Raw genomic sequence first — 57,671 nt, 5'->3', positions numbered from 1 at the left:
TAGCAAAAAGCCTTTTTGGTGATTTTTTTTGGAAGAAATACATAAATGGCAGAAGCAATCCTTATTACAATTATTTCTATTTACATACGAAGGAGCGTGAGCCCGATTATGCTAGTGTTAATCACGGTTTAGCCCTGATGATTCTTACGTTTCTTGCTCCCCACTATTTTGAGAAGGATCCACTTTATATCCACTTTAGTTCGTTGTATAACATATATACCGGACATAGCTACGATCAAGCATTCGGCAGTGCATTGCTTTCTGAAAATATCAGTGAGTATCATTCTCCGCAAAGTCTTGCCAATCAATTAAATATAGCCGGATTGGATGCAGAAGCAGCACTTCTAATCGGTTTGGCTGCCATGGCATCAGCCGCTTTCCAGCACATGGATACAGGATTGGAATCGCAAGAGACACTGGAAACTTTGTTAACACGATGCTTGCCATACGAGCTTCTGGTCGTTGTCTACAACAATATAGCCAGACATTTCCGTTCTGGACGCTGGTGTAGTGTACCTGCGAATATGTACAGTGTGTGCGGCATGGAAGAATTTACCCTCGGTATTGTGGGTATTAACCCCACACCTGAATTTCCGGGGCAGCTACATCATTTGCGGTTTCTAGTAGATTATGTTGAGCGTTCAGACAGAGAAGGTCCAGGCAGAGAAGGTTCAGACAGAGAAGGTTCAGACAGAGAAGGTTCAGACAGAGAAGGTTCAGACAGAGAAGGTTCAGACAGTGAAGGTTCAGACAGTGATTCCTCTGTTGAGATGTCAGATTCTGAAGATCAAGGCCAGTCAACCGTTATTCAACAACAAAATGAACTAACAGCCCAGCCAAGACAGGAAATAGCAAACCAAACTGCAACAGAGGAACAGGGGGCCGTTGGCGGCGCCACAGAAGTCACCAAACAATGTGGAGTTTGTGGCAATACACTGCAAGCAATGGTGAGGTTCGAAAATTCTGAACATGTAGATTTGTGCCAGATTTGTATTGAGCAAACGATACGGGCGCAGTAGGGTTGTCACTATTGTTCGGTAAAATCGAATTCATATAAGGAGCATGTCGACGTGTCTCATTAAAAAGGGTTGTTACCTTTTCAGCTGCATCCGGATGAGCTTTTTTTATGGGTCTTCATGGACTATATAAATAGGTACTAAGGATGCTCACGCAACGCTCATTCATAGTAGTGCAGCTGTTTTAATGAACTCAGGTATAAGTATGATCATACAAAATGCTATAAAAATGATTTTGTTTTCAGTCTTTTTGTTTTTTTATCAGCAGGGGGTGGCAAATGATACCTATGACCTTGAAGGATTTCGGGAATATCAGAAGAGAAGCTCGAAGCCGCCTTTAACTAAACAACAAAGGCGTAAAGGTCAGAGGCCGCTTGAAAACGTCCGTATTGGTTTTGTCAGGCTTAACCTGGAATCTGAAGGTCTCTCTGGAGATGGGCGATTTGAAACCTATGAAAGTTACGAGGTTGATGAACAGGCCTTTTTACGTTTAATCAGGTTTTATTTTAACTATGCAAATATGGGTGATGCTCAAGATCGAAAGACTCGTATTCAAAGAGCACTGAGGCTGATGCATCATATATTCGCTCTCAATATCAATCAAATTAATGAACATAACAAAGAGCTGGTAAATATAACGACAAGGTCTCTCTTTGATCAACGGTTTTTTGAATTGAGTCACAATAGCAGGGGTAACCCTTATTTCCATTATTTCACTCTTGGTTCGGTCCAACAGACTCAATACGCCGCTGTTGATAATGGCCTGGTTCTGATGTACCTCGCTTTCCTTGGCCCCCATTGTCTTTCCGACCCTAACTTTGATTCCTTCTTTGCCGTGCTGCATAACAGCTATACCGCAAAAAGCTACAATCGAGCATTTTCCCAGGGATCCCTTTCTGGAGTTATTAGTGAATACAGCTCTCCGCAGAACATTGCCAGTCAATTGAATAACGCTGGACTGGATACGGAAACAGCACTGCTAATTGGCTTAACTGCAATGGCAACAGCCGCTTTCCAGAGCATACACTTTGGAGTGGGCTGGCCAGAGACACTGGAGGATTTGTTACAAAGATACCCACCCTACCAAATTCTGGGCACTGTCTACTGGAATTTGACTGGGCTTTGCCCTGGTGGACATTCAATTCCGACACCCCATGCCATGCACACCGTGTATGGTATGCAACAGTTTATACTGGGCGTTTTGGGTATTGATCTTGAACCGTCATCAGGATCGTCACCGGCATCATCACTATCAGGATCGTCACCAGCATTATCACTATCAGAAGCGTCAGAAAGTGTTGGCGGTCTATCCGATACAGAAATTGAGGAGTTGCAATGGGAATTTGAGGCTGAGCCTCAGGATCAGACTCAGACTCAGACTCAGCCAGAGCCAGAGCCAGAGCCAGAGCCAGAGCCAGAGCCAGAGCCAGAGCCAGAGCCTCAGGATCAGTCGGTAGTCATTCAACAAAAAGATGAACTGATAGCCCAGCTACGCCAGCAATTAGCAGGCCAGACTGCCACGGAAGAGGCTGGAGCCGTTGGAGGTGTGGGTATAGAAGCCCCCTCGGAATGTCGCATTTGTTACGAACCGCTGGAAGAATGGATTGTATTTCAGCCTTGTAGGCACGGTTCTGTATGCCGGAATTGTGCTGGGTTACTTGTAAGGCAGCCGTGTCCCTGCTGTCGGAGACACATCGTATCATGGGAGAAGGTATTCCTATGACCTGTCTTTGAACGAAATTAAGGGCGCAATCCCGCTTCTTTAGAGGCAGGTCAAGCCCTTGCAAGGCGTTAGCCTTGCTGTGACAGTCGCTTCGTAGCCGGTCGATCATTTCTCTGGCGAACATGTTCCTACGATATTTTGTAACAAATACTAGATGTACGTTATTCCTAAATACACATGATCTACAAGATCTCCATTCGTACATAAAAACCTCATATTTGACTGATACTTCTAACCAGACTAGCATGAAGCCATTCAGTTCAACGGGTTATGTAATGCTTCAAGGTATCCGACTCAAAGCCAATCCAACAGATCAGCAAAAGTTGGTTCTGTCTCAGTGGATGGGTTGCGCTCGGGTTATCTGGAATGCAAAGTGTGATGAACATCGCTATTACAGCACCTACGCCAGAAAGTATTGTCCTGTTGGTACTCATGCTCCGGTCGATCAGAAGACTTCGCAATTCAAAAGCAAAGAATTGACACCCTGGTTATCCGATTGTCCCAGCCAGATAATCAGGAATTCTGCCGTCAATTGGTATCAGACCTACCATAAACACATTAATGGCCAGTGCGGTAAGCCAAAGAAAAAGCCAAAATCCGACAAGGGTAGCATTCACCTCACCAATGAAGTGTTCCGGTTCGATATCTGTGAAGATGGTGTAACCCGTCTTTTCATTGGTACAAAGACCAATAATATTGGTTATTTGTCGTTTAAAACTCACCGTCTATTCAGCGAACCAAAATCCATTTACATTAGAAAAGAGGCTGGTCAGTACTCCGTTTCTTTCTGCTACGACGATGGATCAGAAGAACCACCAACAGAAAAAGAGCATTTGGAATACCTTAAAGGTGCTTCCAAAGAGTGGCTGGAAGAGCATGTTATCGGCGTGGATCGAGGTGTTGCTATACCTGTTCATACTGGCGTTAAGCCTTATGACTTTACAGAAAACCAGACAAAGAACATGGATAAGCGCCAGCGATACCTAAAGAGGTTTCAGCGCCGTTTGTCTCGCCAAACCAAAGGCTCTAACCGTCGTCAGAAAACAAAGAACAGGATTAGCAGGCAGCACAAGAAAGTAGCCAACATTCGGCAAGATTTCTGCCACCAAACCAGCCGTAAAATGGTCGATAGCAAGGCCAGAGTCATTGTTTTCGAGGATCTGAAAACCTCAAAAATGACTCGCAGGCCAAAAGCAAAAAAAGATCAAAACGGAAAGTTCATCTCCAACAAGGCGAAACAAAAAGCCGGACTGAACAAGGCCATTCTCAACGTAGGATGGCACTTCCTGGAAGCCTACACCCGATATAAAGCAGCAAGAGCAGGCAAAGCAGTCTTCAAAGTGCCTGCACCCTTTACGAGTCAAGAGTGTGCTGATTGCGGTCACACTCACCCCGACAACCGCAAGACACAAGAACGGTTTCTTTGCGGTCAATGTGGACACTTTGACAACGCTGACAGAAACGCCAGCATCGTAATCAAGAAAAGAGCAATTAAGTTTTTCATGGACTCTGGAACGGAGTTGGTTGGCAAAGGAATTCCTGTGCTAACTAAAGGACGTGGAGCGAAATGTAAGTCGGAAAAGGGCAAGCCCTCTTGTGCAGCTCGCAGTGAAACGTCAAAAAAGAAAAGAACGGTGACTACTCCGGTAGCTTGCTTAGTATTGGAAGCTCGCTCCTTTAGGGGCGAGTAGTTCACAACATTTAGCCGTCCGTTGTCATGATCTTGAAAAAGAGAGCCAGCAAGGCTCTCTTTTGCCTGAATCTGCAGACGACGGTCAAACATACTATACAGGTATGTGCAGCTCACACGAAGCTCATTAATAGTACTGCAGCTGCGTTAACGAATGCAGGTGAAAACATGACGATACAATGTGCCTTAAAGACGCTTTTGTTTTCAGTATTATGGTTTTTTTATCAGCAGGGGCTGGCAAACGACATCTACGACCTCGAAGCATTTCGCGAGCATTACAAGACAAACTCGAACCCGCCTTCCAATAACCTGGCAGCGTTCTTAGGTCAGAACCCACTTGAAAACATCCGTATTGGCTTTGTCAGACTGAATTTAACCTCTGACGAGCTATCTGGCGATGGGCGATTTGAAACCCTTGGGGACTACGAGGTTAATGAGCAAGACTTTAGACGCCTGGGTTGGCTTTATTTTAATTATGTGCACATGGCTGATACTCATGATAAAAAGATTCGCAGTCAAAGAATGCTGAGACTCATACATCATATATTCACTATCAATATAAATCAGATCAATGCACGAAGCCCCGACAATAAACGGCTAATTAGCGTAGCAGCACAAAGCCTCTTTGAACATTTTTTGTAACTATTCAGCCCCCCCCTGTAATCGACTGGTATTTTCGTGATTTTGTGCCACCCTGAAGTACAGTTTCCTGGTCGTATGCCGCTATGAGTCAGCTTACTCCCGAATTTCAGATGATTGTCGCCCTCCTTGCCGTTGTGAATGAACTGCAAGAGCAGGTGACCGTGCTGAGCCAGCAAGGGGCAAAGCTGGAGGCGGAGAACAAAGAACTCTCAGCTAGACTCAATACCAACAGCCGTAACAGCAGCAAGCCTCCATCCTCGGATGGATATGCAAAACCCAACGCCAAAGCAAAGGACTCTTTAGAGGCGACGGAGAGCGACCCAAAAGACGAAAAACCCAACCCAAAAAGCTTACGAAAGAAGTCAGGTCGTAAGCCTGGCGGCCAGAAAGGTCACAAAGGTTCTACGCTTCGACAAGCTGCTAAAGCAGAGCATACCCACTACCACCCTGTCATTGACTGCGAAAAATGCGGTTGCTCGCTGCGTTCGGAAAAAACGGTTAAGCGGGTTGAACGACAAGTGTTTGAACCTGGTCGTTTTGGTCACTTTGAAGTGACTGCTCATGTAGCAGAGGTCAAAAAGTGTAGCTGCGGTCATGTAACGCAGGCCAGCTTCCCTGAAGGCGTAGACTCTCATGTGCAGTATGGGCCTGTTACTCAGGCACTGGCCGTGTATCTTTGCCAGTATCAGCTGGTGCCTTACAAGCGTGCTTCCCAGTTCTTCATGGATATTTTCGGGTTAGAGGTTAGCCCGGGTTCTATCTGCACCTTCCAGGAAAAGGCTTATAACCAGTTAGCCAGCACCGAACAGGCTATTGCCGATGCCCTCAAGGTAGAACCCATTGCCGGTGCTGACGAAACAGGCATGAGAGTAGCCGGGGCGCTATGGTGGATGCATGTCCTTCGTACTGAAAAATGGACGATGTATCACCTTGATCCCAGTCGAGGTCACTCCGCCATAGAGTCCATGGGCATCTTACTGGCCTTTGCTGGAATATTAGTTCATGACCACTATAAGGCTTACTTCCGTTATGCCGCACTTCATGCCCTCTGCAATGCCCATCACCTGAGAGAGTTACAGGGTGTTGTTGACAGGGACTGCAACCATCTTGCCGCACGTTTGCAACGGTTGCTGAGACTGGCCTGCCATCTCAGCAACGGTTTCAGAAAGATTGGCATGAAGGCTATGCCAGAAGTGATTTACCAGCGCATTGCCTCACTGTTCGAGCGGACAGCGAGAAGAGCGCTGGCTGAAGAGGCTGAGTATATGGAACGAGTACGGCAACGGCTGGGTCGTGACAAAGTCAAAAATACCAAAGCCTTCAACCTGTTTAAGCGGTTGGTGGAGTTCAAGGACGAAACCTTGAGATTCATGACCGACCTCAACATCCCCTTCGACAATAATGGCAGTGAACGAGACATAAGAAATGGCAAGGTGAAGCAAAAAATATCGGGTTGTATCAGAAGCAAGAAAGGAGCGAAATGGTATTGCCGGATACGGAGTTATGTTTCATCGGCGAGAAAGCAGGGTCAGAACGTTTTCGAAGCCCTGCTTATAGCCATGAAGAATTACTGCGGTCATCCTTTGCTGGGTGCTGAATAGTTACCATTTTTTTTCGTCAGAAACGAGGCATGGCGGGGGGAATCCGTATCACAATTATTTCTCTTCAGGCTCGGTAGCAAGCCAGTCAAATCATGTCGGTCTTAATAACAACTTAGTCCTGATGCTGCTAAGTTTTCTTGGTCCTCATTTTCTTTCTGGCAGTGACTTTAGTAACTACTTTACTGTGATGCGTAACAGTTATACCGTAACAAGCTTCAATCGGGCATTTTTTCTCGGATCGTTTTCTGAAAATATCAGTGAATACCGTTCATCGCAAAACATGGCCAGTCAATTCATAGCAGCCGGATTGGACACGGAAATAGCATTTCTAATTGGCTTAACGGCAATGGCATCAGCCGCTTTCGATAGCATTAGATTAGGGATGGAATGGCCGACGACACTGGAAACTTTGCTGCACATATATTTACCTTACGAGATTATGGCCACTATCTACTGGAATTTGGTTGGCTTTTTCCCCGCTGGACATTTATCCCCTGTACCTCAGGTCTTTTTTACCGCAGGGGGTATGCAAGAGTTTACGCAGGCTATTTTGGATATTGACCTGACACCTGAGCCTGTAACATTCCCGTCAGAACCGGAAGAAAATCTGGACCGTTCGAATTTGGGTATTAACCGAAGACCACCTGTAGAATTAGAATTCCCGTCAGAACCGACATCAAACGTGAACCGAACCCAGGACCAATGGGGCTATCATGCTTCTGGTGAAGATCCGAATTCCGAGCGTCAAGATCCGGTTATATTCATTCAACATTTCTCGTCAGGACCGGTACAAGACCGGAATGAAACACTGAGCCAATCGGGTTATTATTTTGTAGGTCGGGGCAATCGGCGGGAATTGGAGTATCAAGTTGCGCCTCAGGCTTCTGGTCAAGAACGGAATTCCGGGCATCGAGACCCGGCTACAGTCATTCAACAACAAAATGAACTGATAGCCCGACTACGACAGGAATTGGCAAACCGGAATGTAACGGAGGAGGCTGGAGCCGTCGGAGGTAACGCAAAAGCCCCCTCGGAATGTGTGATTTGTACCGAACCATTGGAAGAAGTGATCGCATTACTGCCTTGTGGGCACGCTGGTTTATGCAGGAATTGTGTTGAGCTATTTGTAGAGGACGAGAAGGATTGTCCGGTGTGTCGGGTAAAAGTCACATCAAGCAAGAAAATATTCCTCTCAAGTCCTCGTTGAGGAAAAACGATGATCCTGAAAAAGGGAGCCAGCAAGGCTCCCTTTATAACACAGCGGTTTATTTGTTGCGGATAAACTGCAGGAACTCTTCCCGGGTAGGCTGGTTTTCACGCATCAGGCCCAGCATGACAGAAGAGGTCATGGAGGAATTCTGTTTTTCGACACCGCGCATCATCATGCACATGTGCTGGGCTTCAATAACCACCCCCACTCCTTTTGCACCCGTTGCTTCAACAATGGCATCGGCAATCTGCTTGGTCATGTTTTCCTGAATCTGCAGACGACGGGCAAACATATCGACAATGCGGGCAAACTTGGACAGGCCCAGTACTTTGCCATCGGGGATGTAACCAATATGGCACTTGCCAATAAAGGGCAGCATATGGTGTTCGCACATGGAGTACAGCTCAATGTCCCTGATCACTACCATTTCGCTGATGTTGGATTCAAACACCGCATTGTTGACAATATCTTCAAGGCTTTGCTCATAACCGCGAGTCAGGAACTGCATGGCCTTGGCGGCACGTTTGGGGGTGTCTCTCAGGCCATCCCGGTGAATATCTTCCCCCAGGGATTCAAGGATGGCTTTGTAATATTCGCTCAGTTGCTCGGTCATGGGTCGCTCAGTAGTGACATGAAAAGTAGCGGCATGAAAAGGGCAGGAGTCAGTGACTGCCAGTCTTTCACGGGAGTTCAGGTAGAAAAATTGGCCAGAGTTTAACACAAAGAGGGCCGTGTGGAACGGTTTGAATTCCTGAGCGCTTTATCCGTTGCCGGGGTTGTTAGTTCTAGCCAATGTCGGTAAGGTTTTCTGAGTATCAGATGCCTGCTGAAAAATAAAGTAATAGAAACAATAACAAATAGGATCGAAAGCATGATCAGAAAACTCAAAAAATGGGTGGCACCTGTTTTTATGCTGGCAGCGGCCAGTGCCCAGGCCGAGACCGGCACTAATACTCTGGAAGCCGTGTTAAGCAAAGGCTACCTGAGTTGTGGGGTAAATACGGGGCTGCCGGGTTTTGCGACACCCGATGAGAAAGGGCAGTGGTCCGGCATGGATGTGGATGTTTGCCGTGGTGTGGCGGCTGCGGTACTGGGTGATGCTGCCAAAGTTAAATTCATTCCCCTGACCGCCAAGGAACGTTTTACCGCTCTGCAGTCCGGTGAAATCGACGTGCTTTCCCGAAATACCACCTGGACACTCACCCGCGATGCCGCCCTGGGTCTTAACTTTGCCGGTGTCAGCTATTACGATGGCCAGGGCTTTCTGGTGAAAAAAGAGTTGGGTGTGACCAGCGCCAAACAACTGGACGGTGCTGCGATCTGCATTCAGGCCGGTACCACCACTGAACTGAACCTTGCTGATTATTTTCGTACCCATGGCATGAAATACCAGCCGGTTGTCTTTGATACCGCCGACGGTACCGCCAAAGGTTTTGATGCAGGCCGTTGCGATGTCCTCACGTCCGATCAATCCCAGCTTTACGCTCTGAGGCTGCGTCTGTCGAAGCCCGATCAGGCCGTTGTTCTGCCTGAAGTCATTTCAAAAGAGCCTCTGGGGCCACTGGTTCGTCAGGGCGATGACCAATGGTTCAACGTTGTAAAGTGGTCTCTGTTCGCCATGATTAATGCCGAAGAGCTGGGCCTGACTTCGGACAATATTGATAAGAACAAGTCCTCAAGCAATCCTTCCGTTCGCCGCTTCCTGGGCATTGAAGGTCCCAAGGGCAAAGGCATGGGCCTCAAGGATGACTGGGCTTATCAGGTAGTGAAACAAGTGGGTAATTACGGTGAAGTCTTTGAGCGTAATATCGGTCAGGCTTCTTCCCTGAAGATTGAGCGTGGTCTCAATGCCCAGTGGAGTCAGGGCGGCATTCTCTACGCACCTCCTTTCCGCTAAGCGTCTTGAAAGGCTGACGGCCCGAATCAGGCTGTCAGCCCTAACGCCAAATAGACGACCACAGCACCATAAAATGTAAGAATAAAATTTGAAGAATAAAAAGCCATGGACGGATTTTTCGTGGCGGATAAAAGGCACCTTATGGTTGTAAAACTCTGGCGAGACCCCCTCTGGCGGGCTGTTTTTTTTCAGGTTCTGTTGATTCTTGCCGTGGTGGCAGTGGTTGCCTGGGTGGTTAATAATACCCTGTCGAATCTGGAACAACGAGGCATCAGTACCGGCTTTGATTTTTTATCCCAATCCGCAGGTTTTGGCATTATCCAGACGCTGGTGGCCTATGACGAGAGTTATAGTTTTGGCAGAACGTTTCTGGTGGGTTTGCTCAATACTCTGCTGGTCTCTTTTCTGGGCGTTATCTTTGCCACCGTTCTTGGATTTCTGATCGGTATTGCCCGACTCTCTTCTAACTGGCTGCTGTCGAAACTGGCCAGTGTTTATATTGAGATTTTCCGGAATGTTCCCCTGCTGCTGCAGATTTTCTTCTGGTACTTTGCGGTTCTGGGTGTTCTGCCCAGCCCCCGTCAAAGCATCAGTCTGTTTGATGTCATCTTTCTTAACGTTCGTGGAATTTCTCTGCCCTGGCCCGAATTGAATGCTGGCATGGTGACCGTTGCCTGGGTGTTCGTGGCGTGTCTTGCTGTTGTGTTGGTGTTGAAATGGTTTATGCGCTCATGGGTACGTAACCATCAACATCAGGAAAACAACGGGCAAACGCTGCTCTTTATCAAATTAGCTATCAAAGTAGCAATGGCTGCAATGATTGTTCTGATTCCCCTGGCGACCAGCTTTCTGGTGGATGCCCAGTTGCAATGGGAGGTACCGGCATTAAGAGGTTTTAATTACTCTGGCGGCCTGGTCTTAATACCTGAACTGGTGGCTCTCTGGTTTGCTTTGAGTATTTATACCGCGGCGTTTATTGCCGAAGTCGTTCGCTCTGGTATTGAGTCGGTCAGCAAAGGTCAGAAAGAGGCCGCAGCGGCGTTGGGTCTCAAGCCCGGCAGAGTGCTGAGCCTGGTGGTGATTCCCCAGGCCATGCGGGTGATTATTCCGCCCCTGACCAATCAGTACCTGAACCTGATCAAGAACTCTTCACTGGCGACGGCTATAGGCTACCCGGATCTGGTCAGTGTCTTTGCCGGAACCACACTGAACCAGACCGGTCAGGCGGTGGAGGTGATCGCCATGACCATGGCCGTTTATTTGACCATCAGTCTGACCGTCTCTGTCCTGATGAACCTCTATAACCGCTGGGTAACGCTGGAAGCGCGTTAGGGACTCTGTTTATGAAAAACACGACGATGGCACAAAAAATGATTCCTGCCAGAGAGCCCCCGGTTAACTCAAGGGGCGTTTTCGGCTGGCTGCGGGAGAAACTGTTTGCGACGCCCTTTCAGTCACTGATGACATTGACCCTTATTTACGGGCTCTATCTGATTATTCCTCCTCTGTGGCAGTGGGCGGTTATGGACGCCACCTGGACCGGTGAAAACCGTGCCGCCTGTAACGTCGAAGGTGCCTGCTGGGCTTTTGTCACGGCACGACTGGATCAGTTTATTTATGGCTTCTACCCAAAGAGTGAAATCTGGCGGGTCAATCTGTTTTTTGCGCAATTAGCCCTGATTCTGGCCTGGCTGATGATTCCGGCGATTCCCGGCAAGAAACTGGCATTGGGGGTGGGGTTACTGGTGTTGCCGGTCACCTCCTGGCTGGTACTGTCTGGCGGTCTCTTCGGCTTGCCCGTGGTGGAAACCCACCAGTGGGGTGGCTTGATGGTGACTCTGGTGCTGGCGCTTTATGGCATGCTGGCATCATTACCGGCAGGCATTCTGCTGGCTCTGGGTCGGCGCTCTTCCATGCCAGTCGTTCGGACTTTTTGTACGGCTTATATTGAACTCTGGCGTGGTGTACCGCTGATTACTGTGTTGTTTATGGCGTCGGTGATGCTGCCACTGTTTGTTCCGGAAGAAATTGTTTTCGACAAACTGGTGCGGGCTTTGATCGGGATTGTTATGTTCCAGTCGGCGTATATGGCCGAGGTGGTGCGAGGTGGCCTGCAGGCCATTCCAAAAGGTCAAGTAGAAGCGTGCCAGAGCCTCGGAATGGGTTACTGGCAGAGTATGTTGCTGGTGGTGCTGCCCCAGGCCGTGCGTTTGGTTATTCCCGGCATCGTCAATACCTTTATTGCTCTGTTTAAAGACACCAGTCTGGTATTGATTATTGGCCTGTTTGATTTGCTTTCGATTGTTCAGGCGGGCCTGAATGATCCCGAGTGGCTGGGCACTGCCGTAGAAGGTTACCTTGTTGCCGGATTTGTGTTCTGGCTGTTCTGCTTTGGTATGTCCAGGTACAGCCAGCGTCTGGAAAAGCATTAATTAAGAATAATGAAAATGAGAGGTCTCCATGGATAAGACAGTCCGGGAAGTCAAAGCCCCAGGAAATCCTGTGATCAGGTTGAATGGGGTCAACAAATGGTACGACAGCTTTCATGTATTAAGAGATATTCATCTGGATGTGTTGCGCGGCGAAAAGATAGTGATCTGTGGGCCTTCCGGCTCAGGTAAGTCGACTTTGATTCGCTGCATCAATGCCTTGGAAGAGCATCAGCAAGGCCAGATCATTGTCGATGGCACCGAGCTGACCCGGGATCTGAAAAATATAGAGAAGGTGCGTCGTGAAGTGGGGATGGTGTTTCAGCAGTTTAATCTGTTCCCTCATCTGACGGTGCTTGAAAACTGCACATTGGCACCGCTCTGGGTCAGGAAAACCAGTAAAAAAGCCGCAGAAAAAACGGCGATGGAATACCTTGAGCGCGTCCGTATTCCCGATCAGGCGGATAAATATCCCGGACAGCTCTCAGGAGGTCAGCAGCAGCGGGTAGCCATTGCCCGAAGCCTCTGCATGAATCCGGAAATCATGTTGTTTGATGAGCCCACGTCGGCACTGGACCCGGAAATGATCAAGGAAGTACTGGATGTTATGATCGAGCTGGCCAACGAAGGCATGACCATGATCTGCGTGACCCATGAAATGGGTTTTGCAAAAACGGTGGCGGACCGGATGATCTTTATGGATCAGGGGCAGATCGTGGAAGAGGCGACGCCGGATGTCTTTTTTAACAGCCCTGAGTCTGAACGTACCCAAGCGTTTTTGGGGCAGATTCTCAGTCACTAGTGCAACCAAGCCTTGATATGCATACAACCCCCTCGTTCCCATGCTGGAGCATGGGAACCAGAGTTTTGCGACAGCCCAATAGAGACCGTATTTAGAACCGGTAAGTCGCAGAAGCGTGGATGGAATAAGAGCTGGCTTCGTACTTACCCGGGTAAGCAGTAGTCGTATCAGTCAGCTGACCACCGCCTTCTACATCGTCATTGCTGACGGTATCGTAGACAGCAGCAAAATCCAGATCAACCTTGCCATCCAGAATACGGGTTCCGGCACCCACAGTGAAAGTGTGAGCCCCCCCTGGTGTAGAGAAGGTCGGCGCAGCATATTCTTCAGGAACAACAGCTGTCGTATGAACGTAACCGGCTCTCAGGGCCCAGTTCTCAATGCCGGTGTATTCGGCGGCAATGCGGTAGTTGTACTGGTCTTGCCAGTTTGTGTAGATTGCCGGAACAGCCAGCTCACTGACATCATCAGAGGTAAACTGGATCTGTTTGTTGCTGCTGTACTCAGAGTAGGTGACTTCGCCAAACAGGGTCCAGTGTGGGGTTACCTGGTAATCGATACCAGTAGAAATCTGCATTGGTAGAGCTGTTTCCGCGGTAGCATTACCTGTAACGGTAGCGCCGCTGCCGTCCCGGTAGTTGTAATCACCATCCGCTTCAATACTCACTTCAGAACGGTAATTGATCCCCCAGCCCCAACGGTTGTCGTCAGAGCGGTACATAGCACCCAGACGGACACCGAAGGTATTAAAACCACTCATTTCGTTATAGCCAACAGAAGCACCAGCTTTGTTACCAGCAATCTCTTGGGTAGCGAGCATATTCAGATCAGCGGTAGCGTAAGTCAGGCGATATGTACCTCCAACGGACCAGTTGTTGTTAATGCGATAAGATAATCCCAGACCTGTTTCAAGAATCTTGATATCAGTGGAGTAGTCGCCTGTGATCGGGTTAACTTCTTTTCCCACAAATTTAAACTTATCGCCAACCGTCACATCTTTATAGCTAACAGCAGAACCCCCAGCAGCATAAACACCGTAACCCATAGTGAATTTGTCGTTCAGTTTGAACAGACCGGTCAGGCCACCAACAGGAGAAAAGTTGGTTTCACCCTCAATAAAGGTATTGTTACCCTGCGCAGGACCGTTGGCCGCGTTAAAGGTCGGAGAAACGTGCAGGGCAATATCATTGGACTCGGCAAAAGCCATACCCGCCGGGTTGAAGAGGATGGCACTGGAATCATCAACAGAAGAAACCGCAGCCCCCGCCAGTGCACTGTGCTCGGCATCCCAGAATGTCGCTTTTTCAAAACCACCGGCAACCGCTTGGCCTGCTGAAAAGGCAACCGCCAGAGAAGAGGCTACGGCTAATGGCGAAAGGAAAAAACGGGGGGAATGTGTCTGGCTTTTCATTACAACTCCTGATGATGGCAAGGCCTGAGGGTGGTCGAATGGCGGCATAGTCTATTTATGCTTATTAGGAATTTCTGTTGTGGTTTTGTAATTAAATGGTTATTAAAAATGATATTTTTAGGCGTGTTTCAGAAAAGTGTTTTGATTAAAAAGAAACAAGGCCGCTGATCTTTCGATCAGTAGCCTTTTGGGGTGGTGTTACTGAAAAAAAATTGCCTTAGAAGCGGTAAGTCGCAGAAGCATGGAAAGAGTAAGAGCTGGCTTCATACTTACCCGCGTAAGATTGAGTCGTGCTGGTCAGCTGACCACCGCCTTCTACATCGTCATTCTTAACGGTGTCGTAGACAGCAGCAAAATCGAGGTCCACCTGTCCATTCATAATGCTGGTTCCCGCACCCAGAGTGAAGGTGTTAGCAGCGGCTGGAGTCGAGAAGGTGGGGGCAGCATACTCTTCGGGTACGACGGCTGTTGTATAAATGTAACCCGCTCTCAGGACCCAGTTATCAACACCCGTGTATTCGGCAGCAATGCGGTAGTTATACTGGTCTTCCCAGTTGGAGTTGATTGCCGGTACCTTTAACTCAAGGTTGGCATCATCGGTGGTAAATTTGATCTGTTCGTTGTTGCTGTACTGGGAATACGTGACTTCACCGAACACCGTCCAGTCTGGAGCAACCTGGAAATCAACACCGGAAGAGATCTGCATGGGTAGTGATGTTTCTGCAGTGGCATCACCTTTAACGGTTGCGCCGGTGCCGTCCCGATAGTTGTAATCACCATCCGCTTCAATATCAACTCCAGAACGGTAGTTGATACCCCAGCCCCAGCGGTTGTCGTCAGAGCGGTACATGGCACCCAAACGCACTCCGAAGGTGTTGTAGCCGCTCATGTCGTTGTAGCCAACAGAAGCTCCAACGTTGCCAGCACCAACGTTCTGGGTCGCCAGCAGATTGATATCAGCCGTAGCATAAGTTAGACGATAAGTACCTCCAACGGACCAGTTGTTGTTGATGCGATAGGCTAACCCCAGGCCCGCTTCAACAACTTTGATGTCGGTAGAGTAGTCACCTGTGATTGAGCTGGCGCTAATTGGACCAAAGCTAAACGTATCGCCAACTGTCACATCCTTATACTTGGCACCAGCACCACCGGCAGCATAAACGCCATAACCCATGGTGAGTTTGTCGTTTAGTTTGAACAGACCTGTCAGGCCGCCAGAAGGGACAAAGTTTTTTTCACCTTCAATATAGGTCTCAACACCACCCGCAGGAGCACTGGTCTGCGTCCAGGTAGGAGAAAGATGCAAAGCAACATCATTGGATTCGGCAAAAGCCAAACCCGCCGGGTTAAAGAAGATTGCACTGGAATCATCGACAGAAGACGCAGCGGCACCCGCCAGTGCGCTGTACTCGGCGTCCCAGAGTGTCGCTTTTTCAAAACCACCGGCTACGGCATGACCTGCTGAAAGAGCAACAGCCAAAGCGGAAGCTACAGCCAATGGCGAGAGGGAAAAGGGTGAGGTACCTTTGTGGCTTTTCATTATAACTCCTGATGGTGGCAAGACCTGTGGTGGCTCCCTGTTACAAAGAAAAGGCTGCTTTTCCATTAACAAGTGATACGAGCCGACCTGATTGCGAACGTTGTTTGCTCTTATCGAGTCTTTTCAGGTCCGCTGGTCGAAAGGCCACTAGTCTATTTATGCTTATTAGGACTTTTGGTTGTCGCTTGATCAATACCCGATTATTGGAATGACGTTTTAGACGACCTTTTAAAACGGATATTTGAAACGGCAGTACGAAATATCCCTGTTTAAAAGTGTTGAGTCAAGATAGAGATTGCTGTTAATTGAAATTCGAATATTGTTCGGATTTTGATACCAGCAGATCAGGATATTTTGATCGAATCGTTTTTTGTTAACCTGATGATTTTTAATGATTTTTCTGGGAGGGTGAGAGTCGGGTCAGCATCAGAGAAAGAAGTAAGATATTTGAAAAAAATATGAAATTAGAGAGCCTGATTTGTGTCAACTCGATCAGGCTCTCAGGCAAGGCTGGCTTATTGAGGGTTAATGTTCAGCCATCCTCGCCTATTTTTGCTCAGCTTCCCAGTTCATCCCTGAGCTCATTGGCCACCTGGACCATATTGCCCAAGGCTGCTTCCACCTCGGGCCAGTCCCGGGTTTTAAGGCCGCAGTCCGGGTTGACCCATAGACGTTGCGGTGGAATTTTTTCAGCAGCTTTCTTCATCAGCTGTTTCATCCACTGAGACTCAGGAACATTGGGGGAGTGAATATCGTACACTCCGGGGCCAATCTCATTGGGGTATTCAAACTGCTCAAAAGCATCCAGTAACTCCATATCAGACCGGGAGGTCTCAATGGTGATCACATCAGCGTCCATTGCTGCAATGTATTCAATGATGTCGTTGAACTCGCTGTAACACATGTGGGTATGAATCTGGGTTTCATTCTGAACGCCACTGGCAGCAATCCTGAAGCTTTGTACTGCCCAGTTCAGGTAGTCCGGCCAGTCTTTTTTAAGCAAGGGCAAACCTTCGCGAATCGCTGGTTCATCAATCTGGATGATACCAATGCCCGCTTTTTCCAGATCCACGACTTCATCCCTGAGCGCCAGCGCCAGTTGCAGGCAGGAAACACTTCGATCGACATCTTCCCGGGGGAAAGACCAACAGAGGATGGTGACCGGGCCGGTGAGCATGCCCTTCATCCACTTACTGGTCTGGTCCTGGGCAAAACGACTCCAGTCTACTGTCATAGGTTTGGGTCTGGAAACATCACCAATGATGATGGGAGGCTTGACACAGCGGCTGCCGTAGCTCTGAACCCAGCCATTGCCAGTAAAGGCAAAGCCGTCCAGCTGTTCGCCAAAATACTCAACCATGTCATTACGTTCGGCTTCGCCATGAACAAGAACATCCAGCCCCAGTGCTTCCTGTCTGGCAACGGTGTCCTGAATTTCTTTCTGCATGGCTGCTACATAGTTATTTTCACTCAGCTCGCCTTTTTTAAATAAACGACGTTGTTTTCTTATGTCAGCCGTCTGTGGAAAAGAGCCGATGGTGGTAGTAGGAAATAACGGCAATTTAAGCCTGGATGCCTGAAGAGCGGCCCTTTCACTATAAGGCAGATGACGTTGGTCATCGCCATTACTGATACCAGCAACCCTGCTTTGAACGGTGTGGTTGTGTATTCTGGATGACTGACTCCGGGTTTCAACTGCCCGATCTGAAGCAGCCAGAAGTGCTTGAGCCTGAGGGCTCTGATCACCCGAAAGCAGTTGGGCTATGGTGGCAACTTCCTGACACTTCTGAACGGCAAAGGACAGCCAGGATTTCAATTCATCGTCCAGATCCGTTTCACACTCAAGATCAACGGGTGTATGCAGCAGTGAGCAGCTGGGTGCAATCCAGAGGCGATCACCCAGACGTTCACTGGCTTCCTGAAGTTTACCGACAATAGAGCGAATATCGGCCTTCCAGACATTTCTGCCATTCACGACACCGGCTGAAAGTACTTTGTAGGAAGGCAGTCGATCAAGAATCCCCGTCAGTTGTTCAGCATCACGAACCAGGTCAATATGCAGACCTTCAACGGGTAAATTAACCACGGTCGTCGTTGTGCCGTTGAGGCCGCCAAAGTAGGTCGCCAGCAGGATTTTCAGATCCTTGCCTTGCAGCCTGTTGTAGGTGGACTCAAAGGCCTGGCGCCATTCGGCAGGAAGATCCAGCACCAGAACGGGTTCATCCATTTGAACCCATTCAACTCCCAGTTTGGCCAGCTCGTTGAGTACCTGTCCATAGACTTCTATTACATCATCCAGTAATTCCAGGCGATTGAAGGCCTCTCCTTTAACCTTCCCGAGCCATAGCCAGGTCAGTGGGCCTATCAGTGTCGGCTTGACCTTAAACCCGGCATTCAGCGCCTCACGGGTCTCACGAATGATTTCTGTAGACGACAGTTTTAAGGTCTGGCCTTTATGCAGCTCAGGAACGATATAGTGATAGTTGGTATCAAACCACTTGGTCATCTCACAGGCTGCTGCCGGATTGCCGCTGGGGGCTCTGCCACGGGCCATACGGAACAGCGTATCAATGTCCTCACAGTCTGAGTCGGTACCAAATCGGGTCGGCACGGCTCCCAGCATGAGTGAGTGATTTAGCATCTGGTCGTACCAGGCAAAATCCCCGACCGGGAGCAGATCCAGTCCGGCTTGTTTTTGCAGAGCCCAATGCTGCTGCCTGAGGCGTTTGCCTTCCTCTAGCAGCTTTTCTTTACTCAGCTCACCTTTCCAGTAGGCTTCCTGTGCTTTTTTCAACTCGCGATGAGCACCAATGCGTGGAAAACCACCACTGTGTGAGATTGCCATAATCGGATTCCCAGAGTATTCACTCTTGTTATTCAGATAGAGAAAATTATTCATGACCCGCAGCACAAAAAATGATTCTGCCGCCCATGGGGTATCAGTTTGGTTTACGAAGGAAGTTGAATCAAACTCATTTTTCTAATGATGAAAGTGAATAAAATTGATAATCTTGTGAAAATAAATTTCTATATAAAACATTGTTCATCATGACCACAAACATAGGTTTGGAGCTGAGGCATCTGAAAACACTGAATGCCCTGAGGCAGACCGGCAGCCTGGTGGAAGCTGCCAGAAGTCTGTATCTGACTCAGTCTGCTCTGTCTCATCAGATCAAGGAGCTGGAAGCCCGGATCGGCATGGAGCTGTTTATCCGTAAAACCCGCCCTCCCAGGTTTACATCAGCCGGTTTGCGCATTCTGCAGTTGGCCGATGACCTTCTGCCTCAGCTAAGGCAGGCTGAACAGGACTTGTTCAGGCTGGCAGGAGGTGAGTCCGGGCGCCTCAATATTGCTATTGAATGCCACAGTTGCTACCAGTGGCTAATGCCGACCATTGACGCTTATCGCCAGCAATGGCCGGAAGTGGAGATGGACTTTGCCACCGGCTTCAACTTTGCCCCCTTACCCGCCTTGGCCAGGGGAGAACTGGATCTGGTGGTTACTTCCGATCCAATAGATATTCCCGGTCTGACGTATATCCCGCTGTTTCGTTATGAAATGCTACTGGCTCTATCGAGACTGCATCCTTTGTTGCAAAAAGAGTGGGTTGAACCTGCTGATCTTGAAACAGAAACTCTGATTATTTACCCCATTGACCATAACCGGCTTGATATCTTCAATCGTTTTCTGGATCCGGAAAACAAAGAGCCCAGTCAGGTCAGAACGGTTGAGTTGACTCTGATGATGCTGCAACTGGTGGCTAGTCACCGTGGTGTGTGTGCGCTGCCAGACTGGGCCCTGGCGGAATACCTTGAAAAAAACCATGTAGCAGCCAGAAAGTTGGGAAGAGAGGGCCTCTGGTCAACTCTTTACGCAGGCATCCGGGTGGAACAGAAAGAGCAACCTTACGTTGCCGACTTTCTGGAAACTGCCAGGGAGACCTGCTTTAAAACCTTATCGGGGATTCTTCCGGCCGTTAATTAGCGTCTCTGTTTGCGAGGCCAGACCAGGCTGAATCGGGCGCCGCCCAGAGGGCTGTGACTGACCATTGCCCGGCCATTATGCCAATACATAATTCGTCTGACGATGGAAAGTCCCAGACCGTAGCCGCCTGATTTTCTGGTGCGGCTGTCGTCCAGTCTTGAGAATGCGGAAAAAACCCGGTCCCACTGATCTTCCGGGATGCCTGGGCCATCATCGTCTACATCAACACGACAAGTGTCCTGCGTTGCAGAAAACCGGACTTCCAGTTTACTGTCTGCATAGCGACAGGCATTACCCACCAGATTCTGGATAGCCCGGTGCATATAGCGGCGATCAATGTCAGCAAAACGACGTGGATCCAGTATATTGCAGGGAATATGCTCAATCGCCACACGATCCTGCAGGCGCTTGTGCTCATCCACAACCTGACTAATGACTTTGTCGACATCGTGTCGTTTAAAACGAATCTCTGGCGCACCCTGCTCAAGATTGGCATAGGTCAGGATTTCATCCACCAGGTTATCCAGTTCCTGAATATCTTTATCCATGCCTTCTAACTGATGATCTCTTTCTGCACGCGTCTGTGCATCAGCCACCAGATCCAGGCCAAACCTGAGCCGGGCTACGGGGGTTCTTAATTCGTGAGAAACACCCCTGATCATTTCTTTTTGCAGGCTTAACAGTCGCTGGATATGACCTGCCATGGCATTAAATGCCCGGGCCAGACGACCAATAGAGTCGGCACCATGCAAAGAGACCCGGACATCAAAGTCGCCCCGGCTGAAGCGTGTTGCTGCCCTTTCAAGTTTGCGCAGGCGTTTCTCCATTCCTCGAACCAGGATGTAAATAGCCAGACTCAGGGAAGTCAGCACAAACAAACCAATGGTTAGCATCAGCTTGAAAGGGTAGGGGTTCAGCAGTCCCAAAGGGCCCATTCGGATCAGTCGGGACTCGTCAGGCAGGCTGGTGTAGATAGAGACCGTTTGTGCCTCATCATCCAACAGCATCATCATACTGCCTTTTTGAAGCTGTTCCCGCTGAATGGGCAATAGTCGAGTTTGATAGGGCTCTACCAAGTGGACAGGATAACTGAAGGTGGCAGACAGTTCTTTCAGCTTTTCTGCTCTGTGTGCCTCGGGAAAGCGCATTAATTTAGCTTTAAGCAGGCTGAGGGTGCCACTGGCGGTCTGTTCTGATATAGACGACACCACACCTTCCAGAAGGGTGTCTCCCTCAAGAGGGGTTATAACCAGCGCTTTGCTCTGGTCGAGCATACGAACCCTGATGCCTTTGGACTTCAGGGACTCAAGCTGATCCTGATTGAGGCCTGAATCTTCTTGGCTGACCAGCTCGAAGGAAATGGCAAGACGCTTCCCCCAATCTTCCAGCCAGAGTTTTCGTTCAGCTTCGGGCAGTGTTGCCACTGTTTCAGCGATCAGACGAAAGGTGCCCCCGACCATATCTTCACGATACTCAGCCTGTCGCATGCCATTGATCAGCGTGACGGAAATACCCGATAGAACAGCGACGAGCACCAGCGTAAACAGGAGCCCGCCGTATATACGTAAGAAAATACTACTCACAGGCTTCTCTACTTGAAGAGCTTAATTTGGCTCAAGGCTGTTATTCACTTTTAACGAAGAGGTAGCCTTTACTGCGAACGGTCTTGATCAGACGGGGGTGCATGGGATCATCACCAATCTTGGGTCGGATACGGGATACCCGAACATCAATGGAACGATCCTGCCCATCGTACTCTATACCACGCAGCTGAGAGAAGATTTCTTCCCGGCTCAAAACCCGGCCCGCGTTAGAACAGAGCAGCCACAGCAGATCAAACTCGGCACTGGTCAGCTCCACGCTGATATTGTTCAGCCAGGCTTCCCGCATGGAGTTATCCACTGCCAGTGGGCCGAAGGTCAGGCGATTGTTGTTTTCTTCTCCCTGTTCTTCCAGGGGCGGCTGGTTTCGGCGCAGTAAGGCCCGGATCCTGGCCAATAGCACTCTGGGGCGTACAGGTTTGGCAACGTAATCGTCTGCTCCCATTTCCAGCCCCAGTACTTCATCCAGGTCGTCGGCTCTGGCGGTCAGCATAAGAATGTGTCCGGTGTAGTGCTCACGAACCCTGCGACAGATGGAAACACCGTCTTCCCCCGGCAGCATCAGATCCAGCACCACCAGATCCGGGCGCTCTTCAAGAATGCGCGCAACCGCTTTGCCACCATCACCTTCTATTGAGACCGAGAGTCCATTGTTCTCAAGATAGTCCCGGGTGAGTGTGGCCAGCCGCTCATCGTCCTCAACAATCAGTATCCGACCTGTTTCTGAATTCTCCACAGCCAAACTTCCAACGATTATAAAAAATGAAGACCACATGCCTGACTGCAATTGTCAGGCTCAGGTGACGGATACTACTACAGCATGGCGTTGGAGTCCCTACATGACCTGTAAATTCCACAAAAGGTCGTTTTTCGACCCAAAAATGGGTATTTCTAAAACACTGTGTATCGTGAGTTGCACTATTTTGGTGTGCTCTTTCTGAATACTTTTTTTGTTATTAATTTATAATTATTTATAATTTTTTATTATATATAGAGTCTGGCTTGCGTCGGCAAATCTGTTGAATACTGAAGGTCGTGACAGTAAAAGCGGTCAGGCTGTTTGCAAGCACTAACACTTTGAAAAATTCACAAGTTATACACAATTTTTCCACCGAATTACTGACTTGAATTTCTGCTGATGGCGCATTATCTTGTGTAAATATAAGATCATCACACAATATCTTGTGTTGAATGCTCGCTGTAAACTGTAGAAATAGATGTAAGCGCAGGTACCGGCACAGGACAGCGTACCTGACTCAAGGGCAGCATCTGTGAAGTCGCTAACGAAAGGATTTGTGGCGCGATTAGTGCAGTATCAGGGAAGAAGAGCTGACAGGTCACTCAGGACGGCATCTGGCTCCTGAACTCACCTCTTCGAGACGGTTTTACTGCAGGGTTAATGACCTGCAGGTTTCTCTCGGCTTTACCCTCTGCGACACGACTCTTGTACCCAAGACAGGGGCTGGCATTTAGTGGTGGCCGGAACATAAAAACATAATATCTTGAGTTTTAGTTTTTTTTACTGGTAAGGGCTTTTAATGAACAAAGATATCCTGGTCACCAAGCGCGACGGAGACAAGGAGCAGCTGGATCTGGAAAAGATCCACAAGGTGATCACCTGGGCTGCTGAAGGACTGAGTAACGTTTCCGTTTCCGAAGTTGAACTCAAATCACACATTCAGTTCTACGATGGTATACAGACCACGGATATCCACGAGACGCTGATCAAATCCGCAGCTGACCTGATTTCCGAACAGGCTCCTGACTACCAGTACCTGGCAGCACGCCTTGCTATCTTCCATCTGCGTAAAAAAGCGTACGGTCAGTTCGAGCCTCCTGGGCTCCACGACCACGTTGTCAAACTGACAGAAATGAAGAAGTATGACGCCCATCTTCTTCATGACTACAGCGAAGCTGATTTCAATGCCATGAATGGCTTTATCGATCATAATCGCGATATGGATTTCAGCTACGCTGCTGTTAAACAGCTGGAAGGCAAGTATCTGGTTCAGAACCGGGTTACCGGTGAATACTATGAAAGCCCCCAGATGCTTTATATGCTGATCGGTGCCTGCCTCTTTGCCAGTTATCCGAAAGAGACCCGTCTGGATTATATCGAGCGTTTCTACAAAGCGGTCTCTACCTTCAAGCTCTCCCTGCCAACACCGATTATGGCCGGTGTTCGCACGCCAACCCGTCAATTCAGCTCCTGTGTGTTGATTGAATGTGGTGACTCGCTGGACTCTATCAATGCAACCTCCAGCGCCATTGTTAAATACGTTTCCCAGCGAGCCGGCATTGGTATCAATGCAGGTAGTATTCGTGCCATTGGTAGCCCGATCCGTGATGGCGAGGCTTTCCATACGGGCTGTATTCCTTTTTACAAGCATTTTCAGACAGCGGTTAAGTCCTGCTCCCAGGGCGGGGTTCGAGGTGGCGCAGCGACTCTGTTCTACCCCATCTGGCATTACGAAGTTGAGAATCTGCTGGTGTTGAAGAACAACCGGGGGGTTGAAGAAAACCGTGTTCGTCACCTGGATTACGGTGTTCAGTTTAACCGCCTGATGTATCAGCGCCTGATCACCGGTGGCAACATCTCTCTGTTCTCACCGACGGATGTTCCGGGCCTGTACGACGCCTTCTTTGCCGATCAGGAAAAGTTTGAAGCACTGTACGCCAGGTACGAGCAGGATCCGAACATCCGCAAGAAAACGCTGAAAGCCGTCGAGCTGTTTTCCCTGTTTGCCTCTGAGCGTGCCAGCACGGGTCGTATTTACCTGCAGAATGTTGATCACTGCAACACGCACAGCCCATTTGACCCAACCGTAGCGCCGGTTCGCCAGAGCAACCTCTGCCTGGAAATTGCCCTGCCCACCAAGCCACTCAAGCACGTATTGGATGAGGACGGTGAAATTGCCCTGTGTACTCTGGCAGCCTTCAATCTGGGTAAGCTGGATAGCCTCGATGAACTGGAAGAGATGAGTGAGCTGCTGGTCCGGGCGCTGGATAACCTGCTGGATTATCAGGATTACCCGCTGCCAGCGGCCTACAATGCCACCATGGCACGTCGTCCCCTGGGGATTGGGGTGATTAATTTTGCCCATTATCTGGCCAAAAATGGTGTTCGTTATTCTGATGGTTCAGCTAATGGCCTGACCCATAAAACCTTTGAAGCTATTCAGTATTACCTGCTGAAAGCGTCCAACCAGCTGGCAAAAGAAAAAGGCACCTGCACCAAGTTCCATGAGACCACTTACTCTCAGGGTATCCTGCCTGTCGATACCTACAAGAAGGATTTGGATCAAGTCTGCACCGAAGCACTTCACCTGGACTGGGAAGCCCTGCGCAGCGAGATTAAGGAACACGGCCTGCGTAATTCAACCCTGACGGCCCTGATGCCTTCCGAGACTTCATCGCAGATCAGTAACGCGACCAACGGCATTGAACCACCCCGGGGCTTTGTCAGTGTCAAAGCCAGCAAGGACGGTATCCTGAAGCAGGTGGTGCCGGACTTCGAAGAGCTGCGTAACAACTATGAGCTGCTTTGGGATATCACCAGTAACGACGGTTACCTCCAGCTGGTGGCGATTATGCAGAAGTTTGTTGACCAGACCATTTCGGCCAACACCAACTACGATCCGGCCCGTTTCGAAGGTGGCAAAGTACCTATGAAGCTCCTTCTCAAGGATCTTCTGACCGCCTACAAACTGGGAGTGAAGACCCTTTACTATCACAACACCCGTGATGGCGCGTCAGACACTCAGGAAGAAGCGGATGACGGTTGTGCAGGCGGCGCCTGCAAAATTTGACGGAAGTCGGAACCGGGGCACAGGCACAGTGTCCCACTTAAAATTCAAAAGAGCCACCAGAGTTAACAGCAACTGGACGAGGCCGGATCTTCCTGGCCCAGAAGCAGAGAAAACATGAGCTACTCGACTTTCAACCAAGAAAAGTTCAATGCCACCCAGGAACCCATGTTTTTTGGACGGGGTGTTAATGTCTCCCGTTATGATGTCCAGAAACACCCGATCTTTGAAAAGCTGATCGAAAAACAGCTTTCATTTTTCTGGCGTCCGGAAGAAGTGGATCTGTCCACCGATCGCAGTGATTTTGCTCATCTGCCAGAGCATGAGAAGCATATCTTCCTGAGTAACCTTAAATATCAGACCCTGTTGGACTCGGTGCAGGGCCGTTCACCCAATGTCGCCCTGCTACCTATTGTCTCCCTGCCTGAGCTGGAAACCTGGATTGAGACCTGGGCCTTTAGTGAGACGATTCACTCTCGCTCTTACACCCATATTATTCGCAACATTATCACCGAGCCTTCCGTGGTGTTTGATGACATTGTTAATAACGAGGCCATTGTCAAAAGGGCGGCGGACATCACCTGTTACTACGATGATTTGATTGAAAGCATCAGCCAGTTCAACCTGTTGGGCGAAGGCACTCATCAAGTCAAAGGTAAAGCAGTGCATGTTTCCGTCAGGGATCTGAAGCGCAAACTTTACCTGACCCTGGTTTCTGTTAACGTGCTGGAAGCCATACGTTTCTACGTCAGTTTTGCCTGTAGCTTTGCTTTTGCCGAACGTTCCACCATGGAGGGCAACGCCAAAATCATCAAGCTGATTGCCCGTGATGAAGCCTTGCACCTGACCGGTACCCAGCACATGCTGCAGATCATGGCCGAAGGTAAAGACGACCCGGAAATGGCTGAAATCGCTGTTGAACTCAAGGCAGAAGCCAGAGAGATCTTTATTGCTGCCGCTGAACAGGAAAAAGAATGGGCTGAATACCTGTTCCAGGATGGCTCAATGATTGGCCTAAACAAGGATATTCTCAGCCAGTATGTGGAATACATTACCAATCAGAGAATGGCGACCCTGGGCTTTGAACCGGCTTTCCCATCCCGCCAGAACCCTCTGCCCTGGATGAACAGCTGGCTGAACAGCGATGCTGTCCAGGTTGCACCTCAGGAAGTGGAAGTCAGCTCCTACCTGGTTGGGCAGATTGATAACGAAGTCCAGACTGATGACTTCAGCAACTTCTCATTGTAAGAATTTGATCAGGAGACCCTCATGGCCCATATCGTCAAGATACTGGACGGTTTCAGTTTTATCCCCAGAAGTGAGCTCAACCTGCTGGAAGCACTTGAGTCTCAAAAGGTGGAGATTGAATACCAGTGTCGTGAGGGATTCTGTGGCAGTTGTCAGGTTCAGCTGGTGGCTGGAGAGGTGGAATACTTTGCAGAGCCCATCGCCTTTGTCCCTGATGGGAAAATCCTGCCCTGCTGCTGCTATGCCAAAAGTGATCTTACCATTGAGATCCCCGGTGGTTGTCGTATCAAAAAAGAGCAATGATTGGGTAAATCTCAAACATGAACACTAATAAGCAATAGAGGCTAGTCTTCAGAATCAATGGACCCAGGATTGGCATGATAAGAAGTATTCTCCTAAGCCTCTGTCTAATGTTCTCTCTGGCGGCTCAGAGTGGGGTCCATATCGAAAAGTCCTTCACCCTGATTGGTACTCACAAGTATCCAGACAACTTCACTCATTTTGCTTACACCAACCCCAATGCGCCAAAAGGTGGTGTTCTGAGACTGGCCAGAACAGGCACATTCGATACCCTGAACCCATTTAACAGCAAAGGAACTGCGCCTGATTACATTTACCACACCCATGCTTCATTAATGACCCGCTCGGCTGATGAGCCGCACTCCCTTTACCCCTTACTGGCTGAAGCCGTGGAATACCCCGACGACTACAGCTGGGTGGCTTTTCATATCAATCCGGCAGCAACCTTCAGTGACAACCATCCCGTCACTTCAAAAGACGTTGTCTTCACCTTTGAGTTATTCAAAAAGGAAGGTTCGCCCTTTTTGAAAAACCTGTACAAAAACGTCACCAGAGTTGAAGAAACGTCGTCTCACCGGGTTGTTTTTTATATGGACAAACCCAGCAGGAAGCAGGTGGCCCTGCTGGGCTATCTGCGCGTGCTCCCTCATCATTACTGGCACAACCGAAACTTTCAGGATCGCCACCTGGACAGTCCGGTGAGCAGCGGCCCCCTGAAGGTTAAGCGGGCCAAAACAGGTCAGTACCTCATTTTTGAGCGAGTCCGGGATTATTGGGCCGTCGATCTTCCCAGCCAGAAAGGGAGATATAATTTCGACGAAATCAGGGTGGATTATTATCGTGACCGTCAGGCCATGGCCGAAGGTTTCCGGGCCGGACTTTATGATGTTTATCAGGAGACCGACACCCAGCAGTGGTATCAGTCGTTTAGTTTTCCAGCGGTTAAGGCCGGTCGGGTTCTGAAGAAAGACATTGAAATGCGCTATCCAACCGGTATGAGTGCCCTGGCCTTTAATCTGCGTCGGGAGAAGTTCAAAAACCCGGCATTTCGTCAGGCGTTAATCATGGTCTTCGACTTTGAATGGATTAACAGGACTCTGCTGAATTCTGAGTTTCAGCGCACTATGAGTTTTTTTCCCAACTCGCCACTTTCAGCCAAAGGCCTGCCGACAGAAGAAGAGCTTAAATTGCTGGAACCGTTTCGGGCGGAGTTGCCCAGTGAACTGTTCAAGCAGGTTATCGCTCTCCCTGTTTCAGACGGCAGTGGTAAAAACAGAGAGAATGTCAGGAAGGCACTGGCCCTCTTTAAAAGCGCAGGATACCGGCTGGAAAATGGCCGGATGATAGAAGCAGACTCAGGCAGACCTCTGACGCTTAACCTTCTGACCGACGACCCTAAACAGGAGCGATTATTACTGTCTTACCGCCGGAGTCTTGCTGACCTTGGCATAACACTGAATATTCAGACCCTGGACAAAAGCCTGTTCCGAAAAAGGGTCAGGGATTTCGACTTCGAACTGGTAGACTGGTATTTCTGGCAGTCCACTTACCCGGGCAATGAGCTGTATCATATGTGGAGCAGTCAGGTCGTGATGGAAAAGCAGGCGGGGAACATTATCGGCATCAACAGCCCGGTCATAGACCATTTACTGAGCGAAACAACAAAAGCAGACAGCTATGAACAGCTAATCCCCATGGTCAGGGCGATGGATCGTGTACTGATGTGGGGGCACTATGTTATTCCCAAGTGGCATACTCAAAAGACGCATCTGGCCCACTGGCATCACCTTGATCACCCGCCACAAGATCATCTTTACTGGCTTGACCTGAATAGCTGGTGGTACAAGCCAGAGAAGACGCCATGAGTTTCCATTAGTCCCCAACCAAACAGAAAATGAGCGCCAACACGTGCTTGATTTGGGATTGGGCATCGGTAGAATGTCCTGAAATTTGCCCACGAAGGCCTGCCTACAGGTAATTTTTGATGGAAAATCAGCTCTATCTAAGGGACATCATTTCCATAGCAGACCTGGATCGTTCAGACCTTGAACTGATTCTGGAAACTGCCGCCCAGCTTAAAACAACGCCTCGTCCTGACCTGCTGAAGGGTAAGGTGATTGCCAGCTGTTTCTTCGAAGCTTCTACCCGCACCCGTCTCTCCTTCGAAACCGCTGTTCAGAGATTAGGAGGAACCCTGATTGGTTTCTCTGACAGCAGTAGTACCTCGGCCAGAAAGGGTGAGACGCTGGCTGACTCCGTCAAAATCATCAGCTCCTACACCGATGCCTTCGTTATGCGTCATCCACAGGAGGGTGCGGCGCGATTGGCCTCTGAATTCTCCGATGTTCCCATTATTAATGGCGGTGATGGCGCTAACCAGCACCCGACCCAGACATTGCTGGACCTGTTCAGCATTAAAGAATGTCAAGGGACATTGGATGGTCTGACCATTACTTTTGTCGGTGATCTCAAGTACGGCAGAACCGTTCACTCACTGGTTCAGGCAATGTCACTGTTCGGTGCCAAATTTAACTTTATTGCGCCCGATGCGCTTTCGATGCCCGATTATCTGCTGGAAGAACTCGACGAAAAAGGCATTCAGTACTGCCAGGCCCAGAGCGTTGAAGAGGTGGTGCCTGAGTCTGACATTCTCTATATGACACGGGTGCAAAAAGAGCGCTTTGATGAAACTGAGTATATGCACATGGCTTCCAAATATATTCTGGGGGTCGAAAGCCTGGAAGGAGCCAGAGAAAACCTGAAAATTCTTCACCCCCTGCCCCGGGTCGACGAGATAGAAGTGGCTGTCGATAACACGCCTCATGCCTACTATTTTCAGCAGGCTGAGAACGGGGTCTATGCCCGTCAGGCGCTGCTGGCCCTGGTTTTGAACGAAAGTATCTGAGGGAGACACTGCGATGACCAACAAGCTTCAGGTTGAGGCTATCCGCCAAGGCACCGTCATTGACCATATCCCGGCAGGTCAGGGTGTTAAAATTCTGGATCGCCTGCAATTGCTGGACTCCGATGTCAGCATCACCGTCGGCTTCAACCTGCCCAGCAAGGCTCAGGGTCGCAAAGACATTATCAAGGTGACTGACCTCAAGTTCACTGAACAGGAGGCCAGCCAGCTGGCTCTGTTTGCCCAGGGAGCCACCATTAATGTCATCGACGAATACCATGTCGTTGAAAAGTTCAGCATGACGGTTCCCGAGACGCTCAGGGGCGCTTTTCCCTGCCCTAACTCAAACTGCATTACGCACAATGAGCCGGTCAGCAGCTATTTCTACCTTCGGGAAAAAGACGATGATATTCGGCTGAAGTGTCATTATTGCGAGAAGTCATTCAGTAAGGATATTGTTTCCGGGCTTTGAGAAATGAGAGGGAGTCTGGCCAGTACTTTGGTCAGAGTTCCCAGCTGACAAAGAGGTGCAGCAGGAGGCGTCCTCCAGCCTTGAAAGAATGCTTCCTGGGTCAATCACATACCAGCAGCTTTGATGATGGCCTGCTGCTTCTTGGCAGCCTCATCCAGAACACGCATGAAAACTTTCTTCTTTTCGCTGTAGGTTGCGTTCCTGATGAACTCTGAGAATGAGGAGTTTTTGGGGGTATCTTTTGGACGCTTGGAATACATAATAAAATCCTGATCTACGAGCCGTTATAGGCAGCTGGTCTTTTTATAACACAGCCTTTGGTTTTTGCTGTAGTCCGTTCGGACTGATTGAAATCTGTAACTAATAATGAACCATTCCCCAAGACCTATGTCTAATGGCTGCATTACAAGAACTTGAGTATTTTTATAACAATTTCTCATGAAAAAGAGTCCATGTGACCATCGTCATCGGATTTTCATGGGTAACGAAGTCTAGCGGCCTGAAACTGAGGTGTCCTATGGAATTAGCGCCAGTGCAACACGTGATGAGCTTATTGGCTCTGGACTCTGAAAAGAGCCCGGAGAGCGAGACGCAGGTTGCCAGAGACCGGAAGTTTGCCGAAGAATACACCTTCTTCTTTTTCAGGGACCGTCCCATCAAACTCATGCCCGATCAGGATCTGATGATGATGCTCTATAAGCGGCAAGTTCGTGAAAAACTGAGAACAGTCAACAAAAAAGACAAGCTGAACAAGCTCTTTATGCGCAAAAGAAACCACGAAGAGCAAGACAATCACCCTGATAGCGACCTCGATGAGTAATCAATTTAGCAATCACCCGCCAGATACCTTAGAATCCTTGTGGTATGCCGCAGCCTGATAAATCCGTTTTCCTGCGGCGCATTGCTGCTGAGCAGATACCTGACTGTTAACAGACAGCTACCTGAAGGCCTCTTTCTCTCTCTGTTTGCCCGACTCTTTAACACAAGGGCGGAGATACCCGTCATCAGCAGATTCAATCCCCGGTCCCGAGCCGCGCTCAGGGCATGTCAGCCCCACGCTGAAAACCGGGATAACGATACCGTATTGGAACGAGATTAAAGCATTGAGTGGTCTACTAGGTCTTTTCAGAAAGAAAAAAGCGCCCCCATCGGGTGGACAAACGTCTTCAACGGCCCCCAAAAGTCCTTCCTCCAAACCGGGTGGGAAGAAAAGCGGCAAAGCGGCCGGAACCCAATCCAGAACCCCCAAGTCCCGGAATACAGCCCGACGTAATCATCCTCGCAGTTCTCATCGCTCAGCCCATAAGAAGCCAGAGCCTTCCTGGGATATCAGCCAGTTTCAGGTAGAGCCCGAGCAGGGTAAAACCCGCTTTCATGACTTTGATCTGCCTGATCCACTGATGAGAGCCATTCAGGAGCTGGGTTTCAAGTATTGCACCCCCATTCAGGCCGAAGTACTGGGCAGCACACTGGCTGGCAGAGACGCCATTGGTAAAGCTCAAACCGGTACGGGTAAAACAGCCGCATTTCTGCTCAGCACCATTAAACAATTAATTGATATTCCAGCACCGGATCAACGCTATCTTGGCGAGCCCCGTGCCGTCATCATTGCCCCCACCCGGGAGCTGGCATTGCAGATTGGTCAGGATGCGGAAGCCCTGACCAAATACCTGCCCCTGAACGTGCTGACCGTTGTCGGTGGCATGGATTACGAGAAGCAGCGCAGCCGCATGAGCAGTGGCTTCATTGATATTCTGGTGGCCACGCCTGGCCGACTTCTGGATTACTGCGAACGTAAAGACCTGCATCTGGACCTGACCGAAACACTGGTCATAGACGAAGCTGACCGAATGCTGGATATGGGCTTTATTCCTCAGGTTCGACGCATTATTCGGATGACTCCCCGCCCCGGCGATCGCCAGACACTGCTGTTTTCGGCCACCTTCACGGATGAGGTGTTGAGACTCGGTGAACAGTGGACCTGGCAGCCTGTTAAAGTTGAAATCGAGCCAGAGAGTGTTGCCACAGAGACCGTCGACCAGAAGGTTTATATCGTCACTAATGAGCAGAAAGTCCCGCTCCTGACCAACCTGATCAATCAGAACAATCTGGAGCGGGTGATTGTCTTTACCAACCGCCGGGATGAAACCCGTCGATTGACTGAAAAACTGCAAAAGAAAGGCCTCAAAGCAGACCAGATTTCCGGTGAAGTCCCCCAGAATAAGCGGCTCAGGACGCTGGATAACTTCAAGAATGGCAGGTTAACGGTGCTGGTGGCTACCGATGTTGCTGGTCGTGGCATTCATATTGATGGCATCAGCCATGTGATCAACTACAACCTGCCCGAAGACCCGGAAGATTATGTCCACCGTATTGGCCGGACAGGACGGGCTGGTGCCAGCGGAACCAGTATCAGCTTTGCCTGTGAAGAAGATTCCTTCCTGATTCCTGATCTCGAAGACATGCTGGGTGCCAAACTCAATCTGGAATATCCACCTGAAGCTCTTCTGAAATAAGTCTCTGAAACAAGCATTAAAATGCGTTCACCGCCAGCGAATGTTCAACCAAAGGTTCGCTGGCCAAAGCCTCTTAACCCGGTACAAAGAGCCCTGAAAAGTGATCTGAAGGAGGGAGGTTGGAACCGTTTTTGGGCGTGCTATCTAGCAGAAATAGGAATGTAATCTTTTAAGTTTAGAATTAAATTTCGTTTATTAAAACAATAAAATCAGTATTTTAAATTTTTTATTTCTAATTGAAATTTAAGCTTGCTGAGTGGTCACTTTTCGATAAAGATTAAACATGAGAGATCCAAAAAAAAGGACGAGGACGCAGCCTATGGGAAATGCCTTGGAAGCCAGGCCGATCATCTCAACCCAAACAACCACCTACATTCTTGACAGCAATGTTCTGATACACGACCCCAACTCAATCCTTAACTTTGAAGAGCACCAGGTGCTCATCCCCATGACCGTTCTGGAGGAACTGGACAAGCTTAAGAACGGAAAGCAAACCATCGCTGCTGACTGTCGGCAGGCCATCAGACTGATTGACCAGATACTGGGTACTGCCTCACCCTCGGAGATCGAAGCAGGTGTTCCTATCAGACGTGGTAATAAGTCAGAGCCTCAGGGTACTCTCTCAATCCTGAGCTCTCATCATGTAGAAAACATCACCACACTGCCCACCAGCAATAACGACAACCGTATCATTAACGATATCTGCTATTTTCAGGAAACCCATCCGGGGGCATCGGTTATCCTGGTCACCAAAGATATCAATATGCGTCTCAAAGCCAGGGGATGCGGAATTCCAACGGAGGATTACCACAGCGACCAGCTGGTTTCTGATATTGGTTTACTCAATAAAGGTTACCGACTGTTTGAAGGCAATTTCTGGGATCGCGTTTCCCAGGTTCAGACAGAACAGCTGGAAGGTATTACCTACCACCGACTGTTGAAAGAAGAACTCGGTGGCGATATTTATCTGAACCAGTTTTTCCTGGACGACACTGGATTTGTAGCCCGGGTAAACGCCATCACCCAGGACGAAGTCCAGTTACAACACTTCTGTCGTGAATCATTAATGAGTCAGGAAGCCTGGGGGCTTCAGCCACTCGATATTCATCAGGCCATAGCCTTGAATCTGTTACTGGATCCCGATATTCATCTGGTCAACCTGACTGGTGCTGCGGGTTCAGGTAAAACTATTCTGGCCCTGGCCGCTGCGATCGAGATGACCGTCGCCACCAAACAGTTCCGTCGCATCATAGCGACCCGCTCAACACGGGGGCTGGATGAAGACATTGGTTTCCTGCCAGGTACTGAAGCGGAGAAAATGGAGCCCTGGCTCGGTGCCATTACCGACAACCTCGAAGCCTTGCATTATGACGATGAATCCACCAACAGCAGTGTGGACTACATTCTCAAGCAGGTACCTCTCCACTTCAAATCCCTGAACTATATCCGGGGACGAAGCTTTCAGCAGAGCCTGATCATTATTGATGAATGTCAGAACCTGACTCCGCACCAGATAAAAACCATTATCACCCGTGCGGGTTCTGGTAGTAAGGTTATTTGCCTGGGCAACCTGGCCCAGATCGATACCCCTTATCTGGCACCTACCAGTTCAGGACTGACTTATATGACTGAACGATTTAAAAACTTTCCACACGGTGGCGCAGTGCAATTACAGGGAGTCCCACGCTCGCCACTGGCCGCATACGCTGAAGAAAACCTGTAATCATTTTCATCAACCCCTGAGAGATAGCCAGACTTAATCGTCTGGCTATCAAGACCATAGAAATTAATCATTAACTTTCCTCTCCCTAAAGCCTTATCCTGTTATTCGTCGCTTTGTATCAACGACACTGCTGACCACAAGGAGTTTGCACCATGTTCACCAACAAGCTGGACCTCGATGACTTTATGCAGGGGCTGGCCAAGCGTAACCCTAACGAACCTGACTTCTATCAGGCCGTCTACGAAGTCGCCCAAAGTGTTATTCCCTACATCAACCATCACCCCGAGTACATTGATGCCCGCATTCTTGAAAGAATGACAGAGCCGGACCGGATCATCAGTTTCAGAGTCTGCTGGGAAGACGACGAAGGACATATAAGAGTCAACCGTGGCTACCGGGTTCAATTTAATAATGCCATCGGGCCCTACAAAGGCGGACTCAGATTCGCCAGCCATCTTACTCTGGACACGCTTAAGTTCCTGGGGTTCGAACAAACGTTTAAGAACAGCCTGACCACGCTGCCTCTGGGCGCCGCCAAAGGGGGCTCAGACTTCAACCCCAAGGGCAAAAGTGACCGGGAAGTCATGCGCTTCTGTCAGTCCTTTATGTCTGAATTGCACAAACATATCGGTGCATACACGGATATTCCTGCTGGCGACATTGGCGTCGGGGGTCGGGAAATCAGCTATCTATTTGGTCAATACAAGCGTCTGGAAAATGAGTTCCAGGGCGTTCTGACGGGTAAAGGGCTTGAATACGGTGGCAGCCTGATTCGCAAAGAGGCTACTGGCTTTGGCACAACCTACTTTATGGAAGAAATGTTGAAAGAGCACGGCAGCTCTCTGGAAGGTAAAAAGTGTGTTATTTCAGGATCCGGCAATGTTGCACTGTACACCGCTGAGAAAGTCATGCAGCTCGGAGGTCTGGTGCTGGCCATGTCTGACTCATCTGGCTCCATCCACGTGCCCGAAGGCATCAGTAAAGAACAGCTGGACTGGTTGATCGACCTGAAAGAAAATCGTCGGGGAAGAATTCAGGAGTTTGCAGAACACTTCCACTGCGAGTTTTTACCCGGCTCCAAAGTCTGGAATATTCCCTGCCAAGTGGCCTTTGCCTGTGCCACACAGAATGAACTGGATAAGGAAGATGCCGGGCATCTGATCAAAAATGGCTGCAAGGCCGTTGCCGAAGGTGCCAACATGCCTTCCACCCTGGAAGCGGTAACAGTCTTCAAGAACAACGATATTCTGTTTGCTCCAGCCAAGGCAGCCAATGCCGGAGGCGTTGCCGTTTCTGGCCTTGAGATGACTCAAAACAGTATGAGACTGTCCTGGTCTCAGGAAGAACTGGAAGACCGCCTGAAAACCATCATGCAACGGATACACGACCAATGCATTAAGTATGGTCGGGGTGAAGGTGAAACCATTGACTATGTTCGTGGTGCTAACATTGCCGGTTTCAAGAAAGTCGCTGATGCCATGCTGGCTTATGGTGTTGTGTAATAACTAAAAATCAGTTTTGCTCAAATGGCCCCGTAATGTAGTTACGGGGTACGGGGGGATCCTGGAGACAGGATCAGGAATATCAGGAAAGTTTGAAAGCTCCAAAGTGTCCTTTGCCAGTTGCCGTTCTTCTGGATTTTCGCTTTGGTTCAACAGCTCCCATGCCTGAAGCACATTGACCCTATCCAGCATATCTTCCTTACGAATCTTGCGATCATGCTCAACCCGCTGCATCCCCATCATTTCTTTCCGATACTGACGGTTCTCTTTGCTTTCGATGGCTGAGTTGACCAGCCCGAACTCTCGGGCAAAGCCCCCGGCGAAGGCATCTGTGCTTTGGTAATTCATTTTGCGTCCTTTCTGTTATTTGCCTACAGTAGTAGGGCTATGGAGGTATTTTTAACGTAAGCGCTCATTTGAGGACGTCTTCAAAAATCACAACCTGACTGCCAGTCTTTCTCCTGCAAACAACGCAGGAGTTGCGAAGCATGAATCAACCAACAAAACCCTTTACCCGTCTCACCCCCGAACAGTGGCAGCAGATTATTGACCGGCAAATGGCCAGCGGCTTGAGCCAGATTACTTTTAAGTAATTGAAATAAGGTAGCTGGCCTAAAGCAGCAATTCTTTCCCGCGTTAATCACTTCTGACTATGCCTAAAACTTAATAATTCCCATATAAACCTGTTCTTTTCAGTTACTTTTTTATCTATCATTGGCTTACTGGACTTGCATGTTGCTTTGTGCCTGTAAGATAGACAGTAGGATTAGAAAAAAAATAATTTTGGAGAAACCATGATAAGTCTAAAAAATACAACTTCAGCCTTAGCCGTTATGCTTCTGGTTACAGGGTGTGCAAGCAAAGGTCCTGCTCAGTATGACCCCGAGAAATCCCGTGCTCTCAACCTTGTTAATGCCACTGGTATAGAATCTACCCTGAAAGATACAGAAGTACCAAAAGATACCGTCAATACTCTGATGAAGTCTGGTGCGGCTGATGCTGCCTTTGCTGTCTCCGGTTTTGGCGCTCCTCTGCCAGGACTGGGTGGTTTGCAAACAGCAGGACTTAACCTTCTGTCTACAATGTTTGGGCCTGAAGATACAGCTGCTAGGAACAGCATTTTTGCGTGGATGCCTGATGATATCGCAGGCAACAAGCCAAACAACTCATTCCGAGATATTCTAGCCTCAGCGCTTTCGCAATCGCTTGATGATCTTGGATATGAATACAGAATGGTTATTCCCGATCATATAGCTAATGTTGGATTCGCAGTTTTTGATAGCAGCAGGGACTGTAATAAGCTTGAAGAGCTTTCTTCATTAAAGGAAGGCTGTTACATTAAAATTGAAGTTATATCACATAAAGAGGGATCTGCACCGGATTTTGTAGCTTCCAATGGATCTGATAAAAGCTACATATTTGAGGGATACTCCATAAACCATACAAGAATCCTATTTAAGTATGGTGAAGAAAAACTTAATCAATTCGAAATATTGCAAGGAATGAGCAAGCACATGCCTAAATGGGCATTTATGTATTTGGCTCCAGGCAAAACAAGAATCGAAGGAGAAAAGAAATTACAAATACCAGTTGTTCTTGACCAGGGTAAGACTCTTTATTTCGTAAAGGAGGAAAACTCTTAAAATAAAAAGCCCCGACTTTAAATAATCGGGGCTTTTATTGTTTACTTAATTCATAACTGGCTCAAAGGATTTAATTCCTCAGCAGGTGCTTCTGTTATTACAGTTCTCTCACAGATTTCACCATCTAAAGTCCAGCCATCGTTACAAGAATAATTATACTTCACAAATGATGCCGCAACCGTTTCTGGGACTTCTTTTCTACACAGGTTGCCATAAGGTTCTGTTCCAGAAGGACAGTATTCCTCTATGGTTTGATCGCTTGCCGCATTACTAACTGAACATTGATATCCAAATGGGCAGCTGTCTTTCCCACTCACCATAACTAAAGCATTTTGCCTTCCAAGGTCCGACTGTAATATACAGTTACCTTCCGTATAATATGGTTTATTGAGTTTCCATACATCAACTGATGCATCGACATCAACATTATCTGAGTACTTATTTTCGCAAGTATATGGTGATACAACCGATACGAGCCAATCCCAACTCAGACCCCACGGATAAGTCCAAGTATAGGTTTTCCCCCAATCAACAATATATTTTTGTGATGCTTTATAAATACATTGATTATTAACATGATCAAAACTAGCAGTCTGTCCACTTATAGGAGCACAAGCAAGCAGCTCGGCATAATAATTAACAACCTTGTTCTGGTACTGCCATTGGGAACCAACACACTGATTTCCTGATAATGTGTAATTTGCTGGGCATTGGTACACCGGCGTTTTAATCGCCTCAACCTGCTCTTTTGTTACGTACTGGCAAGAGTCGCCAACCTTGTTGCTCCCTACAGGGCAGACAGAGAAGGCCATGTTTCTTGCCAGATCTTTCCTTGTCTGATCCACATTAGTATCTTCAAGTCGCTCTTCGGTTCTGGTGAGAGTATCAGTTCTTTCACCGTCAATATTCAGAACATTACCGCTACCAGTCACACTGTTTAGATCAATGCTGTTTATATCAGGCAACATATCACTGACGGCCAACAATCCCATCCATTCTGTTAGATCAATTTTACTCCAATCTATTTGGTCAATTTCATCCATTGCGATTCCACCACACTGTGGGTTTTCAGGACTACCAAATGATCGGCCTAACTGAGGTATAGCTTGTTCATTTATAATCCTTGAAAGTGGTGAGTTATAGCAGCAATAAGCTTCTCTTTTTTCAATGCAAAGACCGAGTACCTCATTGTCACAATACGATCCAACATAAGTACAGGATTTAACCTCTTTTTTTGCCGCAAGCTCAAACTCTTCTGTCTCACATTCATAAATCATCTGTACTACCATGACCGCTACTACATACGCAGTGTATGCAGCCATGACATAGCCAAAGTACATGGCTCCAGTATCACCCAGTATTTTCTGGCTGATGGTCTTTGTCGCTTCTTCTCCATGATTTTTTACAACTTCTTCTGCAGCGTAAGCGTTCAAGCAGGGGGCAGACTCCCCCTACTTATCGAGATCGGATTTTAACGAATTGGCCCCGAATTTCTCTTTCCAAATTCGCGGGATTAGCTCTCGGATATCTCGAGCCGGATGGAGACTGATACGCTGGAGCACATCGACGAAGTACTTGTAAGGATCAATGCCTGCAAGAAGACAACTGACGATTAACGTCTGGAACACAGCAACATTGTCTGCGCCTTCCTCTGTCCAACAGAACATCCAGTTCTTTCTGCCCATTGGGATACATCTGAGGCCACGCTCCAGGTGATTGGTGTCAATGGCAACATTCGGATCATCCAGGTAGACCCGTAGCTCTTTTTCCCGTTTGTTTACGTAGCCCAGGGCTTTACTCAGTGGGTTGCTTTTCATCAGGTCAAGGCGTTGCAGTTGTTTCTCATGCCAGTTAAAGAACTGGTCAACCAGAGGTTTGGCTTTCTGTTGACGGTATTCCCGTTTTTCTTCACCTTGCAGTTCTGCTTTGCGAATTTCGTCTTCGACTTTATAGATCGCACCTATACAGTCCAGCGCCTCTTTGGTGGCTTCCGGCTCTGCATCCTGTGACTTGACGAAGTATCTCCTGCTGTGTGTCCAGCACTGGGCGTGGGTGATCTGGGGGTATTTTACACACAGGCGGTCGTATTCCGGGTAACCATCCGTCAGTAAGGTGCCCCCAAACTCTTTCAGATAGGGTTCTACGACTCTGCCAGAACGACTGGTAGAGAAGGTAAAGGCCATCTCATCCTGGTCACCATAAAAACACCAGAAGTATCCTTTCTGCATCTTGCCTTTGCTTTTACGACCTGCTTTGCCAGGGGTTTCATCCAGAGCGAGAACCCGGCTTTCCAGACAGCTGTTGAGTACTTCATCAGCGATGGGCTTGAGCAGCTGTCCGGCGCGTTGTTCAAGGTGTGTCAGGGTTCCACGGCTGATGGTAATACCGCTGGATTCAAGCTTTTGGTGCTGGCGATAAAGAGGCGCATGGAAACGGTATTTTTCGACCAGCAGGCCTGCGATAAAACTGACGTCGGCAAAGCTGCGATCAAACAGGCCGGAGGGTGCGGCTACTGTCGTCAGGGTTTGGCTGGGCTTGTGGCGTACGACTTCGCGCTGGTATTTCAGGATGACATAACTGGCGGGGCGCTGTGCCAGGCGATAGGTGTATTTGTAATCAATGACTTCGTATTGGTCTGCATCTTCTCCCTGCATTTCGACAGCAGGCATAGGTATCAGTTCGACCGGTACATCTTCAGTAAAACGCAGACCCTGATCAGTCACGCAGTCTTCGGGGCGATTCTTTTTCCGGCGTTCGTAAGTGATGGTTTCAGTAGGGACTTCCTGCTCTTTGGGTTTGTCCTGGAGGATTTCACCTAATGACAGTTGGTCGGGGTTCTCAATCAGGCGCTTTTCCGATTTTTCACCGAACAGCTGTTGTTTAAACCAGGCTAACTGCTGCTCAAGGGAGGCGATCTTCTGATCCCGTTCCACCAACTTCTGATCCCGTTCCACTAACAGCGCCTGCATCTGCTGAAGCAGTTGCAGGCTGGAAAGCGCGGTGGTGGGAGCAGGTAAATTCATGACGACTAAAGATAGCGGTTTTATGCTTCAGTTGTGTAACCAGACTGTTGATGTTTGTAGCGTTTATATTGCTGAACAGAGCGGGTATCAATGCCTTCAAGAATCAGTTTCAAATCGGTCCATTCCAAGCGCTTCTTGTGGGCCTCTCCGGCGTGGGCATGAAACTGTCCCTGTTCCAGGCGTTTGCTCCAGATACAGTAACCACTGCGGTCAAAATACAGGACCTTGCATTGCGTCTGCTTGCGGTTGATGAACACGAATAGCTGGCCACTGAGAGGATCTTCTTCCAGTTTGTTTCTCACCAGAGCAGACAAGCCGTCGTATGACTTTCTCATATCGGTGGGGCGGTTATAGAGCCAGACCCGCACCTGTGATTCTGGGTAAAACATGATTAATGACGCATACGAAGAATAACACCACCGGGTAACTCCAGCTCGATATGCCAGTCCGGGCTGGCTGGAGGTTCAGTAAGCTCATTTGGGAGTTCGATCCATTCCCGCTCAGAAGTCTGAATGACATTGGCAGAGTCAATGCCAGCATCGCTCTTGAGTTTACGTTTCCAGTTTGTGAAGGTGGCCAGGCTGATGTTTTGAGTTTGGCAAAAAGCTTTCTGGCTCAAGCCGCTGGCCATTTGCTGGTCAATAATCTGCTGCCACTGTTCGGGGGTGAGACGGGTAAAGGGTTTTGTTGGTTGATTCATGCTTTGCATCTCCTGCGTTGTTTGCAGGAGAAAGACTGACAGTCAGGTTGTGATTTTTGAAGATGTCCTCAAATGAGCGCTTACTTTTTAACAGGGTATCCAGTTGAGGTAAAACGATGAAGAGCTTATACGAAACTGACCATCATAAATGGTTGTCTGAGCAAGTGGGTTTACTGGCTAATAAACAGTTTGATGAACTTGATCTTGATAATTTACTTGAGGAATTGAAGTTGGGTATAAATGATAAACTCCGTGAACTAAGAAGGAGGTTAGCTACTTTAATCTGTTATTTACTCAAGTGCGATTATCAAACAACCGTATTAAAAGATTCTTGTAATAATTATTTTATTAAAAAATGGATGGGGACAATAAAAAGAACAAGGCGGGACATTAATGAACTTATTGATGGTAACAGCTCTTTGAAAAATTATATTGAAGATACCATAGTTAAAGCCTATCCAGATGGCAAAGAAGATGCTATTGGTGGAATGAATCAATATTCACACAGTAAAGCGCAGCTTTTAAATGAAAATAGTTTTCCAGATACATGCCCCTGGTCTTACGATCAGATGATGGTCGAAGACTGGTATCCACTAAACGGCCTGCCAGAAAGCTAACCTTTCTGGCGCTGCTCCATTTTCTGTAACCGCTTATCAAGGTTACGCAACCCACCGATAGCCACCATCACCGCATCGCCCACATCCGCCTACCTGCCTTCGCTCATGGACGGTGGCATCGCCTGTGCCATCCCGCCGACGTGCCCCTTTTCAGCACGGCCACCGGACTGACCGGGGTTGCGCTGGTTTTCCAACCCGGCTGCCGAGTTAATCCCCTGTAAGCCTTGACTCTGGGCACTTCTGCCAAGGTTCATCAAACCGCCCCGCTAAGGTATGCAATCAGTCGCTCCCATCCCGGGAGCGTGAATTGAAACAAGGTATAAGTGGTCATAGCGATGTCACTCCCATCCCATCACTCTGGGTACATTGATGCCCGCATTCTTGAAAGAATAACAGAGCCGAACCGGATCATCAGTTTCGGAGTTTGCTGAGAAGACGACGAAGGACATATAAGAGTCAACCGTGGCTACCGGGTTCAATTTAAAAATGCCATCGGACCCTGCAAAGGCGGCTCAGACCTCAACCTCAAGGGCAAAAGAGACCGGGAAGTCATGCGCTTCTGTCAGTCCTTTGCTCTTCTCTTGTCAAGCCTGAATGAGCAACTGAACATAAAAATAATAAGCACGAGAATAACGGTATTAGTTTACCGGATGTTTTCATCTTCTTGTCCACAATCAAGTTAACTGAAACTGATGTGTTACCAGTATCTTCTGTTTTCAGAAGGCATTATTTATAGGACAGCAACAGAGTTTTCGCCAACCATTGATAGGCTCCCGGCTTTGCAGGCTGCCGGAGGGATAGTTGAGTCAAAACCTCTGGGTTAACTACCAAAGACTTGATATAACTACCCGAGTCTCTCCAACACAGCCGGGAGTTTACCGAAATGATCAAACCATCCATCGAAACGGATTTTTATGAATGACCCCCACAAACTGCTTCAAAGCCAATGACATCCGGGGCCGCATCCCGGATGAACTCAATGAAGACATTGCCTGGCGTATCGGTCGCGCTGTCGCAGAATACTTGAAAGCAGACACCGTCGTTATCGGTGGTGACGTGCGCCTTTCGTCCCCTTCCCTGAAAGCGGCACTGAGTCGTGGCCTGAGATCGGGCGGAGTCCATGTTCTGGATATCGGTCTATGCGGCACGGAAGAAATCTATTTCGCAACGTCACACCTGAAAGTGGACGGTGGCATTATGGTGACGGCCAGCCACAATCCCAAAGACTACAATGGTATGAAGCTGGTCAGGGCAGAAAGTAAACCGGTGTCAGGTGATACTGGCTTGCGTGAGATACAAAAGCTGGTCGAAGATACCTTTGTTACTGCACCATTAAACGACGACTCATTGGTAACAGAGCGTTCTTTGCAGGGTCATTACCAAAAAGTCAGCGTTCTTGATGCCTACATTGATCAGATTCTTGGCTACATCAAACCAGCCCAGTTAAAGCCCATGAGGCTGGTGGTTAACGCCGGTAACGGTGTCGCAGGTCCTATTATTGATGCCATTGAAGCCCGTTTTCAATCCGCTTCAATCCCCGTTGAATTTATCAAGGTTTATCATGAGCCTGACGGTCACTTTCCCCATGGCGTTCCTAACCCGTTGCTGCCCGAGTGCCGTCAGGCTACCCGTGATGCGGTTCTTGAGCATCGGGCTGATATGGGAATCGCCTGGGACGGTGATTTTGATCGCTGCTTCCTGTTCGATGAAAAGGGGCAGTTTATTGAGGGGTACTATATCGTAGGTCTTCTGGCGGAAGCTTTCTTGAATGAGGCGCCGGGCGCAAAGATCATTCATGACCCACGACTGAGCTGGAATACCATTGATCAGGTTAGAAGTGCCGGAGGGGAGCCAGTGCTTTGCAAAACCGGTCATGCATTTATCAAAGAGAGAATGCGCAAAGAAGACGCTGTTTATGGCGGGGAAATGAGCGCCCACCATTACTTCCGAGACTTTGCTTACTGTGACTCCGGCATGATTCCCTGGCTATTGGTTGCAGAACTATTGTCTCAGACAGGTCAGAAGCTCTCTTCGATGGTGGCTGCGCGAATAGTTAAGTTCCCTTCTTCCGGGGAGGTCAACAGCATGCTTGATAATCCAGCTCAGGCCATTGAGTCTATTCTGGTGGTGTATGAAAAAGATGCGACTGATATTGATCGTACTGACGGCATCTCCGTCGATATGGGAGAGTGGCGCTTCAATCTCAGAATGTCTAACACCGAACCGTTGGTTCGACTGAATGTCGAAAGCCGGGGAGATCAAGCCCTGATGGAGGAGAAAACAACCGAGCTGTTGAACCTTATTCGATCTTATTAGCTATCAACATCATAGAGAAAAATCACTACCAAACCCCTCCGCTCTCAACTAGGATGGGAGCCATAGTGCTAAGGAAGAAAACCCATATGCTTTTTGTTGTGTCGCCCGCCAAAACCCTGGACTATGACACCACGCCGGTGACTGACACGTTCAGCCAGCCAGAATTTCTGGATCAGTCTCAGAATCTGATTAATCAATTGTGTGAACTCAGCCCGGCAGATATTGGCAGCCTGATGAGTATCAGCGACAAACTGTCGCAGCTGAATGTAGCCCGTTACCAGGCCTGGCAGCAGCCTTTTACCCCGGAAAATGCCAAACAGGCGGTTCTGGCCTTTAAAGGCGATGTTTACACCGGGCTTGATGCTGAAACCATGAATGCCGGGCAGTTTGATTATGCTCAGAAGCACCTGCGTATTCTTTCAGGGCTCTACGGTCTGTTGAAGCCTCTTGACCTGATGCAGGCCTACCGTCTGGAGATGGGCACCAAATTTGCCAATAGCGCAGGTAAGGACCTTTATGCATTCTGGGGCGAACAGATCACGGACAAACTGAACGAAGAAATAGCCACCCAAAAAGACGATATCCTGGTTAACCTGGCTTCCAATGAATACTTCAAGGCCGTTAAACCCAAATGCTTGCAAGGTCAGATTATTACTCCGGTTTTCAAGGACTGGAAAGGCGATAAGTACAAAATCATCAGCTTCTACGCGAAAAAGGCCAGGGGCCTGATGTGTCGTTATGCCATTGATAACAACCTGCAAAAAGTCGATGACCTGAAAGCTTTTGATTACGAGGGCTACCGTTACAACGAAGCCATGTCGACTGACAAGGAATGGGTGTTTATCCGCAAAGAAGCCTGATTTTTGCTCTTCCGCTACTGACCAGCTCCCACTTCCAACGCCCGCTTTCTGGTATACAGAAGGCGGATGATGTCATAGCTGAAGGGCGAGCTGAAATCGTCATAGCTCATGGGCACGGTATAACGATAGTTAATCCCATAGATGGCAAATGGCGCAGGCTCGGAAAAAACCTGTGAAGGCACATCGAGAAAATCAATATAATTTTCTGTCGCCAGATCAACCACCAGACCACTCACATCTCTCAAACTGAATGGGCCAATCACCGGAACCACCAAATAAGGTCCGGGCCCCACGCCATATTTTGCCAGTGTCGTACCAAATTCGTTGCGCTGGTGGGGCAACCCCAGACTCTCGGCAGGATCAAAAAAACCCAACACGCCCAGAGTCGTATTAATGAATAATCGACCGACTGATTTAACGGCTCGTTTACCTTCGAGCTGAAGCAGGTTGTTCATCAGGGTCGGAACTTCTTTCAGATTCTGAAAAAAGTGAGCGACCCCTGTCCGAACAAAAAACGGCGTCACGGTTTCATAAAGCTGTATGATGGGTTCAAGGAAATAGCGATCCAACTCCCGGTTGAAAGCAAACACCTCACGATTAAAGGACTCCAGTGGATCATAAACGTCCATAAACGACAGTGTACTCATATTGTAATGCCAGTCTTCCAATAGCTCATGATCGGAGACCCTGTACTTCAGAGTCTCCATAGGATCCGAATAGGGGATACGCTGATCAGCCAAAACATGGCAAACCGTCAGAGAAAGCAGCAGGAACAGGAATCCGGCTCTAAGCATCAGGAAACCCCTTACCTTTTATAAACCTGAGCATATCCCGTATATTTTGATGGTATTTCATATTGCCCATATGCCCACCGGCAGGATAAATTTTTATCCGACCGCCAAAGGTATCGTAAAGAAAGTCGAGCCCTTTCTTATCAATAATAAAGTCATCCACATTGTGCATCACGCCCACATGCCGGGCAGTCTTCAGCCAGGACTCAAGGTGGGGCAAACCGCTTTGCTCAAAGATAAGAGCACGTTGCATTGAATGGGCTTCTTGCTGATCAGGGTGTCCCTTCTGCTGTTGGGCATAGGGTACTAACATCTTATCCATATAGCATTCAAAGCTGCAGAACATGGCTCGTTTAAGGTAAGGGGTTCGGCTATCGCTTCGGGTTAGTTTAAAGCCCCTGGGAATCAGGTTGCCGTCCCAGGTCATAGCACTGGCAGTGAAATACAGGGACGCGACCACCAGCCTGAAATCAACACCGATCAGCAGTGCCAGTTCTTCCCTGCTCATGTCAAAAGCGCTTTTCCCTACCTGAGCCATTAGGGATTCATCCAGGTCAATGCTTTTATGAGTGCGTAAATAAGCAGCCAGCTTGTCAAAGAAGTGATTAAACAGTGTGGTTGCATTATCAACGCCCTGCACATCCACCAGTAGCAGGCGATCAAGACTGTCCATGGTGCGCCGCAGGTCAACCGGAGGATTGACCAACAGTACACGATTAAAGCCAAACACCTTCTGTTCGCTATCCAGCCGGGCAACAAACGCTGCCTCGAGAGCGCCAAGGCTGTAACCCGTCAGATACCAGCCATTAATCTCTATTTTTTTAAAGGTGCGTACCCGCCGGACAGACGCTTTCATTAGACGATAGAGGTCTTCTGAATCCTGTTGAGTGAGACCGGGTCGATGATTTCGGGAGCTGGAAACAACAAAATCGTAGCTGGCAGGCGATGAGATCTGAATAACATGAAAGCCCGCCTGGTAATAAACCTTTTTCAGAAACTCGACCTTGCTGGTATCGAAACGACCGCCGGTGCCGGCAATGATAAATATCAGCGGAGCAGGCTTTTCCTGCCAGGCCAGTTTGAAACGGGGTTTGATTACATTCCAGAAAATATCCGGGGCACCTTTAACCGTTTTATCAGGCAGTCCTAAAATGGCCTCGCGAATTGTATTGTGACTCAGCTTCACCTGTTGCTCGGGTGGGGTGCCTACGACGGTTGCCAGAAAGGGGTCTTTAATGGGGTAGTCATAGGCCCATAAACAGCCACAAGGCCACAGGGTGATTGGATAGAGAAGAAACAAAAGCTTCTTCAGGAGAAAGACCCGAGCTGTTTTCATTGAAAAATTCTCTGGGTTCATTCAGTAAACCAGAACCCTGCCTGACGAGGCAGGGCTTCAGGCTCAAAAAGTCTAGAAAATATAATTCAACTGTGCAGCCAGGATATGGGAGCTGTTGTTATATTCTCCCGTCAGTACCCCATAATCCGTTATCACACCGCCTTGATTGGGCGGTGTATAGTGTTTGTTTTCATCAATTTTGCCTTTTTTCAAATTAACGTAAGCATAGGAAACATCAATGGAGAAACTGGGATCAGGCTTCCAGTTGGCTCCGAAGGTAAACCAGTCGCGATCCGAATCCGGTGTGCGGGCAGTGCGATTTTCATCATCTACAGGCGATTGATCGAACATATAGCCTATCCTCAGCTTCCACTCTGGTACCACCTGCCAGGATGCACCTAAGCTCCACGCCCAGACATCTTTCCAGTTGATGGGTACATAGCTGGACAAGGTAGGGGCATCTGCTTCTACATAAAATTCTTTGAATCGGCTCCAACGGGTCCAGGTGGCGTCCGCCATCAACGTCCATTGATCATTGAGCTGGTGGGTCAGGCTCAGGGTTGCTTTCTCTGGCATGGTGATATCAAGTTTTCCTTTTGATTTTAAATGAACTGGCTCCTTAGTCACGGGATAAATACCATCAACCTTTACATCGCCATCGAGTTTAAAGTCAAGTTGTGAGAAATAGGCCAACCCCAAATTAGTGCTCTCATTCACTCTCCAGAGTGTTCCAATTGTCCACCCCAGAGTTTTAGCATCACCATCAATCTTCGCTTCTGCAGCAGGGTAATTGGGAGCCATGAAATTAGTGAGATCCGTTTTTTGGGTTAACTCTCCTTTTACATAGGAGCCAATCAAACCAAACGCAATAGAAAGGTCTTCCTGAAATTTATAGGAAACGGTTCCTTGCAGGTTGATGGTTTTAACGCTGGTTTTCTTGGCAAAGTAACGACCCGCCCAATCTTCGTCATAATCCAGCTGAATACCATCAGGAGAGTAGCCACTGAGCCCCAAGCTGATTTGCTCGTTCAGTGGGAAAACAAAATGCCCAAAAGGCACCCAGGTTTGTGATTGGAAATCTTTTGTCTTGCCTTCGGCAACCACCGTTTCTGAAGGACCTAACAAATTAGGTGCAGTATGTTTGCCCTCAAACTCCCCACCCTTAAAAATAACCGCAGACCCCACAGAAATCTGAGTACCTTCAACGTAAGCTATCCCCGCCGGATTATTAGCCGCGATGGAAGCATCCTGCGGATTAGAAGCCTTGCCGGCAAACGCCGTACCCAGGTAGCTCGCCGAGTTTTCATGAACACCGTAACCCGCAGAGTGAGCAGTACCGGCATGGAAAGAAACTGCCATAGCAGCAAATAAAGGTGACAGAACAGCCACCCTCTGTCGTAAACACGAAACCATTTTCAAACCTCATTGTGTGTGTTGGTTTGAAAGGTATAGACGCAGAAACGCTTTCGTGCTTTGTTTTTACAACTATAAACGACAATCAGTGAGCAATTGTTATTAAAAACATAAAGGCTCTGATCAAATAGCTATATCAGAGCCCTCTTCAGGTCAGCGGGCGATGGGAGGCAGGTGAAAACGGGGGAGTGATAATTTCTTATAAAGAGCCAACAGTCTGAGCAACAAAACCAGACCTGCAGAAAGCAGTGTTGCCTCATTGATACCAATATGGGGCTTTAATACAACAAAGAGCGCTCCACCCGCCATGGCGGCAAAGGCATACACTTCTTTTTTCAGCACCAGCGGCACTTCACCGGAAAGCAGATCGCGAATAGCACCACCACCACAGCCGGTGAGTACGCCCATCATAACCGCGACAATGGCTGAAGCGCCAAAATCCAGCGCTTTGGTGACACCAATCACAGTAAATACCGCCAGCCCCAGTGCATCAGAAAGCAACATCAGATGATGGGTTTTCTCGTGCCAGCGTCTGATCAAAATCGCCAACAGGGTGGAGGCAAGAATGACCAGAACATAATCATGATTCTGCACCCAGAAAACCGGCGTTGCCCCTAACAGGACATCGCGAATGGTGCCACCGCCCACGGCAGTGACAAACGCCAGAACCAACGCCCCAAAAATATCCATATCCTTGCGGCAGGCCAGCCAGGCTCCGCTGATGGCAAAGACGGCGGTGCCAAACAAATCCAATAGGTAAAGCAGCATGAAAGAGAGAATGAATCCTGTTAATGAATACCCGAATTATACGTTTTGTTATTTCTGTCACCTATCAGGATGCCTACTTACATTGCCAATGGCAAATGGCCTCAGGCTCAGGGGTAATATCTGTCCAGACTTCGGTATAACCAATGGTGTTAGTAAGGTATTTTCTTTAGAATGCGGTGCCAGTGCCAACAGCTTGTTTTAAGCCGTTGATTCCATTTTCGGTAATGAGGTGATTTCATGGATATCATGGATCAAATTAAAGAGCAGATTGAAACCCATGACATTCTGCTCTACATGAAAGGTTCTCCCAAGCTGCCTCAGTGTGGATTTTCCTCCAAAGCGGTGCAGGTTCTGATGGCCTGTGGCGAGCAGTTCGCCTACGTAGATATTCTGGCGAACCCGGACATTCGTGCCAACCTGCCAAAATACGCCAACTGGCCAACCTTCCCGCAGCTGTGGATCAAGGGGGAGCTGGTGGGTGGCAGCGACATTCTGATTGAAATGTATAACAGCGGTGACCTTCAGAAGATGGTCAAGGCCGCTGCCAACAAAGAGCAAGAAGCTGAATAGTTTTGGTCTTCTTCAGGGTAGAGAGGATCTGATCCTCCCTACCTAATCCTCCTCACTTTGAGAGAGTATGTAATTTTCCATTCCCATGGTTTTGATGCGGTTCAGATGGATTTCCAGAGTGTCCATGTGCTCTTCTTCTGCCGCCAGAATTTTTTCCAGTAACTGGCGCGAGCCGTAATCAGCCGCCTTTTCACAGACTTCAATGGCCTCCTTTAAAGGTGGAATAGCTATCAGTTCCTGTTGCAGGTCAGCTTCCAGGATGGCTTTAACATCCTTAGCCAGGATCGGCTTTTGCATGTATTTAAAGTCGGGCATACCCTCCAGAAAAAGAATGCGCTCGATCAGCCAGTCGGCGTGCCACATTTCATCAATGGATTCCTTGTATATAAACTGACCGAGTTTGTTGACCCCCCAGTTCTTCAGCATTCGTGCGTGCAGAAAATACTGATTAATGGCAGTCAGCTCGTTCATCAGTACTTGATTCAGGTGATCCAGGACAATTTTTTCGCCTTGCATAACAGAGGCTCCATACACTTATGAAGTTAAGAAAGTGTGTTACTTCAATCACTGTGAAGTGCCTGTCTCTAAAAACTATCTCTAAAAACTATCTCTAAAAACTACAGGCACTCGAAGTATGGAACCTAACTGCTTTCTGTCAAAGATAACTTGTTGAAAAATAATGAGAATATGTCTTATTAGCGTTATTGATTGGAGCCAGTGCTGGATCTCTTGTCTGTAGGCTGTGCCTCCTGCCGTCTGTAGCAAGCGGCACTTAAATTAATGGATTGCTGAAAAGTGATAGGTTTTATCTATCAGTTGAAAGAGAAAATTCATAGATATTTATGCTGGGGTTGATAGGCGAAGGCCGTTGTCAGGTGTATCATAATGTCGCTTCAATAATTGCGATCACTGCAATAGTTGCATGATCGCAGCGATACATACTAAACCTTGGAGATTAAATTCATGGGCGTACTGGTTGGCAAGAAAGCTCCTGACTTTACTGTTCCTGCCGTCCTGGGCAATGGCGAGATTGTTGAAGAGTTTACCCTGTCCGAAGCGATTCGTGGCAAGTACGGTATTCTGTTCTTCTATCCGCTGGACTTCACTTTCGTTTGTCCTTCTGAGTTGATCGCTCTGGATCACCGCATCGATGCGTTTAAAGAGCGCAACGTTGAAGTGATTGGTGTTTCCATCGACTCTCACTTCTCTCACAACGCATGGCGTAACACACCGGTCAGTGAAGGCGGCATCGGTCCTGTCAAGTACACTCTGGCAGCTGATATGGCTCACGATATTTGTAAAGCCTACGATGTTGAGTCTGAAGGTGGTGTTGCTTTCCGTGGTGCTTTCCTGATCGATAAGGATGGAGTCGTTCGCTCCCAGATCGTTAATGATCTGCCCCTGGGTCGTAACATGGATGAGCTGGTTCGTCTGGTTGACGCTCTGCAATTCCACGAAGAGCATGGCGAAGTTTGCCCGGCTGGCTGGAGCAAGGGCGACAAAGGTATGGATGCATCCCCTGCGGGTGTTGCCAAGTACCTGTCTGAGAGTGCTGAAGGCCTGTAATCACAGGCTTCATCATTCGATGATTGAAAAGGCTGCCTTCGGGTGGCTTTTTCTGTTTTTGATCGAAATGCTGGCGCAAACCCGTTCCTTCAGGGGCGGGTCTAGCCAGCGCAAGGCGTTAGCCTTGCTGTGACAGTCGCTTAGAAGTTTTAACAGACTTTTCTGAAGGCGGTGTTCTCTGGCTTTCTTCAGAAGTGTTTCCCCCATAACATCGGCTTTATGCGCTCCCAGTATTCACGCCTTAATGTATAAGACGACTTTCCCTTTGGCTTGCCTACCATTTCCCTGCTGAACTCGTTTGTACGGTATTTAGTAACAAATACTAGATGTACGTTATTCCTAAATACACATGATCTACACGATCTCCATTCGTACATACAAACCTCATATTTGACAGATATTTCTAGCCAGACTAGCATGAAGCCATTCAATTCAACAGGTTATGTAATGCTTCAAGGTATCCGACTCAAAGCCAATCCAACAGATCAGCAAAAGTTGGTTCTGTCTCAGTGGATGGGCTGCGCTCGGTTTATCTGGAATGCAAAATGTGATGAACATCGCTATTACAGCACTTACGCAAAAAAATACTGCCCCATAGGTACGTATGCCCCTATTGACACAAAGGCAGCCCAATTCAAAAGCGAAGAGTTATCACCCTGGTTATCCGATTGTCCCAGTCAGATAATCAGAAACTCGGCTACCAACTGGTATAAGACCTACCGGAAGTACATGAATGGCTTGTGCGGTAAACCAAAGAAAAAAGCCAAGACAGACAAGGGTAGCATTTACCTCACCAATGAAGTGTTCCGGTTCGATATCTGTGAAGATGGTGTAACCCGTCTTTTCATTGGTACAAAGACTAATAATATTGGTTATTTGTCGTTTAAAACTCACCGTCCATTCAGCGAACCAAAATCCATTTATATTAGAAAAGAGGCTGGTCAGTACTCCGTTTCTTTCTGCTATGACGATGGATCAGAAGAGCCAGCAACAGAAAAAGAGCATTTGGAATACCTTAAAGGTGCTTCCAAAGAGTGGCTGGAAGAGCATGTTATCGGTGTGGATCGAGGTGTTGCTATACCTGTTCATACTGGCGTTAAGCCTTACGACTTTACAGAAAACCAGATAAAGAGCATGGATAAGCGCCAGCGATACCTAAAGAGGTTTCAGCGCCGTTTGTCTCGCCAAACCAAAGGCTCTAACCGTCGTCAGAAAACAAAGAGCAGGATTAGCAGGCAGCACAAGAAAGTAGCCAACATTCGGCAAGACTTCTGCCACCAAACCAGCAGGAAAATGGTCGATAGCAAGGCCAGGGTCATTGTTTTCGAGGATCTGAAAACCTCAAAAATGACTCGCAGGCCAAAGCCAAAAAAAGATCAAAACGGGAAGTTCATCTCCAACAAGGCGAAACAAAAAGCCGGACTGAATAAGGCCATTCTCAACGTAGGATGGCACAAGCTGGAAACCTACACCCGATATAAAGCAGCAAGAGCAGGCAAAGCAGTCTTCAAAGTGCCTGCACCCTTTACGAGTCAAGAGTGTGCTGATTGCGGTCACACTCACCCCGACAACCGCAAGACACAAGAACGGTTTCTTTGCGGTCAATGTGGACACTTTGACAACGCTGACAGAAACGCCAGCATCGTAATCAAGAAACGAGCAATTAAGTTTTTCATGGACTCTGGAACGGAGTTGGTTGGCAAAGGAATTCCTGTGCTGACTAAAGGACGTGGAGCGAACCGTAAGCCGGGAAAGGGCAAGCCCTCTTCCGCAGCTCGCAGTGAAACGTCAAAAAAGAAAAGAACGGTAACTACTCCGGTAGCTTGCTTAGTATTGGAAGCTCGCCCCTTTAGGGGCGAGTAGTTCACATACCGAAGAGTTATTTCTGTTGCTTTTTTTCAGAAATTTTTTGAACAAAGCAGGGGAGAAGGACTTGACTCAGCCAGAAATCTCATTAATATTCGCTGCCGTCAGGTGATGATGTAAAGCATCTCTGGCAACGATTCCCCGATAGCTCAGTTGGTAGAGCAAATGACTGTTAATCATTGGGTCGCTGGTTCGAGTCCAGCTCGGGGAGCCAATTCTTTCTAATCACATTTGATTGAAGAATTGAAGGTTTATCAGGCTGCGTGTCTAATAAACGGCTTGGGTCGTTAGCTCAGTTGGTAGAGCAGTTGGCTTTTAACCAATTGGTCGTAGGTTCGAATCCTACACGACCCACCACTTTCTTCCCCGATAGCTCAGTTGGTAGAGCAAATGACTGTTAATCATTGGGTCGCTGGTTCGAGTCCAGCTCGGGGAGCCATATTTTTCTACTATGAACCGCTGTTGAGTCGATAATAACAGTAGCGTTGTAGTGAATCATCCCATCTTAATCTCCTATCAAAGCAAGCATAACCTAATTCAAAGAGTTCTGTGATTGAGACAGGTGAGTTGCCTGAGGCTGTAAAAATCAACCAGAAATCTGCGTGAAATCCTGAGAAGGTTGCGTTGCAAAGGAGTCGGTCACCTGTTTCACATCTTCGGGATGCCTGGCAAGTAGTCTTAGTGCAATCGAAACGGCTCTGGGCGCAGCCGTAATGCCTTGTTCGTAGCGACTAAATGCATTAGGTCCACCACCCAGTAATAGACCTAACTCTTTTTGGGTCATATTCAACAGTTTTCTAATTCGCTTTATCTGTGAAGGGCCCAAAATGCCGTCCACATTTGCGTGAAACTCCATGAGATTCGCTCTGGTGGCCTTTAAATCCTCCGGCTCAAGCAAAACCTCACCGCATGAATCGCAATAAACACCTGGCTGATCAAGCGTGATTGAATGGCCTTTGTACGAGTACTCCATGGGCCTGATTTCTCTGCAGGCTTGCTCGCCACAGAGTTCACATTGAACGCTCATATTTACCTCCATTTACTTCTCTTTGAATGAGATCAGCATAAAAAACTGACCGTTTTTTGCTCTCTGAAACTTGATGTACAACTCAACACCAGCAAAACAGCTCTTATAGACATCTTGCCAATGTTTAAAGCTTTCAGTTAATGGAACCATGCTTTTGTAGAAGTCAGATTCTTTCAGCGCCTGTATTGCCGCTATAACATCGTAGTCACTGAAGCCAATGCTAACTGCACCCTGTCTGGCTGAAAATGTCATTCTCAACCCTTTTTGAGAGTTGAACTGTTTTTTAATTTCTGCCAATGGATACGTAGGCTTTGTGCGGCTATTCAGTGTTTTTTTCATACAGCAAAATTAACCTTTGAGGTTATTTTAGGGGTTCCAGATTATTTCAGCAAGTTTCATGTTGATTCATGCTATTTGATTTTACTGGAGCAACCACGTTCTTGTGCGGTATTTACTAATAAAAAAGCCTTTTTAGAAGGCTTTACAAGGGTAGGGGGGATGGGTACTATTAGCGCCGCTCTGGTTCGCAGCGAGTTGTGAACGGGGAGCTACTTCAAACTCTTAAACAAGAGTTTACTTTCCGAATTGCGTATTCAGAAGGTACCGTGGGTCGTTAGCTCAGTTGGTAGAGCAGTTGGCTTTTAACCAATTGGTCGTAGGTTCGAATCCTACACGACCCACCATATTTATTCCCTGATAGCTCAGTTGGTAGAGCAAATGACTGTTAATCATTGGGTCGCTGGTTCGAGTCCAGCTCAGGGAGCCACTTTAAACGCTTAAACAAGAGTTTACTTTCTGGATTGCGTATTCAGAAGGCACCGTGGGTCGTTAGCTCAGTTGGTAGAGCAGTTGGCTTTTAACCAATTGGTCGTAGGTTCGAATCCTACACGACCCACCACATCAACAACAAAAAGCCAGTTCATTGAACTGGCTTTTTGTTGTTCTGCATTCTGAAAATGCATTAATGCAACTTTAAATGGGGACGCGTTGTTTTCCCGATAAAGTCTTTCAGAATCAGCGCCCCGGTCCTGAATCGACCAAACAGCGCCACCTGATGCATTCGGTAAAGGCTGATGTAAAACATCTTGGCCATCATCCCTTCCACCATCATATCGCCACCCGTGATAGCTCCCATTAAGTTACCAACGGCACTGGAGCGACTCAGAGAGATCAGAGAGCCGTAATCCTTATAGGTAAAGGGTAAAGGAGCCTGGCCTTCCAGAAGTCTTCCCGTCAGGCTCCTGGCGAGTAATTCAGCTTGTTGGTGAGCGGCCTGAGCCCTGGGCGGGATGGTGATCGACTCGCCGTTACTGCCCAGCAGCGTACAGCTGGCGCAGTCACCCAGCGCGTAGATGTGATCATCCAGAGTCGATTGCAGGGTGGGTCTGACCAGCAGCTGGTTAATTCGGTTGGTTTCAAGGCCGGCAATATCTTTCAGAAACGCCGGGGCTTTGATGCCTGCTGCCCAGATGCTGAGATCAGAGTCGATAAAGTCACCGCTTTTGGTGTTTAAGCCTTTGTCCGTGATTTCGCTCACCAGCTGGTGGGTCTGTACAACCACCCCCATTTTTTGCAGTTGTTTGTGAACACTGTTGCTGATACGAGCGGGCAGGGCAGGAAGTATTCGGTCGCTGCCTTCTATGAGGGTGATCTTGACTTTATTGGGTTGAATCGCATCCAGACCATATCGGGCCAGCTCTATCGCTGCATGATGAAGCTCTGCCGCCAGTTCAACCCCTGTTGCTCCGGCACCGATAATGGCGATGTTTAGCTCAGGCGATTTCTCGTCAGAAGCCTGGGCGTGAAGGTAATGGTTCAGAAGCGTGGTGTGAACTCTTTCCGCTTGTTCCCGGTTGTCCAGAAACAGGCAGTGATCCACGGCACCCGGAGTATTAAAGTCGTTAGCGGTGCTGCCTAGACAGATCACCAGGTCATCGTACTCCAGGCTGCGCTCGGGAACGACTTCAGCTCCGGTTTCGTCGTTAATGGGGGCAAGGGTAATGGTTTTATTATCCCGATCCAAACCGGACATTCTGCCGGGCAGAAAGTGAAAATGATTCCACTTGGCCTGAGCCAGGTAACTTAGCTCATCTTCAAAGGCATTCAGGGTGCCGGCGGCCACTTCGTGTAACAGAGGTTTCCAGAAATGTGTATTTCGAGCATCCACCAGGGTAATCCGGGCTTTCTTCTTTTTGCCCAGTTTCTTTCCCAGTCTGGTGGCTAACCCGAGTCCTCCGGCACCTCCTCCGACAATCACTATTTTATGGAGCTGATCAGTCACATTATTCTCTCTATTTTTATCCCAAAATAAGGACGCCTATCAGGCGGCTGATTACGCCGAGCATGACAATGACCACGGCCAGCCAGAACATCAGCTTTAAAGGTCTGAAACGGTTGCGCTCAGTAGCATTGGTTCCAGTACTGATAAAACGGTCAACGTTGGCCTGGTCTTCAGGGCGCAGACGGGTTTGGGTTCTTTCCATTTGCTACTCCGTATTCTCGGTGAGCCCCCTTGAGTATGCTATTTAAGCAGCCAATCTGCCAATAGACAGTCTGAATTTGGCAGAGAAATAGCCAAAATGATCTAAACAATCGTACCAATTAATCCTTCGATCCCGGTTGACTGAACTCAGGCACTCAATCAATCTAGTCCAATAATGTGAAAACCGGGCACTGCGAGTGAAACTGTTTTTATTGGCGTTAAAAGTTCAATATTTCGAGTGGGTCGAACTGTTCAGGGTATTTCGTCGTTACTCATCTCATCGCACATTTCTTAAAGCCTTTCTGGAGTTGAAGCTCCGCTATCTGCTGGACAACCCGTTCCGGGTCAGTAAGCGTTTTCTGATTAAAAAACAGTCAGATGACTTGTATCTCTACGGTGAAACGCCTTTAACCGTGATGGCTGAAATCTGTGAAACGTCTGAAATAACGTCCGGGGATCATGTTTTTGAACTGGGGGCAGGCAGTGGTTTTACTTCGCTCTGGATGGCGGCTTTTGCGGGTGTCAGGGTGACATCAATCGAACAGATTCCCACGTTTTGCCAGAGACTCCGGCGTGTCAGTCAGAGATTGCAACTGGATAAGCTCAACGTCATTGAAGGGGATTATCTGGAGGTGGATCTTTCGGAGGCGACTGTTATTTATCTCTATGCATCCAATC

At 48.3% G+C, this 57,671-nt stretch carries 51 protein-coding genes, 6 tRNA genes and 2 pseudogenes (2 of these 59 running past the window's edge); 36 read left to right on the top strand and 23 right to left on the bottom strand.

The genetic code is table 11. The features are described 5' to 3' along the window. Both K7B67_RS15535 and K7B67_RS15530 read left to right on the top strand, forming a co-directional pair. Positions 1–1,019, top strand: the 3' portion of a protein-coding gene (locus tag K7B67_RS15535) for a hypothetical protein (protein WP_252176800.1). It extends 571 nt beyond the left edge of the window; only the last 1,019 of its 1,590 coding nucleotides appear in the window; its start codon lies beyond the left edge, outside the window; it ends in the stop codon at positions 1,017–1,019. A 202-nt stretch (positions 1,020–1,221) separates the two neighbouring features. Next, positions 1,222–2,739 (top strand): RING finger protein, encoded by a 1,518-nt coding sequence (locus tag K7B67_RS15530; protein WP_252176799.1) that lies wholly within the window; start codon positions 1,222–1,224, stop codon positions 2,737–2,739. 88 nt (positions 2,740–2,827) lie between these two features. Here K7B67_RS15530 and K7B67_RS15525 read toward each other — a convergent pair. Beyond that, positions 2,828–2,944: pseudogene (locus K7B67_RS15525) on the bottom strand (IS200/IS605 family transposase); the annotation flags it as partial. 70 nt (positions 2,945–3,014) lie between these two features. Between K7B67_RS15525 and K7B67_RS15520 the strand changes: the two are divergent. From K7B67_RS15520 to K7B67_RS15505, 4 genes are all read left to right on the top strand, one after another. Then, positions 3,015–4,430: a transposase gene (locus tag K7B67_RS15520; protein WP_252176798.1), complete on the top strand. Its 1,416-nt coding sequence runs from the start codon at positions 3,015–3,017 to the stop codon at positions 4,428–4,430. A gap of 26 nt (positions 4,431–4,456) precedes the next feature. Then, positions 4,457–5,071, top strand: a complete 615-nt coding sequence (locus K7B67_RS15515; protein WP_252176797.1) for a hypothetical protein — start codon at positions 4,457–4,459, stop codon at positions 5,069–5,071. 83 nt (positions 5,072–5,154) lie between these two features. Continuing rightward, the gene (locus tag K7B67_RS15510) at positions 5,155–6,672 is read left to right on the top strand and encodes an IS66 family transposase (RefSeq protein ID WP_252176796.1); all 1,518 of its coding nucleotides are present in this window, start codon (positions 5,155–5,157) and stop codon (positions 6,670–6,672) included. A 121-nt stretch (positions 6,673–6,793) separates the two neighbouring features. Beyond that, on the top strand, positions 6,794–7,879 hold the full coding sequence (locus K7B67_RS15505) for an RING finger protein (RefSeq protein ID WP_252176795.1): 1,086 nt from the start codon (positions 6,794–6,796) through the stop codon (positions 7,877–7,879). A gap of 58 nt (positions 7,880–7,937) precedes the next feature. Here K7B67_RS15505 and folE read toward each other — a convergent pair whose 3' ends face one another. Next, a complete protein-coding gene (folE, locus tag K7B67_RS15500; protein ID WP_252176794.1) occupies positions 7,938–8,495 on the bottom strand; it encodes a GTP cyclohydrolase I FolE in 558 nt (185 codons plus the stop codon). 297 nt (positions 8,496–8,792) lie between these two features. Between folE and K7B67_RS15495 the strand changes: the two genes are divergently transcribed. From K7B67_RS15495 to K7B67_RS15480, 4 genes are all read left to right on the top strand, one after another. After that, complete coding sequence (locus K7B67_RS15495) at positions 8,793–9,779, top strand: amino acid ABC transporter substrate-binding protein (protein WP_252180590.1); 987 nt, start codon at positions 8,793–8,795, stop codon at positions 9,777–9,779. A gap of 105 nt (positions 9,780–9,884) precedes the next feature. Continuing rightward, on the top strand, positions 9,885–11,111 hold the full coding sequence (locus K7B67_RS15490; protein ID WP_252176793.1) for an amino acid ABC transporter permease: 1,227 nt from the start codon (positions 9,885–9,887) through the stop codon (positions 11,109–11,111). A gap of 26 nt (positions 11,112–11,137) precedes the next feature. After that, positions 11,138–12,211, top strand: a complete 1,074-nt coding sequence (locus K7B67_RS15485; protein WP_252180589.1) for an amino acid ABC transporter permease — start codon at positions 11,138–11,140, stop codon at positions 12,209–12,211. 28 nt (positions 12,212–12,239) lie between these two features. Then, positions 12,240–13,010 (top strand): amino acid ABC transporter ATP-binding protein, encoded by a 771-nt coding sequence (locus K7B67_RS15480; RefSeq protein ID WP_276576705.1) that lies wholly within the window; start codon positions 12,240–12,242, stop codon positions 13,008–13,010. A 91-nt stretch (positions 13,011–13,101) separates the two neighbouring features. On the opposite strand, the gene K7B67_RS15475 is transcribed toward K7B67_RS15480, so the two are convergent. From K7B67_RS15475 to metE, 3 genes are all read right to left on the bottom strand, one after another. Further along, positions 13,102–14,421 carry an outer membrane protein transport protein gene (locus K7B67_RS15475; protein WP_252176792.1) on the bottom strand — a complete coding sequence of 440 codons (1,320 nt, stop codon included), beginning with the start codon at positions 14,419–14,421 and terminating at the stop codon, positions 13,102–13,104. 217 nt (positions 14,422–14,638) lie between these two features. Beyond that, positions 14,639–15,961 (bottom strand): outer membrane protein transport protein, encoded by a 1,323-nt coding sequence (locus K7B67_RS15470; RefSeq protein ID WP_252176791.1) that lies wholly within the window; start codon positions 15,959–15,961, stop codon positions 14,639–14,641. 556 nt (positions 15,962–16,517) lie between these two features. Continuing rightward, the gene (metE, locus tag K7B67_RS15465) at positions 16,518–18,806 is read right to left on the bottom strand and encodes a 5-methyltetrahydropteroyltriglutamate--homocysteine S-methyltransferase (RefSeq protein WP_252176790.1); all 2,289 of its coding nucleotides are present in this window, start codon (positions 18,804–18,806) and stop codon (positions 16,518–16,520) included. Between the two features lie 203 nt (positions 18,807–19,009). Between metE and K7B67_RS15460 the strand changes: the two genes are divergently transcribed. Further along, entirely contained in the window at positions 19,010–19,945 is a 936-nt protein-coding gene (locus tag K7B67_RS15460) for a LysR family transcriptional regulator (protein ID WP_252176789.1), read from the top strand. Here the strand turns inward: K7B67_RS15460 and K7B67_RS15455 are convergent. Then, positions 19,942–21,528, bottom strand: a complete 1,587-nt coding sequence (locus tag K7B67_RS15455) for an ATP-binding protein (RefSeq protein WP_252176788.1) — start codon at positions 21,526–21,528, stop codon at positions 19,942–19,944. The genes K7B67_RS15460 and K7B67_RS15455 overlap by 4 nt on opposite strands. Positions 21,529–21,568: 40 nt before the next feature. Then, entirely contained in the window at positions 21,569–22,288 is a 720-nt protein-coding gene (locus K7B67_RS15450) for a response regulator transcription factor (protein WP_276576704.1), read from the bottom strand. A gap of 796 nt (positions 22,289–23,084) precedes the next feature. Between K7B67_RS15450 and nrdA the strand changes: the two genes are divergently transcribed. The 6 genes from nrdA (at position 23,085) to pyrI (ending at position 30,274) form a co-directional block, all read left to right on the top strand. Beyond that, entirely contained in the window at positions 23,085–25,355 is a 2,271-nt protein-coding gene (gene nrdA / locus K7B67_RS15445) for a class 1a ribonucleoside-diphosphate reductase subunit alpha (RefSeq protein WP_252176786.1), read from the top strand. Between the two features lie 114 nt (positions 25,356–25,469). Further along, entirely contained in the window at positions 25,470–26,600 is a 1,131-nt protein-coding gene (nrdB, locus tag K7B67_RS15440; protein ID WP_252176785.1) for a class Ia ribonucleoside-diphosphate reductase subunit beta, read from the top strand. A 21-nt stretch (positions 26,601–26,621) separates the two neighbouring features. Next, on the top strand, positions 26,622–26,903 hold the full coding sequence (yfaE, locus tag K7B67_RS15435) for a class I ribonucleotide reductase maintenance protein YfaE (RefSeq protein ID WP_252176784.1): 282 nt from the start codon (positions 26,622–26,624) through the stop codon (positions 26,901–26,903). 74 nt (positions 26,904–26,977) lie between these two features. Further along, positions 26,978–28,765 (top strand): extracellular solute-binding protein, encoded by a 1,788-nt coding sequence (locus K7B67_RS15430; protein WP_252176783.1) that lies wholly within the window; start codon positions 26,978–26,980, stop codon positions 28,763–28,765. Between the two features lie 119 nt (positions 28,766–28,884). Further along, positions 28,885–29,805 (top strand): aspartate carbamoyltransferase, encoded by a 921-nt coding sequence (pyrB, locus tag K7B67_RS15425; RefSeq protein WP_252176782.1) that lies wholly within the window; start codon positions 28,885–28,887, stop codon positions 29,803–29,805. A gap of 13 nt (positions 29,806–29,818) precedes the next feature. After that, entirely contained in the window at positions 29,819–30,274 is a 456-nt protein-coding gene (pyrI, locus tag K7B67_RS15420) for an aspartate carbamoyltransferase regulatory subunit (RefSeq protein ID WP_252176781.1), read from the top strand. A 104-nt stretch (positions 30,275–30,378) separates the two neighbouring features. On the opposite strand, the gene K7B67_RS15415 is transcribed toward pyrI, so the two are convergent. After that, complete coding sequence (locus K7B67_RS15415; RefSeq protein ID WP_252176780.1) at positions 30,379–30,534, bottom strand: hypothetical protein; 156 nt, start codon at positions 30,532–30,534, stop codon at positions 30,379–30,381. 257 nt (positions 30,535–30,791) lie between these two features. On the opposite strand from K7B67_RS15415, the gene K7B67_RS15410 reads away from it, so the two are divergent. The 4 genes from K7B67_RS15410 to gdhA all read left to right on the top strand — a co-directional run bounded on the left by K7B67_RS15410 (position 30,792) and on the right by gdhA (position 36,015). Beyond that, entirely contained in the window at positions 30,792–31,094 is a 303-nt protein-coding gene (locus K7B67_RS15410) for a hypothetical protein (RefSeq protein WP_252176779.1), read from the top strand. Positions 31,095–31,602: 508 nt separating this feature from the next. After that, a complete protein-coding gene (gene rhlB / locus K7B67_RS15405) occupies positions 31,603–32,790 on the top strand; it encodes an ATP-dependent RNA helicase RhlB (RefSeq protein WP_256484869.1) in 1,188 nt (395 codons plus the stop codon). Positions 32,791–33,109: 319 nt separating this feature from the next. Then, positions 33,110–34,513 (top strand): PhoH family protein, encoded by a 1,404-nt coding sequence (locus tag K7B67_RS15400; protein ID WP_252176777.1) that lies wholly within the window; start codon positions 33,110–33,112, stop codon positions 34,511–34,513. 152 nt (positions 34,514–34,665) lie between these two features. Beyond that, positions 34,666–36,015: an NADP-specific glutamate dehydrogenase gene (gdhA, locus tag K7B67_RS15395; protein ID WP_252176776.1), complete on the top strand. Its 1,350-nt coding sequence runs from the start codon at positions 34,666–34,668 to the stop codon at positions 36,013–36,015. A 3-nt stretch (positions 36,016–36,018) separates the two neighbouring features. Here the strand turns inward: gdhA and K7B67_RS15390 are convergent, their stop codons facing one another. Then, positions 36,019–36,363, bottom strand: a complete 345-nt coding sequence (locus K7B67_RS15390) for a hypothetical protein (protein ID WP_252176775.1) — start codon at positions 36,361–36,363, stop codon at positions 36,019–36,021. A gap of 446 nt (positions 36,364–36,809) precedes the next feature. Between K7B67_RS15390 and K7B67_RS15385 the strand changes: the two genes are divergently transcribed. Beyond that, on the top strand, positions 36,810–37,658 hold the full coding sequence (locus K7B67_RS15385) for a hypothetical protein (protein WP_252176774.1): 849 nt from the start codon (positions 36,810–36,812) through the stop codon (positions 37,656–37,658). A 50-nt stretch (positions 37,659–37,708) separates the two neighbouring features. Here K7B67_RS15385 and traN read toward each other — a convergent pair whose 3' ends face one another. From traN to K7B67_RS15365, 4 genes are read right to left on the bottom strand one after another with little or no spacing between them, the layout of a single operon-like run. Then, positions 37,709–39,091, bottom strand: coding sequence for a conjugal transfer protein TraN (traN, locus tag K7B67_RS15380; RefSeq protein WP_252176773.1), 1,383 nt, complete (start codon positions 39,089–39,091; stop codon positions 37,709–37,711). An 18-nt stretch (positions 39,092–39,109) separates the two neighbouring features. Further along, the gene (locus K7B67_RS15375; protein WP_252176772.1) at positions 39,110–40,681 is read right to left on the bottom strand and encodes an IS66 family transposase; all 1,572 of its coding nucleotides are present in this window, start codon (positions 40,679–40,681) and stop codon (positions 39,110–39,112) included. Between the two features lie 20 nt (positions 40,682–40,701). Next, entirely contained in the window at positions 40,702–41,070 is a 369-nt protein-coding gene (gene tnpB, locus K7B67_RS15370; RefSeq protein ID WP_252176771.1) for an IS66 family insertion sequence element accessory protein TnpB, read from the bottom strand. Positions 41,071–41,072: 2 nt separating this feature from the next. Then, positions 41,073–41,381, bottom strand: coding sequence for a transposase (locus K7B67_RS15365; protein ID WP_252176770.1), 309 nt, complete (start codon positions 41,379–41,381; stop codon positions 41,073–41,075). Between the two features lie 116 nt (positions 41,382–41,497). Here K7B67_RS15365 and K7B67_RS15360 point away from each other — a divergent pair, with 116 nt between their 5' ends. Continuing rightward, a complete protein-coding gene (locus K7B67_RS15360; protein WP_252176769.1) occupies positions 41,498–41,998 on the top strand; it encodes a DUF29 domain-containing protein in 501 nt (166 codons plus the stop codon). An 89-nt stretch (positions 41,999–42,087) separates the two neighbouring features. On the opposite strand, the gene K7B67_RS15355 is transcribed toward K7B67_RS15360, so the two are convergent. Then, positions 42,088–42,252: a hypothetical protein gene (locus tag K7B67_RS15355; RefSeq protein WP_252176768.1), complete on the bottom strand. Its 165-nt coding sequence runs from the start codon at positions 42,250–42,252 to the stop codon at positions 42,088–42,090. A gap of 123 nt (positions 42,253–42,375) precedes the next feature. Between K7B67_RS15355 and K7B67_RS23995 the strand changes: the two are divergent. The 3 genes and pseudogenes from K7B67_RS23995 to yaaA all read left to right on the top strand — a co-directional run. Next, positions 42,376–42,570, top strand: a pseudogene (locus K7B67_RS23995) (Glu/Leu/Phe/Val dehydrogenase dimerization domain-containing protein); the annotation flags it as partial. Between the two features lie 346 nt (positions 42,571–42,916). Further along, positions 42,917–44,314 (top strand): phosphomannomutase CpsG, encoded by a 1,398-nt coding sequence (locus K7B67_RS15345; protein WP_252176767.1) that lies wholly within the window; start codon positions 42,917–42,919, stop codon positions 44,312–44,314. A gap of 86 nt (positions 44,315–44,400) precedes the next feature. Then, the gene (yaaA, locus tag K7B67_RS15340) at positions 44,401–45,174 is read left to right on the top strand and encodes a peroxide stress protein YaaA (RefSeq protein ID WP_252176766.1); all 774 of its coding nucleotides are present in this window, start codon (positions 44,401–44,403) and stop codon (positions 45,172–45,174) included. Positions 45,175–45,188: 14 nt separating this feature from the next. Here yaaA and K7B67_RS15335 read toward each other — a convergent pair whose 3' ends face one another. The 4 genes from K7B67_RS15335 to K7B67_RS15320 form a co-directional block, all read right to left on the bottom strand. Then, the gene (locus K7B67_RS15335) at positions 45,189–45,968 is read right to left on the bottom strand and encodes a VacJ family lipoprotein (protein WP_252176765.1); all 780 of its coding nucleotides are present in this window, start codon (positions 45,966–45,968) and stop codon (positions 45,189–45,191) included. Beyond that, the gene (locus K7B67_RS15330; RefSeq protein WP_252176764.1) at positions 45,961–47,301 is read right to left on the bottom strand and encodes a hypothetical protein; all 1,341 of its coding nucleotides are present in this window, start codon (positions 47,299–47,301) and stop codon (positions 45,961–45,963) included. The genes K7B67_RS15335 and K7B67_RS15330 overlap by 8 nt, the downstream gene beginning before the upstream one ends. A gap of 72 nt (positions 47,302–47,373) precedes the next feature. Beyond that, positions 47,374–48,714 (bottom strand): TonB-dependent receptor, encoded by a 1,341-nt coding sequence (locus tag K7B67_RS15325; protein ID WP_252176763.1) that lies wholly within the window; start codon positions 48,712–48,714, stop codon positions 47,374–47,376. A gap of 153 nt (positions 48,715–48,867) precedes the next feature. Beyond that, on the bottom strand, positions 48,868–49,482 hold the full coding sequence (locus K7B67_RS15320) for a trimeric intracellular cation channel family protein (RefSeq protein ID WP_252176762.1): 615 nt from the start codon (positions 49,480–49,482) through the stop codon (positions 48,868–48,870). A gap of 237 nt (positions 49,483–49,719) precedes the next feature. On the opposite strand from K7B67_RS15320, the gene grxD reads away from it, so the two are divergent. Then, positions 49,720–50,052, top strand: a complete 333-nt coding sequence (gene grxD / locus K7B67_RS15315; protein WP_252176761.1) for a Grx4 family monothiol glutaredoxin — start codon at positions 49,720–49,722, stop codon at positions 50,050–50,052. Between the two features lie 42 nt (positions 50,053–50,094). Here grxD and bfr read toward each other — a convergent pair whose 3' ends face one another. Continuing rightward, complete coding sequence (gene bfr, locus K7B67_RS15310) at positions 50,095–50,568, bottom strand: bacterioferritin (RefSeq protein WP_252176760.1); 474 nt, start codon at positions 50,566–50,568, stop codon at positions 50,095–50,097. Positions 50,569–51,015: 447 nt separating this feature from the next. On the opposite strand from bfr, the gene K7B67_RS15305 reads away from it, so the two are divergent. The 5 genes from K7B67_RS15305 (at position 51,016) to K7B67_RS15285 (ending at position 53,923) form a co-directional block, all read left to right on the top strand. Then, the gene (locus K7B67_RS15305) at positions 51,016–51,618 is read left to right on the top strand and encodes a peroxiredoxin (RefSeq protein ID WP_252176759.1); all 603 of its coding nucleotides are present in this window, start codon (positions 51,016–51,018) and stop codon (positions 51,616–51,618) included. A gap of 447 nt (positions 51,619–52,065) precedes the next feature. Continuing rightward, a complete protein-coding gene (locus K7B67_RS15300; protein WP_252176758.1) occupies positions 52,066–53,481 on the top strand; it encodes a transposase in 1,416 nt (471 codons plus the stop codon). 141 nt (positions 53,482–53,622) lie between these two features. Beyond that, positions 53,623–53,698, top strand: a tRNA-Asn gene (locus K7B67_RS15295). Between the two features lie 67 nt (positions 53,699–53,765). Further along, positions 53,766–53,841 (top strand) — tRNA-Lys (locus tag K7B67_RS15290). Between the two features lie 6 nt (positions 53,842–53,847). Then, a tRNA-Asn gene (locus K7B67_RS15285) sits at positions 53,848–53,923 on the top strand. Between the two features lie 147 nt (positions 53,924–54,070). Here the strand turns inward: K7B67_RS15285 and K7B67_RS15280 are convergent. Both K7B67_RS15280 and K7B67_RS15275 read right to left on the bottom strand, forming a co-directional pair. Then, entirely contained in the window at positions 54,071–54,511 is a 441-nt protein-coding gene (locus tag K7B67_RS15280) for a type II toxin-antitoxin system MqsA family antitoxin (protein ID WP_252176757.1), read from the bottom strand. Between the two features lie 12 nt (positions 54,512–54,523). Beyond that, the gene (locus K7B67_RS15275; RefSeq protein WP_252176756.1) at positions 54,524–54,850 is read right to left on the bottom strand and encodes a type II toxin-antitoxin system MqsR family toxin; all 327 of its coding nucleotides are present in this window, start codon (positions 54,848–54,850) and stop codon (positions 54,524–54,526) included. A gap of 268 nt (positions 54,851–55,118) precedes the next feature. Here K7B67_RS15275 and K7B67_RS15270 point away from each other — a divergent pair. The 3 genes from K7B67_RS15270 (at position 55,119) to K7B67_RS15260 (ending at position 55,409) form a co-directional block, all read left to right on the top strand. Beyond that, positions 55,119–55,194: transfer RNA gene (locus tag K7B67_RS15270), tRNA-Lys, on the top strand. A 7-nt stretch (positions 55,195–55,201) separates the two neighbouring features. Further along, a tRNA-Asn gene (locus K7B67_RS15265) sits at positions 55,202–55,277 on the top strand. 56 nt (positions 55,278–55,333) lie between these two features. Further along, positions 55,334–55,409: transfer RNA gene (locus K7B67_RS15260), tRNA-Lys, on the top strand. 63 nt (positions 55,410–55,472) lie between these two features. Here the strand turns inward: K7B67_RS15260 and K7B67_RS15255 are convergent. Both K7B67_RS15255 and K7B67_RS15250 read right to left on the bottom strand, forming a co-directional pair. Beyond that, positions 55,473–56,792, bottom strand: coding sequence for an NAD(P)/FAD-dependent oxidoreductase (locus K7B67_RS15255; protein WP_252176755.1), 1,320 nt, complete (start codon positions 56,790–56,792; stop codon positions 55,473–55,475). 16 nt (positions 56,793–56,808) lie between these two features. Then, positions 56,809–56,994, bottom strand: a complete 186-nt coding sequence (locus tag K7B67_RS15250; protein WP_252176754.1) for a DUF3094 family protein — start codon at positions 56,992–56,994, stop codon at positions 56,809–56,811. 211 nt (positions 56,995–57,205) lie between these two features. Between K7B67_RS15250 and K7B67_RS15245 the strand changes: the two genes are divergently transcribed. Continuing rightward, positions 57,206–57,671 carry the 5' portion of an rRNA adenine N-6-methyltransferase family protein gene (locus tag K7B67_RS15245; RefSeq protein ID WP_252176753.1) on the top strand. The gene runs 212 nt beyond the window's last position, so the window shows 466 of its 678 coding nt (coding positions 1–466); the start codon lies at positions 57,206–57,208; its stop codon lies off the right edge, out of view.

It is taken from the genome of Endozoicomonas sp. 4G, from assembly GCF_023822025.1.
Taxonomy (GTDB): Bacteria; Pseudomonadota; Gammaproteobacteria; order Pseudomonadales; family Endozoicomonadaceae; genus Endozoicomonas_A.
This window is presented reverse-complemented; position numbering and strand designations above follow the sequence as displayed.

Bases quoted from the DNA above. Each gene is read 5' to 3' on its own strand.
- K7B67_RS15530 (WP_252176799.1), top strand. From the start codon at position 1,222: ATGATCATACAAAATGCTATAAAAATGATTTTGTTTTCAGTCTTTTTG.
- K7B67_RS15520 (WP_252176798.1), top strand. From the start codon at position 3,015: ATGCTTCAAGGTATCCGACTCAAAGCCAATCCAACAGATCAGCAAAAG.
- K7B67_RS15515 (WP_252176797.1), top strand. From the start codon at position 4,457: ATGATCTTGAAAAAGAGAGCCAGCAAGGCTCTCTTTTGCCTGAATCTG.
- K7B67_RS15510 (WP_252176796.1), top strand. From the start codon at position 5,155: ATGAGTCAGCTTACTCCCGAATTTCAGATGATTGTCGCCCTCCTTGCC.
- K7B67_RS15505 (WP_252176795.1), top strand. From the start codon at position 6,794: ATGCTGCTAAGTTTTCTTGGTCCTCATTTTCTTTCTGGCAGTGACTTT.
- folE (WP_252176794.1), bottom strand. From the start codon at position 8,495: ATGACCGAGCAACTGAGCGAATATTACAAAGCCATCCTTGAATCCCTG.
- K7B67_RS15495 (WP_252180590.1), top strand. From the start codon at position 8,793: ATGCTGGCAGCGGCCAGTGCCCAGGCCGAGACCGGCACTAATACTCTG.
- K7B67_RS15490 (WP_252176793.1), top strand. From the start codon at position 9,885: ATGGACGGATTTTTCGTGGCGGATAAAAGGCACCTTATGGTTGTAAAA.
- K7B67_RS15485 (WP_252180589.1), top strand. From the start codon at position 11,138: ATGGCACAAAAAATGATTCCTGCCAGAGAGCCCCCGGTTAACTCAAGG.
- K7B67_RS15480 (WP_276576705.1), top strand. From the start codon at position 12,240: ATGGATAAGACAGTCCGGGAAGTCAAAGCCCCAGGAAATCCTGTGATC.
- K7B67_RS15475 (WP_252176792.1), bottom strand. From the start codon at position 14,421: ATGAAAAGCCAGACACATTCCCCCCGTTTTTTCCTTTCGCCATTAGCC.
- K7B67_RS15470 (WP_252176791.1), bottom strand. From the start codon at position 15,961: ATGAAAAGCCACAAAGGTACCTCACCCTTTTCCCTCTCGCCATTGGCT.
- metE (WP_252176790.1), bottom strand. From the start codon at position 18,806: ATGGCAATCTCACACAGTGGTGGTTTTCCACGCATTGGTGCTCATCGC.
- K7B67_RS15460 (WP_252176789.1), top strand. From the start codon at position 19,010: ATGACCACAAACATAGGTTTGGAGCTGAGGCATCTGAAAACACTGAAT.
- nrdA (WP_252176786.1), top strand. From the start codon at position 23,085: ATGAACAAAGATATCCTGGTCACCAAGCGCGACGGAGACAAGGAGCAG.
- nrdB (WP_252176785.1), top strand. From the start codon at position 25,470: ATGAGCTACTCGACTTTCAACCAAGAAAAGTTCAATGCCACCCAGGAA.
- yfaE (WP_252176784.1), top strand. From the start codon at position 26,622: ATGGCCCATATCGTCAAGATACTGGACGGTTTCAGTTTTATCCCCAGA.
- K7B67_RS15430 (WP_252176783.1), top strand. From the start codon at position 26,978: ATGATAAGAAGTATTCTCCTAAGCCTCTGTCTAATGTTCTCTCTGGCG.
- pyrB (WP_252176782.1), top strand. From the start codon at position 28,885: ATGGAAAATCAGCTCTATCTAAGGGACATCATTTCCATAGCAGACCTG.
- pyrI (WP_252176781.1), top strand. From the start codon at position 29,819: ATGACCAACAAGCTTCAGGTTGAGGCTATCCGCCAAGGCACCGTCATT.
- K7B67_RS15415 (WP_252176780.1), bottom strand. From the start codon at position 30,534: ATGTATTCCAAGCGTCCAAAAGATACCCCCAAAAACTCCTCATTCTCA.
- K7B67_RS15410 (WP_252176779.1), top strand. From the start codon at position 30,792: ATGGAATTAGCGCCAGTGCAACACGTGATGAGCTTATTGGCTCTGGAC.
- K7B67_RS15400 (WP_252176777.1), top strand. From the start codon at position 33,110: ATGGGAAATGCCTTGGAAGCCAGGCCGATCATCTCAACCCAAACAACC.
- gdhA (WP_252176776.1), top strand. From the start codon at position 34,666: ATGTTCACCAACAAGCTGGACCTCGATGACTTTATGCAGGGGCTGGCC.
- K7B67_RS15390 (WP_252176775.1), bottom strand. From the start codon at position 36,363: ATGAATTACCAAAGCACAGATGCCTTCGCCGGGGGCTTTGCCCGAGAG.
- K7B67_RS15385 (WP_252176774.1), top strand. From the start codon at position 36,810: ATGATAAGTCTAAAAAATACAACTTCAGCCTTAGCCGTTATGCTTCTG.
- K7B67_RS15375 (WP_252176772.1), bottom strand. From the start codon at position 40,681: ATGAATTTACCTGCTCCCACCACCGCGCTTTCCAGCCTGCAACTGCTT.
- tnpB (WP_252176771.1), bottom strand. From the start codon at position 41,070: ATGTTTTACCCAGAATCACAGGTGCGGGTCTGGCTCTATAACCGCCCC.
- K7B67_RS15365 (WP_252176770.1), bottom strand. From the start codon at position 41,381: ATGAATCAACCAACAAAACCCTTTACCCGTCTCACCCCCGAACAGTGG.
- K7B67_RS15360 (WP_252176769.1), top strand. From the start codon at position 41,498: ATGAAGAGCTTATACGAAACTGACCATCATAAATGGTTGTCTGAGCAA.
- K7B67_RS15355 (WP_252176768.1), bottom strand. From the start codon at position 42,252: ATGAACCTTGGCAGAAGTGCCCAGAGTCAAGGCTTACAGGGGATTAAC.
- K7B67_RS15345 (WP_252176767.1), top strand. From the start codon at position 42,917: ATGACCCCCACAAACTGCTTCAAAGCCAATGACATCCGGGGCCGCATC.
- yaaA (WP_252176766.1), top strand. From the start codon at position 44,401: ATGCTTTTTGTTGTGTCGCCCGCCAAAACCCTGGACTATGACACCACG.
- K7B67_RS15335 (WP_252176765.1), bottom strand. From the start codon at position 45,968: ATGCTTAGAGCCGGATTCCTGTTCCTGCTGCTTTCTCTGACGGTTTGC.
- K7B67_RS15330 (WP_252176764.1), bottom strand. From the start codon at position 47,301: ATGAAAACAGCTCGGGTCTTTCTCCTGAAGAAGCTTTTGTTTCTTCTC.
- K7B67_RS15325 (WP_252176763.1), bottom strand. From the start codon at position 48,714: ATGGTTTCGTGTTTACGACAGAGGGTGGCTGTTCTGTCACCTTTATTT.
- K7B67_RS15320 (WP_252176762.1), bottom strand. From the start codon at position 49,482: ATGCTGCTTTACCTATTGGATTTGTTTGGCACCGCCGTCTTTGCCATC.
- grxD (WP_252176761.1), top strand. From the start codon at position 49,720: ATGGATATCATGGATCAAATTAAAGAGCAGATTGAAACCCATGACATT.
- bfr (WP_252176760.1), bottom strand. From the start codon at position 50,568: ATGCAAGGCGAAAAAATTGTCCTGGATCACCTGAATCAAGTACTGATG.
- K7B67_RS15305 (WP_252176759.1), top strand. From the start codon at position 51,016: ATGGGCGTACTGGTTGGCAAGAAAGCTCCTGACTTTACTGTTCCTGCC.
- K7B67_RS15300 (WP_252176758.1), top strand. From the start codon at position 52,066: ATGCTTCAAGGTATCCGACTCAAAGCCAATCCAACAGATCAGCAAAAG.
- K7B67_RS15280 (WP_252176757.1), bottom strand. From the start codon at position 54,511: ATGAGCGTTCAATGTGAACTCTGTGGCGAGCAAGCCTGCAGAGAAATC.
- K7B67_RS15275 (WP_252176756.1), bottom strand. From the start codon at position 54,850: ATGAAAAAAACACTGAATAGCCGCACAAAGCCTACGTATCCATTGGCA.
- K7B67_RS15250 (WP_252176754.1), bottom strand. From the start codon at position 56,994: ATGGAAAGAACCCAAACCCGTCTGCGCCCTGAAGACCAGGCCAACGTT.